Raw genomic sequence first — 43,549 nt, forward strand, 5'->3', positions numbered from 1 at the left:
ATGAAGGAGATGTCCTCTGCTCGGAGACGCTCATCTGCCTTCTTTGCCTCCGCGATGGCATACCTCCTCACGAACGCGGTGTCCGCCACGGCTGAGACAATCATCCTCGCAATCGGGTAGCTCAGGAGCTCCACGGTCGCATCGACCTTGGAGGCCATGGGGTGGTCGTCGATCTTGCCCTCGTCTAGGGCCTCCATCACCCTGTCCCTTCCCAGGTAGCGCGCGCGCTCGTACGCCACTCCAGATACGAGCTGATCAAGCGATACCTCTGAGTCCTTGAGGTACTTTGCTGACTCCTTCAAGAAAGGATACTTCGCCGATGTGACGACATCCAAACCGGGCCTCTCCCCCTTCTGCTTCACTCAAATCAGGAGTTACATACTAGATACTGTCTACTGCACCTTGTGTACATTTCCGATGGTCAGGTGAAACTGCGCTGACGCCAAGGCCTTCGGCTCGTCGAACAGTTGCCAGAGTTCATCAGCGTTAGAGAACGGCCTCCTCCTGACGATCGCCATGGCTCTCTTCTTGCCCACTCCGGGGACTGCCTGTAGCATTGATAGCGTTGCGGTGTTCACGTCCGTGGGATGGACTATCCCCGACAAGCTTCTGATGGCCTGGCTGGTCACGGCGACGTCCACCTTCCTGCCTATATCGACCGGATACGGGACGGATACGAGCAGCGGATAAGTCCCGACCTGCCTCCCGAAGGTCCTGCCGCCCTCTCGCAGCTCCATGTACAAGGATTTCAGCACAGTCCCATCGGGAACTAGCTTCTTGAGAAGCGGGGCGTCTATCTCTGACCGGACGGCGCGCTTGAACTTCTCGAAATTCGCCTTGGAGACGACGCCGGGGAACTCGCTCCTCGAAGGGATCACCTGACGGATGTTGATCCTCCTTAGCAGGAGTCCTTCGGACACTACCTTTCTGAGGAATTCTAGATTGAGCCTGTAGGTCTCCTTCGATTCCCCCTCGAGCCCGCAGAGGAAGTTGATGCCGGGAAGCGCCAAGGGCAATCCGGACGGGCCTCTGGCGGCTCCAATCTCGTTCACCAATCTGACAGCCTCCAATGTCTGATCAGCCGTAGCATTGAGGTTGTTCTCGGCGGCCACCTTGGGGTCTGCAGACTCGAGCCCGAACGCCAATACATTGCCGCTCGTGCAGAACTCAGCGATGGCCTTCGTGATCTCTCTGGACTCCCTCGGATGCTCGGCTATGACCGCAGGGTTCGCATTGTCCAGATGAAACACTTCTGGCCTGACGTTGTCTCTGATCCCTCTCAGGAGCTGTGAGATGGCTTCGGGATTGGGCGTAGGCGTCTCGGTCTCACCGATCTCATCAGACATGTAGCAGTAGACACAAGACTGCGCCCCCAGCCTGAAGTTGCGGACGCCGACTCTCGAAAGCGCATCCACTTCATCCAGTATCTCGGACGGCTTCCGGAAGATCACATCTCCGAACAATGGCTCGATGCAGAACCTACAGCCTCCAGTGATGTACCTCACACAACCGCGATACATCTGGACCTCGGCGATCAACGGCCCGCCGTGGTCGGGGTGGAGAGCGGCAGCTTCCGCCCCTTTGACGAGCCAATCGTTCCATTCCTGCTGAGTTCTCCTCCTCTGGACGAATTCGCCATGAACGACGAGATCGTGAACGGACGCTTCGAAGTCGCTTGATGAGATGTGGTCGAACGCATCCCTGAGCATGGATGGTGCGTGATCAGGATCCGCTCCCAGGCTGGCAGCGATCGTCCCTTTGAATGAAGCTGCAATGGTTGCGAGTTCCCGATTGCTCGCAGGCATCCCTCTCAGATACTTGCCTGGGACGGCGATGTTCCTGATGACGGCCAGCAGATCGGTCTTGTCGAACCTGACAACACCAGCTCTCCACTGGTCTATCGTCGAGTAGCGGACCTCCGCTCCGGCGCTTCGAAGAGATCCGTAAGCTAGTCGCGCATTCGGTGATATGAACGGCGGAACCCCGAGACATGCAGGCTCATCCGTGTATCCGTCAAGGACTAGTGCCCTCATCGCCGTCGAGAAGCCTTTTGGTCTGGTTATATGTTCTGTTCTCGACATTTTCCAAGCTTCAATCAGCAGACCCTGCGAAGGCATCTCTTCTCGTTACGTTCGCAATGTATTAATCGGCGGAATTCTTTGCCGAACAAGCAGAAAACTTCCTGTCAAGTTGCTTGATTTGGGAAACCAAATCGACGACTTTCGAAATCGGACGAAATACATGGGGTAGATTCGAATGGCAAAGAAATCCAAGCCGGCCAAGAAGAAGGCCGTGAAGAGATACGTGAAGAAGGCTCCTGCCAAGAAGAAGGTCTTTGGGAAGCCACTGGAGAAGGTCTCCGTGGATGTGCTGCTGAAGAAGGCGTACGAGCCCGCTCGGCTCGCGATGATCTATCACCCGTTCTACGAAGGGAAGATCGAAATCGTCCCGAAGTGCTCCGTATGGGACTTCAGCGCCTTCGCCGTGTGGTACACACCTGGCGTTGCGGAGCCATGCAAAGCAATCAACAAGGACAAGGACCTGTCATATGTGCACACGAACAGGTGGAACACGGTAGCTGTCATATCCGACGGAACACGAGTCCTTGGCTTGGGCGACATCGGACCTGAGGCGGGACTGCCGGTCATGGAGGGCAAGTCCCTTCTGTTCAAGTACCTCGGCGGCGTGGACGCGTTCCCGCTCTGCCTGGGCACGAAGGACCCTGACAAGATCATTGAGACGGTCAAGATACTGCAGCCATCACTGGGCGGTGTGAACCTTGAGGACATCTCGCAGCCGAAGTGCTTCTACGTACTCGAGAGATTGAGGGCCGAGTGCGAGATTCCAGTATGGCACGACGACCAGCAGGGTACTGGCACAATCGTTGCCGCAGGCGCAGTGAACGCCGCGAAGGTCGTCGGCAAGAAGCCGTCCGAGATGAAGGCCGCATTCATCGGCGCGGGCGCTGCGAATATCGCCATCTCGAGGATCATGCACCTCTCCGGCTTCAAGTGGGAGAACATGGTCATGTGCGACTCCAAAGGCACGCTGAACATGAGCAGGTGCGACGAGACGAGGAAGGATTACAAGGAGAAGCTGTTCATGTGCGAGCACTCTAACAAGGAGCAGGTCATGGGCGGCCCCGCTGACGCGATGAAGGGTGCGGACATACTGGTCGCTGCATCGAAGCCAGGGCCCGGCACGGTAAAGCCCGAGTGGATCAAGGGCATGGCCGATGACTCGATAGTGTTCGCAACGGCGAACCCGATCCCCGAGATATGGCCATGGGAGGCGCTGGATGCAGGAGCGAATGTAGTCGCAACTGGCAGATCCGACTTCCCGAACCAGGTCAACAACTCCCTCGGGTTCCCTGGCATATTCAGGGGAACGCTAGACGTGAGGGCCAAGACGATCTCGGACTCGATGTGCGTCGCTGCGGTCATGGAGATCGCCAAGACGGCCGAGGACAACGGCCTCAACCAGAACTACATCGTGCCCACGATGGACGAGTGGGAGGTCTTCCCGAGAGAGGCCGCCGCTGTCGGCATGGCCGCCATCAACGAGGGCATCGCGAGGATCAAGGCCACAAGGCAGGAGCTGTACGAGAAGGCCGAGGCCATCATCGGGCGCGCGAGGAAACAGACCAAGATGCTCATGAAGACAGGGTTCATCAGGCCGCGGCCAAAGGCCTAAGCTGGAGAAAGACTCGTCAAACCCCTTCCGAAAACCTTTCTTCGTTTCTGGTTTCTTGATTCTCAGAGCAGCCCCATCTCGACAATCTCGACGCTCTGGACTCCAGGCACCTTCGAGATGGCATCCTCGACCTGATCCGCGCCACCCTTCTTGTCGTCAATGACGATCAGGACATGCAGCGCCTTCAGACCGAATGCCAGGGGCCTCTGCTCTGCAGCTCTCAACCTCGCACCGTCAGGCAAGGCATTCTTGATATCTCCTTCGAGCTTAGTGAGGTCAACTTCCAGCCCCTCGGGTAGGATTCTGTACTGCAAACCGACTTCTCCCACGGAAAACACCTCAGGGTCCTACGAATCCGCACTCAGGGCACTTGTAATGGACGCTCTGGTCCCTGCAATTCATGCACCTTCCGATCGTGGCCTTCCCGCAGCTCGGGCACAGGAACGTGGTCTCCATCTTCCTGACCAAGCGGACGCCACATGAACTGCAGATCTTCTCCTGGCTCATCAAGTCTCTTCGACCTCGGGTCTGAGGTAACGACTCCGTATATATAATGATACTAGTGTGACTTGTGTGACGGCGAGGGCTGATACGAATCGGGAAACTACATAGGAGTCCATCGCGATTCAGTTGAGACCATCGGGGGAAAGAAATTTGAAGGGGATCGTAGTATACGACAGCTACTTCGGGAACACGAAGAAAGTGGCAGAGGCAATCATCGAGCAGATCAAGTCTGAGGGTCACGAGGCGGAGCTCCGGAGCGTGAGGGAGGACTATCCATCTCCTCCGCAAGGGGACTTCATATTGGTCGGGTCTCCCAACAGAATGGGCGGAGTGACTGGTAGGATAAAGCGCTACGTGAAACACCTTGATCTCTCGGTATGGAAGGACAAGCCGTTGGCCATATTCACGACCGTGGCCTCCCATCCAGAAGGCGAAGTGACCGAGAAGGAGAAGAGCAGCTACGAGAGGTGGGCTCTGAGAGCTGGACCCAAGCTCAGGGATAAAGCCAAGGACCACGGGCTCAACGCAGTCGACAAGCTGCTGTACGTCGAGGTCAAGGGTCAGAAAGGTCCGTTGGCCGACAACGGGGTTGAGCAGACAAAGCAGTTTGTACACGAGTTCCTTCAGGCAATCAAGAGATGAGGGGCCAGTAGTCCCACTGCAGCGGATATCGAGGATGCTCGCCTTGGACCGTAGCAATGTGTCGCAATCGGAGGGTTCATAATGATTTCCCAGAAATCGAAATTTATACTGCGTTAATTAATTTAATTCGGCCGAAATAAATACGAAAAACCCCCCTGCCGACCAAGAAGCTCGGATTCCAAGAAATCATTATATATGCGAAGTGTCTACACGGCCTGCTAACGCAGCCTAGGGTATCCACGCCGCCCAGGGCCCGTAGCTCAGCTAGGTAGGAATCTCATGCATTTTCGGTGTATTAGACTCCCTAGAAAGAGCATCTGCCTTTTAAGCAGGTGGCCCGGGGTTCGAATGACTATGCCTAACAGACTAGTCTCGGAAATCCCCGCGGGCCCGCCGGGCGTCGTCCAGGGCGAGTCAGGGGAGATGGTTCGGATGAAACGCGCTTTCGCGGCGGATCCCGGGTTTGCGGGGTGAGAGTAAATGGCCGAAGAATTTAACGTCTTGGAGCATGAGCTCGTTCCTGAGCATCATCTCCTGCCGGAGAAGGAGGCCGAGAAGATCTTGAAGGAGCTGAAGCTCACGAAGGACCAGCTCCCGAAGATCAGACTCGCGGATCCATGCATACGCGTGCTCGACGCGATCGTGGGACCAGTGGAAGAGGGAATGGTTGTGAAGATTGTAAGGCGCAGCGTGACCAGTGGGGAGAGCGTCTGCTACAGATTGGTGATTAGGGGGTAGGCCCTTGAGAGAACTTGTTGAAACCTATTTCAGAGAAAGAAGCATTGTGAACCATCACATAGCTTCCTACAATGACTTCCTGCCGACGATAGACCACCCGAACAGCAGGATGCAGAAGATTGTCGACAACGTCCGGTCATCGCCAGACGAGACCGACAGAGGCATCATCAGATTGGATCCAGACCGCACTGAGGGCAAGATAATCGAGATCCACATTGGGCGCAAGAGGGACGAGAAGACAGGACAGATCGACACGAACGCCCGCCCGACGATCACAGTTGCGAGGCCGTTGATCAAGGAGGCCAACGGCGCCACGCACGACCTCTTCCCGATGGAGGCCAGGCTAAGAAACCTGAACTATTCTGCTCCTATGTATCTTGAGTTCAATCTCGTCGAGGACGGCATCGAGAGGGAGCCAGAGAAGGTCCACATAGGGGACCTTCCAGTCATGATAATGTCCAAGAAGTGCAACCTGCACAAGGACAACATAGAGATGGACAGGGAGCCCACTCCAGAGGAGCTGCGCAAGTTCCATGTGGCTCAGGGCGAGGATCTCTGCGACGCTGGCGGATACTTCATCATCGGAGGTACCGAGAGGGCGCTCATTTCGCTCGAGGATCTCGCTCCGAACAGGGTCATGGTCGAACTGAACGAGCGCTATGGCACCAGCCTGCACGTGGCCAAGGTGTTCTCACAGAGGGAAGGTTACAGGGCGCTCACTCTGATGGAGAAGAAGAAGGACGGCATGCTGGTCGTGTCCGTCCCTGCCGCCTCCGGACAGATACCATTGATAGTGCTAATGAAGGCCCTCGGGATGGAGAGCGACGAGGCCATCTTCAAGGCCATCGTCTCCGACCCGCAGATGGCGAACATCGTCTACGCCAACATGGAGGAGTGCCAGAACAAGAAGCTCTACCCTCCGAACGGCATCTACACCACCGAGGATGCGATTCTCTTCCTCGAGCGGAAGTTCGCGACGGGCCAGGCCAAGGAGTACAGGGCGAAGAAGGTCGAGAGCATCGTTGACCGCTCTTTGCTGCCGCACCTGGGCGACACTTCCGATGTGAGGTTGAAGAAGTCCATCTTCCTTGGAAGAGTCGCAAGAACGATACTTGAGCTTGAGCTTGGTCACAGAAAAGAGGACGACAAGGACCACTACGCAAACAAGAGGCTGAAGCTCGCAGGCGACCTCATGGAAGACCTTTTCAGGGTCGCATTCACGAACCTGATCAAGGATCTGAAATACCAGCTGGAGAGGGGCTATACTCGCAAGAAGGGCCTCAAGATATCATCTGCGATCAGGCCCGATCTGCTTACGCACAGGTTGCTGCACGCGTTCGCCACGGGCAACTGGGTTGGTGGAAGGGCCGGTGTCTCGCAATTGCTGGACCGCACCTCCAACATGAGCGCTTTGTCTCACTTGCGGAGGATCACGTCCCCGCTCACCAGGAGCCAGCCTCACTTCGAAGCGAGAGACCTGCACCCGACTCAATGGGGCAGGCTGTGCCCGAACGAGACTCCTGAAGGCCAGAACTGCGGCCTTGTCAAGAATGCTGCCCTGATCATCGATGTCTCTGAAGGGTTCGATGAGAAGGAGGTCATCTGGCTTCTCAAGGACCTTGGCGTCAAAGAGGTCGGGGAGCAGCAGACGACTGAGGTAAGGGTCTACGTCAACGGAGATCTCATCGGTCTGCACGACAAGCCAAAGGAGCTCGCTGAGGAGATACGCCAGAGGAGGCGCTCCGGGCTGTTGTCGTCCGAGGTCAATGTGCGCTTCGACGACAACATGAACGAGATCATTATCAACTGCGACGAGGGCAGGTTGAGGCGACCGCTGCTCGTCGTCCGCCACGGCAAGACAATGCTGACGCACAAGCACATCGAGGACATGCGCTCCGCGAAGACCAGGTGGTCGGACCTGGTCAGAGAGGGCGTCGTGGAGTGGATCGATGCCGAAGAGGAAGAGGACACATACATCGGCATGTTCGCCTACAAGACGCCACAGAAGTGCGAGCACTGCGGAAAGTTCCTGTCAGAGATCGATGTAGAATGGCGGAATCCCGGCGACGAGGGCAAGATCACGCTCGAGTGCAAGTCATGTGGCGGCACGATGCATGTCGATTCTCAGCTCTCCGATGAGCACACTCACCTCGAGATCGACCCGATGGTCATACTCGGCTGTTGCTCGGGCCTTGTCCCGTATCCAGAGCACAACTCGAGCCCGAGGGTCACCATGGGTTCGGGAATGGCAAAGCAGTCGCTGGGCCTGAGCTCCTCGAACTACAGGATCAGGCCGGACACGCGCAGCCACTTGCTCCACTATCCGGAGAAGCCGCTAGTGACGACCAAGGCAATGGATTTCGTCGATTTCAACAAGAGACCCGGCGGCCAGAATTTCGTGGTTGCCATCGTGTCCCACGGCGGATACAACATGGAAGATGCAGTCATCATGAGCAAGTCATCTGTCGATCGTGGCCTTGGCCGCTCGACATTCATGAGGACATACAGAGCTGAGGAGCGCAGGTACCCTGGAGGCCAGGAGGATCACTTCGAGATCCCGAGCCCCGATGTAAGGGGAGCTCGCGCTGACCTGTCCTACAGCAACCTCGGTGAGGACGGGCTCATCAGCCCCGAGACGAAGGTCGACGGCGGGGATGTGCTCATAGGGAAGACCTCACCGCCGAGGTTCCTTGAAGAGGAAGCGGACTTCCTCACACCTCAGAAGAGAAGGGAGACCTCCGTCACCGTCAGGCCTGGCGAGAGCGGCTGGGTCGACAATGTCATGATGACAGAGTCCGAGAACGGCTCCAGGCTCGTGAAGGTCAAAGTCCGGGACGAGAGGGTCCCGGAGCTGGGAGATAAGTTCGCTTCCAGGCACGGCCAGAAGGGAGTCATCGGCCTGCTGGTCCCGCAGGAGGATATGCCGTTCACCGAGGACGGCATGACGCCTGATCTGCTGATCAACCCGCACGCAGTCCCGTCGAGAATGACCGTCGCCCACGTCCTGGAGATGGTCGGCGGAAAGCTCGGCTCGATGGAAGGCAGGTTCGTCGACGGCACTCCTTTCAGCGGCGAGAGGGAGGAGGCCATCAGAGATGCGCTCGTCAAGAACGGCTTCAAACACAACGGCAAGGAAGTCATGTACGATGGCGTCACGGGAAGGAAGATCGAGGCCGAGCTGTTCATCGGCGTCATCTACTACCAGAAGCTGCACCACATGGTCTCTGGCAAACTGCATGTGAGGAGCAGAGGCCCGGTCCAGATACTCACGAGACAGCCGACCGAGGGACGGTCGAGACAGGGCGGTCTCAGGTTCGGTGAGATGGAGAGGGACTGTCTGATAGGTCACGGTGCCGCGATGGTCATCAAGGACAGGCTCCTCGACGAGTCCGATGGGACTCTGCAGTACGTCTGCGGCAATTCGAGCTGCGGTCACATAGCCATTCTCGACAGACGCGGGACGCTGAGGTGCCCGGTCTGTGGCAACAACTCGAAGATATACCAAGTCCAGACCTCGTACGCGTTCAAGCTCCTGCTCGACGAGCTTCTGTCGCTTGGTGTCGCAATGCGGCTGCAACTGGAGGATCTGAAATGAACGTCACCGGCGTAACCAAGCGCATCGCGGCGATCAAGTTCGCGCACCTGTCGCCAGATGAGATACGCAAGATGTCCGCGACGAAGATCATCACCGCCGACACTTACGACGATGACGGCTTCCCGATAGACATGGGATTGATGGACCCGCACCTGGGTGTAATCGAGCCCGGGCTGAGGTGCAAGACCTGTGGCAAGAAGGTGGACGAATGCCCGGGGCACTTCGGACACATCGACCTGGCGATGCCAGTCATCCACGTAGGCTACGTGAAGGAGATCAAGAAGCTGCTCCAGTCGACCTGCAGGTCCTGTGGCAGGCTGCTGCTGACTGGCGAGCAGGCCGACGAGTACAGGAAGCAGCGGGACAAGATGGAGGAGCTCGGAGCCGACACGCTCGACCAGGCCACCGTTGCGAAGGACACTGCCAGGGACGCCGCTGCGAGGACGACTTGCCCGCATTGCGGCACGGTCCAGCTGAAGATCACGCTTGACAAGCCCACCACCTTCAGAGAAGAGGGGCACAAGCTCACTCCGAAGGAGGTCAGGGAAAGGCTCGAGAGGATCCCCGACGGGGACCTGACCTCTCTGGGCATCGACCCATCGGTCTCAAGACCTGAGTGGATGATCCTGACGGCCTTGCCAGTACCACCTGTGACGGTGCGGCCATCGATAACGCTGGACTCCGGAGACAGGTCTGAGGACGATGTCACCCACAAGCTGGTCGATGTTCTGAGGATCAACCAGAGGCTTAGGGAGAACAGAGACGCGGGTGCTCCCCAGCTAATTGTCGAGGACCTTTGGGAGCTCCTGCAGTACCATATCACAACGTACTTCGACAACCAGACATATGGGATACCGCCAGCCAGGCACAGGTCCGGCAGGCCCCTGAAGACGCTGGTCCAGAGGCTCAAGGGCAAGGAGGGCAGGTTCAGGTCGAACCTGTCTGGAAAGAGGGTCAACTTCTCCGCGAGGACTGTGATCTCTCCCGACCCCATGCTGTCGATCAACGAGGTGGGAGTGCCTGTCGAGGCTGCGAGGGAGCTCACTATCCCGATACACGTCACAGAACGCAACCTTGCTAGAGCCAAGGAGATGTGCTCGCGCGGACCCGCCCCTGCGGGACCAGACTACAAGGCCGGTGTGAACTACGTCATCCGCTCGGACGGCAGAAGGGTCAAAGTCACTGACAAGAACGCGGAAACGGTCGCTGAAACGATCGAACCTGGCTATGTCGTGGAAAGGCACCTGGTCGATGGCGACATCGTGCTGTTCAACAGGCAGCCGTCGCTGCACAGGATGTCCATCATGGCCCACGAAGTGCGCGTGATGCCTCACAAGACATTTAGGTTCAATCTGTGCGTTTGCCCGCCGTACAACGCGGACTTCGACGGAGACGAGATGAACCTTCACGTGCTCCAGAGTGAGGAGGCACGGGCTGAGGCGACGGTGCTCATGAGGGTCCAGGAGCACATTCTGTCCCCGAGGATGGGCGCTCCAGTCATCGGCGGCATCCACGACCACATCACCGGTTCGTTCCTGCTGACGCACATGGACTCCAAGTTCACGAGAGAGGAGACGCTCAGGATCGTGGAGAAGATCGGCGATGTCAAGCTGCCGAAGCCCAAGGCGTCCGACGGGGTCGATTACTGGACCGGCAAGCAGCTGTTCAGCCTGGTCATACCAACGGACCTGCACATGACGTTCAAGGCATCCATCTGCCAGAAGTGCCAGACCTGCAAGAAGGAAAAGTGCGAGCACGATGGCTTTGTCGTGATCAGGCACGGGAAGCTGCTCACGGGCACCATCGATGAGAAGGCCATCGGAGCATTCAAGGGTCGCATTTTGGACAAACTGTCCAGGGATTACGGCCCTGATAAGTCGAGGGAGTTCATAGACAAGGCTACGAAGATGGCGATAGGGGCTATCATGGTCAGAGGCTTCACGACTGGCATAGACGACGAGGACATCCCGGACCAGGCCAAGCGCGAGATAGACGACGCGATGACTCAGGCGAAGATGAAGGTCGAGGAGCATGTACAGGCTTACAGACGCGGAGAGCTAGAGCAGATGCCCGGTCGGTCTCTTGAAGAGACCCTGGAAGTGGAGATCATGAAGGTCTTGGGTAAGGCGAGAGACACGGCGGGTCAGATTGCAAACCGCCACTTGGGCTTGGAGAACTCCGCGGTTATCATGGCCCGGTCAGGTGCGAGGGGTTCCATGCTGAACCTGTCGCAGATGGCGGGTGCCATCGGCCAGCAGGCGGTACGAGGCGAGCGTCTGTCCAGGGGATACTGGAACAGGACCCTGCCGCACTTCAAGAAGGGCGACCTGGGGTCCGAGGCGAGGGGTTTTGTAAGGAACTGCTACAAGAGCGGACTGAGCCCTTCGGAGTACTTCTTCCACTCGATGGGTGGCAGGGAGGGGCTGGTCGACACTGCGGTCAGAACGTCCAGGTCCGGCTACATGCAGAGGAGACTCATCAACGCGCTCGAGGACCTCAAGGTCATGCAGGACGGGTCCGTGAGGAACACGGCCGGAACGGTCATTCAGCTCAAGTACGGTGAAGACGGGATCGACCCGACCAGGAGCGTCGGCGGAGACCCCGTTGATATCGACGACATCATCCTGACAGTGCTGGGAAACCAGGGAGAGCTGATCGCCAAGGTCCAGGAGAAGGGCGCCCTCAGCTACGGCATCCAGGATAGGGACCTGCTAGAGACACCATCAGAGGAAGGAGAGGCCGAGACCGAGGAGCCCGATTTCGAGGCCGGCGGCGGCTCAGAGGAGGGATGATTGCCATGACCGCTAAGGATGCATTGGAGGTCTTCACCAGGAAGGGCGTAGATGACAAGACCGCTCAGAAACTCGTGGACGACGGCTACACCTTCACGAAGGTCGCGAGAGCGACTGACAAGGTCAAGAGGGAACTCGAGAAGATGCTCGGTGAGAAGAAACTGAAGCAGCTCCTCGACGCGGTCAAGACCAAGGAGCGCATGCCGAGGAAGAAGAAGGAGAAGCCGCTGAAGAAGCCTGTGTTCTCCAAGAAGACTGTGCTCCCGGTCAAGACGAGGCCGGCGACTCCTCTCGAGACCAAGCTTAACAAGATGCTGGGGAAGAAGGAGAGGCGCCTCTCTCCGCTGGTCGTCAGTGAGATAGCTAGCAGACTCGAGGGCGTGGATGTCCCGGACAAGATCCTTGACAAGATACTCGATCTCACGTTTGAGAGGTTCCAGACGCACATGGTGGACCCCAACGAGAGCGTGGGAATACTTGCGGCCCAGAGCATCGGGGAGCCCGGCACGCAGATGACCATGAGAACGTTCCACTACGCTGGTGTCGCCGAGATGAACGTCACGCTGGGTCTGCCCCGGCTGATCGAGATCGTCGACGCGAGGCGTGTCCCGAGCACTCCGATAATGGAAATCCATCTGGAGGATGCCGTCCAGAATGACCTGGAGAAGGTCAGGAACATCGCATCCAACATCGAGCGCACGACCCTGATAGACATTGCGGATGTCGATACGGACATCAACAGCATGGAGGTCGTTGTCAAGCTCGACAAGAAGAAGATGGAGCGCAAGTCCATCACGCCCGAGGAGGTCCTGAGGAAGATCAACAAATCCAAGGGCATCAAGGGCATGGCGGAGATGCGCGAGGCGGCCATCGTCATCAAGTGCGATGAGCCATCATACAAGAAGCTCCAGAGGATCTCCGAGGACACTAAGGCGTGCCCGATCAAGGGAGTGGAGGGCATCCAGAGGGCCGTCATCAGAAGGATTGGAGGCCATTTCGTCATCTACACTGAGGGCTCCAACCTCGAGAAGGTGCTCGAGATAGATCATGTCGACAAGAAAGGAACAACTACCAACAGCATACTCGAGATCTACGAGGCGCTGGGAGTCGAGGCTGCCAGGAACTCCATCATCAATGAGGCTTCCAAGACGCTCGAAGAACAGGGTCTCACCGTGGACATGCGTCACATCATGCTCGTTTCAGACCTCATGACGAACGACGGAGATGTGAAGGCCATCGGAAGGCACGGCATATCCGGTCGCAAGTCGAGCGTGCTCGCGAGAGCGGCGTTCGAAATCACATCGACCCATCTGCTCCGCGCTGGAATAACTGGCGAGGTCGACACCCTTGAAGGCGTTGTAGAAAACATTATAGTGGGTCAGCCAGTTACTGTCGGTACTGGCGCAGTGAACTTGGTGTGGGCACCGGCGAGCAAGAAGGAAGGTGACAAAGAATGATTGACGTCGTACGTGCTCTGAAGACGGCTGCGACCACAGGCGACGTTAGGTTCGGCCTCGCGGAGACCAAGAAATCAGTCAAGAAGGGAGAGGCCAAGCTCGTCGTTGTCTCGAGCAACTGCCCGGACAAATCCGTCGTTTCAGGCTCGTTGCCGAAGGTTCTGGTTTTCAACGGGACGAACGTGGAGCTGGGGAGCGCCTGCGGAAAACCGTTCCCGATATCTGCGCTGGCAATCGTAAGCCCTGGAGAGTCCAACATACTCTCCGCGTGATGAGTGGTCAGATGGGAGATATCACATTTACCGAGGACACGCTCCGATACATCTCTCTTTTCGAGAAGATCACGGGCACGCAGGTCAAGGACTGCCTCGAGACCGAGGAGAAGCTGGTGTTCGTCGTAGAGAAGGGCCAGGGCAGCAGGGCCGTTGGCAAGAAGGGGGAGAACGTCATCCGCCTCAAGAACCTTACGGGGAAGAACATCCACGTGATAGAGTACTCGGAGGACCCTGAGACATTCATCAAGAACGTATTCCACACTTATTCCGTTCAGAGCGTCACGATCGAGGACCGGGGAAACATCATACACGCGACCGTTACCGTGGACCCGAAGGTGAAGGGGAAGGCCATAGGCAAGAACGGCAAGAATCTCAGGATCGCCCGCGAGGTCGTGAACAGGCACCACAACGTCCAGAGCATCAGCGTCGCTTGAGCGGCGTCCGCTCCACCTCGAGCCTGTCCGCAGTCGGATATTCCTCAACTATGTACGCGGGCGGTTCAAGCTCGTCCGCAATCTCCTCCAGGATCCATGGAGCGATCTCTAGCCTGTTCTTCTCGTAGTCGCTCCAGATCAGTCTGCCGGGGACATCGAATGTCTTCATTATCCAGGCCGCGGTCATGGATATGTTGTCGGTCTCGATCACCCCTTTCAGCAGGGTGCCGTCTCTCGTAAGAATCTCGTGCGGTCTGGCCACGTTCCTCGCCCTTCTCATTATCCTGCGCCTGAGTTGGACGCCGTCCTTGAAGGCGGATGAGCAGTAGTGAAGCGGAATGTCTGTCTCGAGGTGGAGAAGGTTAAGGGCCAGTTCCTCGCTCCCACTAACACCGGAAGATATGTCGTTCTCCTTCTTTGTGTCGAACCCTAACGCCCTGAGCGACCGCCAGTTGGTCTCCGAGAACTCGAGCTCGTTCAGGTTCACAAAGTCGAGCTTCGCAACATCGGCGAACGATATCGCGCTCACCAGATCGTCAGTCTTCCCGGGGATGACAGGAATCTCAAGACCGACCTTCATGCCGAGCTTCTTCGAAAGCGCCGCCGCCTTGGCGAATTCGGTCTTTTCGAGTCTCTTCCAAAGGCTCATGGGCGGATGGAACCTTATCTCATCCAGGCCGGCCTTTGCAACGCGTCTGATCTTGTTGGCGTCCGTGCTCGAAGTGTATAGGTGGATTTGATGGCGTTTCCCGAATCGTTTCTTCAGCGACTTGATGCAATCGACGGTCCGGTCAATGGCCTCTAGCGGATCGCCTCCCGTAACGCCCGTCCCGAGAGCATCCATGAGCTCGGCCTCGTCGATCACTCCTGAGGCATCACTGACCTTGCGCTCGTTCGCGAAGAAGACGTCCTTCCCCCGTTTCTCGGCGGACAAGGGGCAGTAGCAGCATCTACGGGCGCATCTGCCAGTAACGAGCAGCACCAGCTTTGCTCCTTTCTCGCAGAGGACGCAGCCCTCAGGAAGCCTTCCCGTGTGCGCCGACCCCCTTGGCATCTTCTTGACCTTCTGCATGCAGTTCGTATGAATCTCGGGGTAGTTGAAAAGATGTGCCGCCGGCAAGGCCTGTGAAGCACGCAAAGATTAACCAACCGACCGACGATATACCGCGCGGGGAGGCACTCATGCAGAAGAAGACCAGGATAATCCTTGCACTGGATGTCACATCGCACGCAGACGCACTGCGTGTGGTCGACGCCGTCAAGGACTATGTGGACGCCATCAAGATAAACTGGCCGCTGATCCTCGCGGCCGGACCGGACATCATACAGGAGATGTCCAAGGTCAAGGACGTCATATGCGACTTCAAGATCTCCGACATCCCGAACACTAACAGGCTGATCGTCGAACAGGCGATGTCCAGAGGCGCGAGCGCGGTCATATGCCACGGTTTCGCCGGAGAAGACTCGGTAAAGGCGTGCGTGGACGCCGCCAAGGGGCAGGTTTTCGTCCTGACGGAGATGAGCCATCCGGGCGGGAAGCAGTTCACGGCCCCTGTCGCGGACATGCTCGCAGCCATTGCTAAGGCTGCAGGCGCCAGAGGAATAGTCGCCCCCGCAACTCGGCCGGAGAGGGTCGCCGTGCTCAGGAAGATCATAGGGAACTTGGAGATCATCACTCCAGGCGTAGGGGCACAGGGAGGCAAAGCATCAGATGCCATCAGGGCTGGAGCCGACTACATAATAGTTGGAAGGGCCATTTACGAGGCCGCGGACCCCAGGGACGCTGCCAAGAAACTGGCCGACGAAGTCAGGGGAAGTACTTGAGGACGGGCATGGTCAAATAACCATGTTCCAGACGATGACAAATATTGACATGCCAGATGACGCGTTTCTCGATGTCGATTTCCCCCTCCCTCGCAGATAACGTATATATAGCACTCTCGGTATCGGTGAGCTACTATCACCAGGTGGCATAATCTTTGGCCGAGGCAAGGGAGATCCCTGCTAGGTCCTTTCTGTCCATCAAGAGGGGGGACGGGAGGCCGAGCGAACTAGGGAAGTGGTTCAGGGCGAATTGGGCTGCCCTGGCTATGCTCTTCTTCATCTTCACTCTTGCGTTGTTCATGCGTTCGTACTTCGGCTACGAGATGGCCTCCGACAACGGATACATCGTGTCTGGTGGCTCCGACTCATACTACTGGCAGCGCATCATCGACTACTCTGCAGATACAGGCAAGCAACTGTATTGGGACCCGCTGATTAACTACCCGGACGGGATCAGGAACCCGCGTCCACCTCTGTTCAGCATGTCCGTCGTCGTACCCGCCGTGATCGCCCAGGACGCCTTCGCGTCGCTTCACGATTCTCTGGGCTGGACATTCATGTGGTCCACTGCATTCTGGGGCGCACTGACCGTCATCCCGACCTTCTTCGTCGGAAAAGAGGTCTTTGGCAGAAGGGCGGGGCTGGTCGCGGCCTTCTTCCTGGCGATCATGCCGAGCCATGTCCAGCGGAGCGTGTTGTCAAATGCGGACCATGACTCGTTCATTCTGTTCTTCATAGTCCTCACGTTCTATTTCCTGCTCAAGGCCGTCAGTGTCCAAGACCATAGGAAATGGGTCGAGAATTGGAGGAGCCTGAGAAGCATAAAGGGTGGTCTCAAAGACTACTTCAGGAACAGTAAGACCGCAGTGCTGTATGCCTTCATCGCGGGAACGTCCTTCGGCGCGGTCATCATGGCCTGGGTCGGATTCGGCTATGCTGCGGTCCTCATCCTGGCGTACTATATCATCCAGGTTTTCCTGAACAAGTTCAAGAACACCGATTCATTGAGCGTCACGCTCATCGTTATGATCGCAATGGGTTTCGGATACCTGATATCCTTCCCGGTGTACTATGAGCAGACCCTGATTCAAGTCAGATTCGATGTCCCTGTTTACCTGTTCCTCGCCTCGATGTTCTTCGGGATGATGTTCGTCATCTCGAGAGACTTCCCCTGGACCCTGACACTGCCTGCAATAGTGTCGATTCTGATTGTCGCAGTGCTCGCGATTAACGTTGTCGATCCATCACTTGGCCAGGCTATCTTGAGCGGCCAGGGATACTTCGTCAAGAACAAGCTGTACTCCACAATCGCAGAGGCGAAGGCCCCGATGTTCAGCGAGGTCGCCATGGGGTTCGGGATGGTCACATTCTTCATGTCTCTGATCGGCCTAATCTGGGCCATCACCAGGCTTCCGAAGCACGCGACTGCGCCGTACATCTTCATAGTCGTCTGGCTCGGTGCCGCCATATTCATGGCAATCTCCGCTGGCAGATTCATGTTCAACGCGGCACCTGCGTTCGCCATTGCGTCCGCCTGGGTGTTGGTCGTGATCGTCGATAAGCTCGATTTCAACAGCGTCCGCAAGTCGCTCGTGGGAGCCAGTGGCTCCTACCTGCATGTATTCAGGAAGAGCGTGAAGGTCAGACACGTCGTCGGCGCTCTTTTCCTCGCCTTCATGGTCGTCCTGCCCAACGTCTGGTATGGAACCGACGCAGGCATCCCGTCCGAGCGCAAGGCCGCGCTTGACAACGAGATATACTCGAGCTTGCCTGATTTCATGAGGCCCGGATCGTACGATCAGGCGAACGGCACTGTATGGTACTTCGGGGCATTCGGCTACTCTCTCCCGCTGCCGAAGTACTACTTCCCGACCGCATGGGCTTGGTTCGCGGATCGTGATTCCGATATACTGCCGGAGTCCCAGCGGCCTGCATACGTGTCATGGTGGGACTACGGATTCGAAGCCGTCCAGGCGGGCAAGCACCCGACTGTGGCAGACAACTTCCAGAACGGTTATCAGATCACAGGTAACATCATAATGTCGCAGAGCGAGGCCGAGGCAATCGCGTTGTTCGCCTACAGGCTGCTCTCAGCTGGGATCGCTCACGACCCGCTCGTGAAGGACCAGCTCTACGCCCTGATGGACAAGTACGATATCGACAAGGACCGGATGAACCAGATCATGTTGGGCTCGGGCAGGCAGCTTGCGGCTGAGATACTGGCGGATCCATTGGTTTATGGCCCGATGTCTGAGGATATCAGCGACGCCAACGCGAGGATAGTCACCGCCAGAGTTGAGCTCACGAAGCTCAGCCTCGACGACCTCGTCAGCTTCTACGGCGAGGTGTGCGATGTCACGGACTGGGAAATAAGATACTTCAGCGTCGACTCAAGAATGTTCCCGCGCTCGGGTCAGGACACGGGCATCTTCTACGCTCCTGCGAAGCTCTCGGACAGGCGCATCACTAGGGGCTCCACTCCGATTGACTTCTTCGAGATCAAGGCGATCGACATCTACGGTGCGTCATACGCAATCGAGGATGTCACCTCTGACATGCAGATAATCGATTACCAGCTGGAATACAAGGACATGTTCTACAAGAGCATGTTCTACAGGGCCATGGTAGGCTACTCTGGCACGGACATCGGCCAGACGAACGACGGCATACCTGGGCTATCGGGATCGGCGAGTGATTATACGCCTGCTCCTGGCTGGAACCTGACACACTTCAGGGTGGTCTACAGGACCGCTTACTACAACCCGCTCACACTCGACAACCCCGACTTTAGAGAGGGCTGGAGGGCCATCAGCTTCGAGGAGGCCGCTGTACTCAAGGAGAAGATCCAGGCGGGCGAGGCCCAGGGGTATATCGACGATTCCGCGTCGAACTACTACAGTGCTGGTGTGGTCTTCTTGGAATACTACAAGGGTGCCTACCTGAACGGCACTCTGAAGACAGAGCAGGGCTACCCAGTGGCTGACATCAGCGTGACCATCCAAGACGAGTACGGGATCCCTCACATGGTGACCAAGACGGATGAGAACGGCCATTACTCGCTCCTGGCTCCGTTCGGAAATCTCACGCTGACATTCTCGGGCGGCAGCACCAACAATATCGGATTGAAGGGCGCGAACACTATTGCGACCTTATACCTCAATGTCACCGACGACCAGGCCATGAGGAAGTCTCAGGATCTGGACGATGATGGTGTGATGGACTACATCATAACCAAGGATTTTGTCATGAAAGGCACATCGATTTCAGGAGACATCTTCTGGGACCTCAACAGCGACGGGAACTACACTGCCGACAAGGACGAGCTGATTCCTGCGGTGACGGTGTACATGACCGAGCTGAAAACGAACACAAGCCTCGTGGTCAACGCCTCTGACGGTTCCTTCGACGAGACGATGCCCCCGGGCCAGTACGAAATTTTCGCAGACTTCCTCCGTCTGAACCTGACGATGGGCCATTTGGTCAATGTCACACCAGGCCAGAAATCTGTCCAGAAGCTCGCCATGAAGGCGAGCGAGCTCGTGGGGACGCTATTGAGGACCGATGGCCTTCCAGCTGAAGGCGCCGCCCTTGTCATCGTGGACACATACACTGGCCTCAGGAAAGAGACCACGACGGACAATAATGGCAACTTCACATTCTCAAGGATCACGGGCGGGAACTACATCCTCAACTATCGGGACGGAGGTGAAGTGGTCTACAACAACCGCTTCGCAATCTCCCCAGGAGATACACTGCAGAGGACATTCACACTCGTGGCGGAATCCAAGATGACATACAGGATTGTAAGCGGTGGCATGCCTGCATCGCACGCCGTCTTTATGGTCTCGAACAACTACGATCAATCCACGATCGTGTCCGGTCTCTCAGACGCGTATGGACTGGTCGAAGTTACGATCCCGAGAGGCGTCTGGACTCTATATGCCACTTCCTTCGACGGAACCAACAAGTATGCAGGGGCAACCGTCATCGACACCACGATGACAGGTTCTGCATCGGGCACGCTCACATTGGACCTCGGGGCAAGTAGTGTGGCAGGGACTCTCAGGAGCCCCAAGGGCTTGCCGCTGAGCGACACCTACTTGGTGTTCGAATCCGCAGACGGCGCAAGAATCCCTGTCATGACCGGAAGTGGTGGGTCCTTCAACATCGTGCTCCCGAGCGGGACATACAAGGTTACGAGTGCGAGCATTAGCGAGCAGGGCATACTCTCCGACACGGTCGTCGTCAAGTGGCCATCCACCACCAGCCTCCAGTTCACGATGAGCAGCGGCGTGCTCGTCACCGCCACCGTCTGGTTGGACAAGGATACCTCAGGGGGATTGATGCCTTCTGAGCGCGCGATCCTGTCAGAGCTCCGGGTCACAGATTCAGGAGGAAGGACGCAGACGACGATGACCTCCTCCGACGCCACCTTCAGTATGGTTTTCCCCGAGGGCTCCCCGGCCACGGTATCGCTAGGAGTCTCGGGATATTCTCAGTGGTCCCAGAGCATGACGCTTTCAGGCGGCAATCCGTCGTTCGACCTGGTCGCTACGCCGGACCTTCTGTCCGTCTCGGGCCTGGTCACATATGCCGATGTCGGCGTGAGGGGAATCGAGGTTTCCTTCGTGCCAGACAATGTGCTCATGTCAATCGTCAAGACTACCACTGGTGCTAACGGGTATTACAGCGCCCTCGTACCACCATCGTCCTACAGAGTTGTGGTCGACCAGGCCTCGACGCCTATGGGCGGCGAGAAATACATGTTCGACCAGTCAGCGACGTTCCAGCCCTCCGGATCCGGAGCCGCGTACGATATCCAGCCTGTCAAGAAGGTCGAGATGTACGGCAACCTCTTGGGCGCATCCACCAGCATTCAGCTCAGACTCAGCGGGCCCGAGCAGAAGAACCTGACGCTCTCGTCCATAAACTACCATGTTTATCTCCTGCCAGGCACCTACTCTGTGTACGCTTCCGGCAAGACAGGAAGCGACACATTTGTCAACACCAGCCTCGTGGAGCTGTCGTTGACATCACGCAACTTTGACTTCAACCTCCAGAGGGCGCATGCGCTCTCGGGCGTCATCAGGTTGGACTCGTCGTCTGTTACCAGACCGGTGACGGTACTGGCTACAGCCTCTGGGGGCGAGGTGATCACCGCTCAGTCCGACACGGCTGGCAGATACTCTCTCCAGCTGCCTCCTGGATCCTATTCGGTTCTGTATCTGCTCGAGGACGTGATGACGGAGGGCTCGAGATCGGTCTACATCCAGTATTCCTCGTTGCAGACTGTCACAATGGGTTCTGTGGACATGGGCGTAAGCCCGAGCCTGACTCTGGAGCTCGACAACACGACCTTCCGCGGGACTGTGGTCGGCCCCGACGACACGCCGGCCCAGGCGTACGTCGAGCTGATTGCTAACAGCAGGTTCGGTGAGAGCGTCTCGTTCATGACGGACGCCTTGGGCGTGTTCGATGAGAAGGTCCAGCCAGGGGATTACACCATCCATGTCACTAGGCTCCAGGACAAGAGGTCTTACCTGTCGACGGTGACCCTCACCAGGAACATCCCGAGAGAGCAGACCATAGAGCTCGCTGACGGACGCTACCTGACTGGCACAGCCTTGATCGGCGACCAGGGAGCCCCTCTGGACTTGTCGCTATCTAGCGGCTCTGCAAAGCTGAATCTAGCGTCGGCCGACGACGGCTCCTTCATGGCGCTCGTGCCCGGCGGAGCGAACTATACTATCGCATCTTCAACAACGAGGGTCGAGCATAGCATGAACGTGTCCTATTCCGGTTCTTCCAGGTTCTATGTGGGCAACACCGACATTTTCGTGGAGTTCGAAATGAACAGGGACACGAAGCGCGGCGTGTCTGTCTCTTGGGATAGGGCTCTGACACAGTCCGCGGCCCCAGGGGTCAAGGTGACATATGCGGTTACAGTCGTGAACACAGGGAACATCGAGGATACGTTCCTGGCGACTTTCACAGGCACAGGGTTCGATGTGTCGTTCTCACCGTCCCAGTTCACGCTCGACTTCGGGACCAACAACAAGCAGACGATGATGGTCGATGCTACGGCAGGCAACACGCTCCCGGCGGCGGATATAATGGTGATATGCCTTGTGCGCTCAAAGACACTGAGTTCCACGAGGGCCGACCTGACGCTCTACGTTGACATTGCCCAAGTGCACGGCGTCCAGGTGACCAACCTTAACCAGTCCGCGCCAGTCTCCTCGGCCAATACCATCACGAAGTTCAGGGTCAACAATACGGGCAACGCGCCCGATGTCATAGCAGTTTCAATCGCAAACAAGGATGCATTGACGTCACTTGGCTGGACTGCTCAGATCCTTGATCCAGACACCGGCCTGGTAGTGACGACTTTCAATCTCTCTGCGTTCGGCTCGAAGGAGCTCAACGTCAGTTTCACATCCATCCGGGCCGACGCCGATCCGTCCGCCCAGGCTTACGTGCTTGCATCCTCGACACTGAACGCGGGCGTGAGCTTCTATGGCTCCGTGCCGGTCATGGTCCCAGATCTGTCAATGGGCCTAGGCGATATCCAGGTGTCAAGGAAGGATATCTTGTACCAGCTCGACCTCAGCAACCTGTATGTCAACACGGGCCTTGTTGTGGCGCTGGGGGTACTCATGGTATCGTTCTTCGTGCTCCGGAAGAAGAAGGGCCTCGGGGGAGGTGCGAAGAAGTGAGCCTGCGGATCTCTATGACCAGGATGGTAATCGCGGCTTCGCTCATGCTGCTACTGGCCATGCCCTCTGCGGCGATGTTGCAGCTCGCTCCAGATGCCAGAGCCTATAGCGGGATAACCATCGACCTGGACCGCCCGGCGTTTGCCGGGAAGGAACGGACGGTCCAATGCACACTCACTGTCGCGGGCGGTCCCGCCAGCGATTTGTCGGGCAACTACTCCTATAGAATCGAGATCACCGGGAAGAACACGACGGGCTCGTCGGCTACCCCTAGCTCAGGCACGTCGCTCTCGGGCGTCTGGGGGCTCAGCATCACGATGCCCGACCGCGCCTCTCAGACCATCAAGATCAAGGTGAACGCATCGTCCAGGAATGTGGCCACGAATGAGGTGAAGTACCTGGAGAACGAGTTCGCGGTCAAGGTCGTTGACCCCATCGTCATCAGGGCGGAGATTTTCAACAACGGCCCTGTGGACGCTCTGAACGTAACTGCCAAGTTCTTCGCGGACGGCGTGCTACTGCACACACAGACCTTCAATCTGTCAGCCAACTCCTTGACGGCCCTGATATACAACTGGACTTTCCTGAAGATCAAGGAGGGGAAGCATGTCATCACCGTCTCCATCGACGACTCCGGCAGTGTGGTGGAGTTCAGCAATGGGAACAACATGTTCTCCCAGACGTTCTATGTCGAGCAGACCAGCAACCCAATAGGCGGCGTACTGACGATTGCGGTGATCATATTGTCCGTGTTCGTCGGGCTGATGTACCTGCAGAAGCCCATAAGACGCAAGAAGTAGTGGCCTGAAGGCAAACCGCTCCGCATGTCACCTGCATTCTTTTGGCATAATATCATATACAGAGGCGACTTTACTTCGCCAACCAAAATGGAGCGATGACCTTGTCAGAAGGTATACTTGAGATAAACGACTCGAACTTCGAAGCCACCGTGAAGTCATCCGCAAAGTTGGTTGTAGATTGCTGGGCACCCTGGTGCGGCCCATGCAAGATGCTGGCGCCAACGTTCGCTGCGCTCGCGAAGGACTACAATGGAAAGGTGGCTTTTGCGAAGCTCGATACGGACGAGAGCCCGAAGACCGCGATGGCGCTCGGGATTCACAGCATCCCGACCCTGATATTCTTCAAGGACGGGAAACAGATCGATACACTGACCGGGGCTCACCCGAGGGCCAACATCGAGGCAGTGCTCAAGAAGCATTTCTAGCGCCACATCAGGCCTTCTTCAGGACCTCTTCGATCTTCTCATGCAGGTTCCTAGCGCTCGCGGCGACGGCCACCTCGCCTCTGGTCTTCTCCAAGAGGCTCCTGGCGACGTCCTGCTTGTGCCGCAGAGGGACTATCGCCTCGGGGTAGTCGAACCTCATGATGGCCGTGAACACGTCCTCCATGAGCTCGAGGAAGTGATTCGCCCGGGCTATCTTCCCAACCTTCAGCTCATCTAGGCAGAACCTCCTTAGCTCGCCGACGCTGTCGCCTAGCCCGAGAAGGTACGGAACGCTGCCGATGCCCAGATCCTTGGGGGACGGAACATCCGCCTTGTCAAGGATGGATATGATGATCCCCACCTCCGAGTATTCCTGGAATGCACTCTCGACATATCCGGCATGCGCAAGCCCCGGATGTTCAGCAAGAAGGCTGGACAACCTCGAAACCTCGTCTTTGAGTTCGTCCAACTGGACCTTTGTGTCTTCACTGCGGTGGATCCCTCTCAGTATGTTCCCGGATAGTCGGACGACAGCTCTGGACGATTTGAGAGCGACCTCCCTTATCTGGTCCTTCTCGTCGAGCTCCGTTTCGATCTCTGATGTAACTTTCTCGAGGTTCTTCAAACGCGTCCGCTCCTGATGTTCTGCATCCTTGCGACCTTGGCATCGAGCATGGCCTTCTTCGCGATGTCGTGTCTGACATGTATCCTTCCGCTGATGTGACCTAATGCCTTCTCAGCGATCTGATCCGCCTGTTCTATTGAATCGGCGATACCAACTACCCCGACGGATCTGGAGGTCGTTGTGAATATCTTTCCATCCTTCTCGTTCACGCTCGCGTAATAGAGCAATGCGCCCTCATTGGCGATCGCGTTCTCATCGACCTTGATCTCCTCGCCGGCCAATGACTTGGTGCCATAGCCCTCGGGGACCACGTATTTGCACACAGACGCCTTCTTCTGGAACTCAGCGTGGCTCCTTGAGATCCCACCCTCAGCCATCTTGAAGCATATCTGAGTGAAATCGCTGCTGAGAAGCGAGAGGACGTTCATTGCCTCCGGGTCTCCGAACCGCGCGTTGAATTCGATGACCTTTGGCCCGTCCTTCGTTAGCATGAACTGGCCGTAAAGTGCCCCGTGGTACTCCGCACCCTCCTTCCTGAGGGCGTTCACGACCTGTTCCATGATCTCGACGGCGCTGTCGTACTCCTTCCTTGTCAGGAATGGAAGGAGTCCGTCGTTCTGGGAGTACGAACCCATTCCCCCTGTGTTCGGACCTTTGTCGCCCTCGTACGCCCTCTTATGGTCTTGAACAGCTGGCATAGGAACGACCCTCCTTCCGTCGCAAAACGCCTGGATGGTCAACTCCTCCCCCACAAGCTTCTCCTCGAGCACTATCTGAGATGATCCGCCAATCCTCTTTGTGAATATCTCATCCGCATAGGCAATGACATCCTGCTTCGTCATGAGGTGTTCTCCGACTACCTTGACGCCTTTCCCGCCCGTGAGACCCGTCGGTTTGACGACGACGTTCATACCCATTCTGTCAAGCGCGAGTTTCAAGTCCCTAGTGTTGTCGACGATCGCGAACTGTATGGACCCTTTCACTTTGTGCTCGGAGAGAAGTTTCCTCATGAAGCTCTTCGAGGTCTCTATCTGAGCCGCCGCCTTTGAGGGGCTGGCAGTCGGCACTCCGGCAGACCTGAGAGCATCGACTAGCCCAACCTCAAGAGGCGCTTCAGGTCCTACTACTGCAAGTTCTACGTCCCTTGTCTTGGCGAACTCGACGATTTTGCGGGTGTCGCTCTCGTCCACCAGAATGTGTGCCTTCGCGGCTTTCGCTATCCCCGGGTTGTTGTTCTTCAAGCATGCGAAAACATCGGCCCCTGAGCGTGCGAGAGCCGCAACAATCGCGTGCTCCCTCGCCCCTCCCCCGACAGCCAGGACTCTCATCGTATGCGACCAGCCGGTGCATCAGGTTTGTGTCTTAATACATTGTCTGTCTTGTCATATTGCTATCAGGATCGCGTCAAGGGACCGTCCAGCGAATGATTTTAAACGAATAACCCTATCTACTGCCAATGAAGTACGCTGGCCTCGTTGGCAAGCTTTTGGATGGAGCAGGTGCCGAGCTGGGCGACGTCATCGAGGTCCGAAGAGGCAAGGATTTCAGCACGGGCATACTGATGCCTCACCACGATTTCAGCGCACCGTTCATTCTTACTATGAAGCTGGGCAATGGATACAACGTCGGCATACACGTCGACGAGGACACCAATATCAATTTGGTCTCGAAGCGGGAGTCGAAGGACCATAAGAAGGTGATACTTCCCCAGGACTCGTCTAAGAAGGACATCGCTGTCATAAGCACTGGAGGCACGATTGCGTCTTATGTCGATTACAGAACGGGCGCGGTTCACCCGGCGATATCCGCAGAGGAGCTCATCTTCTCGGTTCCCGAGCTATTGGACATGTGCAATGTGCGCGCGAAGGTCCTCTACTCGATACTGAGCGAGAACATGAAGGTCAGCCATTGGCAGGGCCTGGCGAGAGCGGTCGCTGACGAACTAAACTCAGGCGCTGTCGGGGTCATCATTCCCCACGGGACGGACACCCTTGGATTCACCTCGGCGGCACTGTCCTTCATGCTCCGGAACCTGCCAGGACCTGTCGTATGCGTCGGGTCCCAGAGGTCCTCGGACCGTCCCTCATCAGACGCCATAATGAATCTCCTGGCGGCCACGAGGATATGCGTCGAAAGCGATCTCGGAGAGGTCGTCGTTCTCATGCACGGTGAATCCTCCGACTCCTACACGTTGGCACACAGAGGCACGAAGGTCCGGAAGATGCACTCTTCCAGGCGGGACGCTTTCAAGAGCATAAATGCGGACCCCATCGTCAAGGTCGAAGGCCCTGAGATGACCTTCATGACGGAGTACCAGAGGCGCAGCCCAGGCCCTGTCGAGCTCAAGGACAAGATCGATGGCCGGGCCAGCATGCTTCACTTCTATCCAGGGTTCGAGGCTGGACACTTCGACACGATCGCCCAGAACGTCAGAGGCGTCGTGATCGCAGGCACTGGCCTAGGCCATGTCTCCGAGGAGATAGTGGGCTCGATCCAAAGGGCGGTGAAGAGCGGCGTTCATGTGTATGTGACGACTCAATGTCTGCACGGTGCAGTCAACCTCAATGTCTACTCCACAGGACGGGACATGCTTGTCGCAGGTGCGGTCCCCTTGGGCGACATGCTCCCGGAGACGGCCTATGTCAAGCTGATGTGGGCCATGGGTCAGACCGAGGATCCCGAACAGGTGAAGAAGATCATGCTGACGAACATCGCAGGCGAGTTCACATCGAGGAGGCAGGTCTGACTTGGATTTCAAGTCTCTGGGCCTGAAGGTGGGCATAGAGATCCACCAGCAGCTGAACACTGGAAAGCTCTTCTGCGAGTGCCAGACGGAGTTCTCCGACGAACACAACAAGGAGTTCGTTAGGCGTCTCAGGCCCACCCAGAGCGAGATGGGCGAGATAGACAGAGCTGCGCTCGAAGAGTCCGAGAGGAAGCTGCATTTCAGGTACCAGACCGTTCCGTACTCGTGCCTGGTCGAGGCAGATGAGGAGCCGCCGCACGACGCAAACAGACGCGCGATCGAGGCATCTTTGGAGATGTCGTGCCTTCTGGGCATGACCTGCGTCGACGAGGTCCATTTCATGCGGAAGATCGTGATAGACGGGTCGAATACTGGTGGGTTCCAGAGGACGGCACTCATCTCGACGAACGGGAGCTTCGAAGTTGCTGGGAAGAAGATAGGGGCGTCCACCATCTGCCTCGAGGAGGACGCTGCCAGAAGGATGTCCGAACATGGAAGCGAGGTGACGTTCCGGCTTGACAGGCTCGGGATACCATTGGTCGAGATCGCGACTGACCCAGACATGAGCACTCCTGAGGAAGTGCGCATGGTCGCCGAACGGCTGGGCTCTCTCCTCAGAGCAACGAAGAAGGTCCGGCGTGGCATAGGCACGATTCGAGAGGACGTCAACATCTCTATTTCGGGCGGTGCCCGGGTTGAGATCAAGGGTGCCCAAGATCTGAGACTGCTTCATGTCTACGTCGAGGAAGAGGCTAAGAGGCAGCTCGAACTCTTGGAGGTCAAGCGTGTGCTCAGGGAGAGAGGCGCGCGTTCTGTCACTCCGGACATCAGGGACCTGACGGCTCTGTTCAGGCAAACCAAGTGCAAGGTCCTCAGGAACGGACTTGAGGCCAAGGGGAAGATCCTTGCGGTCAAGTTGCCCAAGTTTGCAGGCGTCCTCGGGACGACCGAGAACGGCGTGAAGCGGCTTGGTCCTGAGATGGCGGCGCATGCGCGCGTCGCAGGGGTCAAGGGATTGTTCCACTCTGATGAACTCCCAGGATATGGTGTCACGATCGCAGAAGTCGAGGACATAAGAACCACATTGGGTGTCGAGCCTGACGATGCATTCATGTTGGTGGTAGATGAGGAGGATAAAGCCCGTGCAGCTGTGTTCAAGGCGGTCGAAAGGGCCAATGTCGGCATCGAGGGAGTCCCTGAGGAAACGCGGGATCCGCTCCCTGACGGCCAGACTGTCTACAGCAGGCCTCTGCCGGGGAAGGATAGGATGTACCCCGAGACCGATGTGAGGCCTATCCTGATCGATGGAGCGATTCTCGAGAGCATCAGATTGAACCTGCCCGAGCTTCCGGAGGAGAAGGCTGCTAGGTTCATCAAGGACTTCGGAATAAGCAAGGCGCAGGCGGAGTCGCTTGTGAAGGCAGGATATGAGGACGAGTTCGAGTTGCTCGCCGCCGGTTTCGGGAACCCGCAAGCGGTGGCGAGGATATACATCAATACATTCCCCGAGCTGGAGAAGCTAGGCCTCGATCCGTCTCGACTGAGCCTTGATTTGATGAAGGATGTCCTGGCCAGCCTCAAGACAGGCGCGTTCGCCAAGGAAGCCATCCCGAAGATACTGTCCTCCGTGCTGGAGAACGGTCACACCGTCAGCAGGGCGGTCGAAACGCTCGGCGTCGAGACCATAGACACTGAGTTGGTCCGCGAGGTCTGCGATAGGATCGTGAAGGAGCGAGAGAAGTACATTCGAGAACGCGGGGAGAGCAGCCTCGCCCCTCTGATGGGCATCGTGATGAAGGAGCTGCGCGGAAAAGTGGACGGGAAGGTCATCAGCGAGATTTTGCGCGAGAGGATCGAACGCCTCCTGAAGTAGTGGGTTTATCGCTGATCATCATCAGGAAGCTCTTACAGTACTCGATCGCTGCGCCGGGATCTTTGCCATTGTATCTCAAGAAGCTCCGGCAGAGTTCGTCCAGGTCGCTGGGGTCGTTGTACTTCCTTGGTCTGTCCTTCGGCACTGGGTCACTCTCAAAGTCGGGAATCCACAATTGGGAATTGCCCTAATAATACTTGTCGCCACGTTATTTGGTCGAGATTGTCTTGAGCCGGAACCTGTAGGCGTAAATCGATTCGAAGAACATGTGCTGTTCTTCGAGCATCTCGGAATCGTATCTCTCCCTCGCCGATTTCAGAACCGACATGAGCCCGCCCACGGACGATAGGATCATGAATATTCTGCCTCCGGGAGATAGATGCTTCCATGCATCGTTGAGGAACTGGACCGCGGTCTCACATCCTTCGTCCCCACCGGACCATGCTCTCTCGATCCAGCTGGTCGAGGTGGTGGCGCCGGGAAGATACGGTGGGTTGAAGACGATCACGTCATAGTTACCCTGGACCTTTTCGAACAGGTCACTCTTGAATGTATCTATCCTGACAGAGTTCTTGGCGGCATTTCTCTTGGTGCACTCAACAGCGTGAGGGTTGACATCAGCGGCGGTTACTATCGCGCCTAGCTTCGCAGCATGTATCGAGAGCAAGCCCGTGCCTGGACCCATCTCCAGAAATCTTTCCTCCTGGCTCACGTCGACCACCTTTAAGAGGAGGTACGAATCATCGCTCGGGTTGTAGACCTCAGGCCCGACCTCGATCTCGATGGATGTGTCCAGCATCACGGATGGGCATAGGCGCCGAAGCAGGCTTAAGGTTTTACTATACGTAGGTAATCACTGCAGAGCTAGCGCTGAGAAAGGAACCGGGTTAAGTCATGGATGTCTGGGTAGCCGTAGTCTTGATTGCGATAGCCGTCAGCACAGCCTACTCTGCGTGGAGACAGACCAGTTTCTCGATAATCGTGAGCGCGGCCTGCATGTTCGTGTTCATGGTCGAACTGATAGCTGACCAGATCACGACCGGTGGAATCTTGTCAGAGATTGGGTTCATGCCAACGGACCTCACGCATCCAGCTTATCTCTACACTTTGTTGACTTCGATGTACGCTCACGCTAGCTTCCAGCACATCCTTTGGAACGTCATCGGGCTCGTATTCATCGGAATGATATTCGAACAGAGGATAGGCGTTCGTCCTTTCATCTTGCTCTATTTCCTAAGCGGTCTTGTTGGCACCCTGGTGTTCGCTGCATTGCATTGGAATAGCGCCGCCCTGGTGGTTGGTGCCTCGGGAGCCATCAGTGGGGTCCTTGGCGGTTCTGCCAGGCTGTTCCCGAACGAGCGGATTTCATTATTCTTCCTGCCTCCTATGTCGGTCTGGGGCATTGTGGGAATATTCGTGCTAATCCAGATACTGATAGTCCTTACATCGTCGCACATCGCATTCGAAGCTCATCTTGGCGGCTTGGCCGCTGGTATTCTGCTCGCTCCCTTCATCAAGAAGATCCCTCTGCAAGACAGAGCGAAGAAGATGATAGCACCGCCTTCCCTCCGTAGACTCGCCACCACTCCCGAATTGGAATCGCTACTTCAAAGAATAGAGAAGGAAGAGGTGCCTGATGTCAAGAGCGCTTGGATAGAGCATTTCCTTTCAAAGGCGAAGTGTCCTCATTGCGGATCGCCCCTTAAGACCACGAAGGAGGCCATTGTATGCGAGAAGGGACATCTCATATGAGTGACACGCGTGCACGCGTGGTGGTCGTGCGCGAGGGGTTCATCGTCCGCGAAGGTCCGGAGATTAAGGATGCGTCCTCAAGCGTCTCGTTGGTTGAGAGCGGTGGGCAGCGCCTGATCGTCGATACAGGGTCGCCGCGTGACTGCACCGCTCTTCGATCGGCCCTTGGCGATTTAGGGGTGCCGATTGACAGCATAAAGCATCTTGTCAACACCCACCTGCACATTGACCATGTCGGATGCAACTACTTGTTCAGAAACGCAAGGACCTATGCGCATGCGCTGGAATCTCCGCCTGTCGGTACGGTCAAGATAACCGAATCACTCGCGGTCCTGCCAGGGGTCACAATCATTCCGACCCCCGGCCACTCGTACGGCAGCATAACGGTCCTCGTGGACGGCCCGAAGCGGTATGCTATGTGTGGTGACGCAATCCCCACGCGGGAGAACTATCAGAAACATGTCCCCCCGTTCATCAATGTGGATCCCAAGCTGGCGTTGAAGAGCATGGACGCGATCACCAGTTACGCAGATGTCATCGTTCCGGGCCATGGCGCCCCTTTCTATGTCGTTAGAAAGAAGTAAGACGCACTAGTGCAATCCCTTGGTGTCATGACCGTCCCAACGTCTATTCTCGTAGAATGCCCAATCTGCCGGAAGGAAACGATGCACGAAGTGCTCTCTGGGAAGCTAGGAGGTAAGACTCAGACAGTCCTGGATTCGACAGTTCGATGCAGAGAGTGCGGACAGGTCCACCACGCTATCATGAAGGCAGAAAAGCCAATCGCATTGCCGGTCATCATCAGCTGGCTCGAGAAGTCTGAGAGGTCCTCTATCATCCTTGGTCCCGATGAGGCCCTTTCAGTAGACGACGAGGTGATGTGCGGAGATAACCCTGTGCTCGTGACATCGATAGAGTCTAATGGCGCTCGCGTGAGCAAGGCCAAGGCAAGAGAAATACAGACTGTTTGGGGGAAGAAGTTCGACAAGGTAAGAGTCCCTGTTTCCGTCAGCCATCTCGGCAAGAGCTATCCCGAGCACATCCTTGCTGTCCCAGATGAGGAATTCTTCATAGGCGACATACTCGAAGTCGGAAAGCGCGAGGTCGTGATCCATGCTATCAAGATCAAGGACAAGTCTCTCAGGACTGGTGGAGCTGCCGCGAGGGACATAGTCAGGGTGTACGCGAGCATCGTCAGAAGGACTTCTACCTGAGCGTACAAGTCCGCCATCAAGCTTTAGGATGGTGGAGAACATGTCCTGGTCGATGTCTGATCTCGAGGAGGAGCGCAACTGGCTGGTCGACAACCTGGTCAGACGAGGATACGTTACCAGTGAGGCTGTCGAGAGGGCGATGAGACGCGTTCCCAGGGAGGAGTTCCTGCCCCAGGTCATCAGGAGTGAGGCGTACGTTGATAGTCCGCTGCCGATAGGCGAAGGCCAGACCATATCCGCTCCGCACATGGTTGCCATTATGGCCGAGCAGCTGGACCTGAGCCCTGGGCATAAGATCCTCGAAATAGGTGCGGGTTCGGGATATCACGCAGCTGTATGCGCAGAGCTCATCGCCCCTGACGGTCATGTCTACACTATCGAGAGGATAGCATCTTTGGCGACCTTTGCCGAGGATAACCTGAAGAGGACTGGATATGGCGACCTGGTGACAGTCATTTTCGGCGATGGCACGAAGGGGCTCGCCGACAAGGCACCCTTTGACAGGATATTCGTGGCTGCTGGAGCGCCAGACATCCCCGCCCCGCTGACCGACCAGCTCGCAGACGGCGGCAAGCTGCTCGTGCCAGTCGGTGGACGCTATTACCAGGATCTCATCAAGGTGGAACGGAAGGGTAAGAAGCTTATCAAAGAGAACATGGGCGGCTGCGTATTTGTGCCTTTGATAGGCGAGTACGGCTACAGATGATTCAGGGCCGAATGAACTGGAGAATCATCGACAGATCTTTCTGTTGGACTACCACCTGAGCACTGGTCCTCACGAAGTCGTCTGATGGCTGGAACGCGATCCCCAAGCCAGCCCTCCTGAACATGGAAACATCGTATCTCGAGTTCCCAACTGCCACAACGTCCTTCGTCTGGACCTTCATGGTATTCGCCACCTCGGTGACTGCATCTCCCTTGTCCATCAGCTTCACTCTGAGTATGCCTTCGCCTGAGAGCCTGCCAGCCCCGTCCTTGACGAGTCCGTTCGCGAGCTGGGCGTCGACTCCGAGCTCCTTTGAGATCCTCTCAGCGAGCAGGTCGATACCTGCAGAGACTATAGCCGTCCCGATGCCTATCCTCTTCAACTCTCGAATGGTTCTGTGCGCTCCAGGCATTATCGGCACATCGTTCAAGATCTCTCTGATGCAAGCCTCGGTGACATCTGGCTCCGTTTTCTTCCAGAGGTCGATGTCCCTTCGGATGAATTCCAGGTCGTCTATCTCTCCCCTCAGGTAGGCGTAGAGCGAATGGTCGTTGTTGACCCCGAAATGCTTGTGAACGTGGACCCATGAGCTCTCAGTGTCCGCGAGAACGCCGTCCATGTCAAACACTACCAGCCTAGCCACGACCTTCGGATGGCACAAGGCTTATTAAAAGCATGCCGTCATGGTGGTGGTCTAATGATAACACTCATAGGCGTCGGCCACGTGTTTGCCATCTCCGAGAACGTTAAGGAGATAATCCGCTCGAAGCGTCCGGAGGTCGTGTGCCTCGAGCTGGATCCCGCACGATACAATGCGCTGGTCCAGAAAGAGCATACGGGCGCCGCGCCTCTTCAATACAAGTTGCTCGCCTATTTCCAGAGGCGGATGGCGGACAAGTTCGGGACGGAGGTCGGAGACGAGATGATGGCCGCCGTCGGCGCGGCCCAAGAGGTCGGTGCGAGAGTCGCTCTTATCGATCTTGACGCTGGCCGAGTCTTCTCACAGCTTTGGAAGCGCATGTCCATGAAGGAGAGGATCAACCTTCTCTGGGGCGGGTTCGCGGGGCTGTTCGTCTCCAAGAAGGTGGTGGAGAAGGAGATGGACAAATACGAGGGGAACGAGGAGCAGTATCTCGAAACCCTCGGCGAGGGCTTCCCGACGATCAAGGAGGTCCTGATAGACGACAGGAACAAGCACATGGCGCAGCAGCTGTCGTCTCTTGCCGCGCAGCACAAGAACATCATCGCCGTGGTAGGGGATGGACACATCTCAGGCATACTGGCTTCACTTGGGGCGACTGAAGTGGAGACCGTTAGGTTGAAGGACATACGGGCCGGGAAGATTGTGAATCGTGATGCCTCAGAGCACACGACGACATTCTGGTACAACAGCCCCTGAAAAGCATATAGAGTGAGAACGCCCTTTCGAGAAAGCTCAGTTGGTGCACATTTGAAGGTCGTGCTTCTGAACTACACGAAGGTTCCAGACAGGATATGCGCCGCGGCGGCCCAATCATGCTACTCGGAGAAGGGCGCTTCGCAGCTGTTCGACGAGACGACGGACGAGCGTGCGAAGAAGATGATCAAGAAAGTGGTCGGTATGGGCCATCTATCGGTAGTCGAACACGCGTACTTTACATTCAGCGTTGAAGGCGTCTCTCGCTCCATGACCCACCAGCTCGTGAGGCACAGGGTTGCCTCATACTCCCAGCAGAGCCAGAGGTATGTGAGCATGGACAAGGCCGAGTACGTTCTGCCGCCATCGATCCGCGAAGATCCTGAAGCTAGGATGGTGTTCAAGAAATCCATGGACGACTCGTGGAAGGCCTACAGACAGCTAGCGAAGAAGGTCCCGAAGGAGGACGCGAGGTATGTACTCCCGAACGCGTGCAACACGAACATCACTGTGACGATGAATGCTCGCGAGCTCTGGCACTTCTTCAGTCTGAGGTGTTGTCGGAGGGCCCAGTGGGAGATACGCTTGGTCGCATGGAGGATGTTGGCGGAAGCCAAGAAGGCAGCTCCCATTCTGTTCGAGAACGCGGGTCCGGGATGCTTCCGCGGGCCATGTCCTGAGGGCGAATACGCATGTGGTAAACCTTACAAGAAGGGTGAAACGCCATCAGATGATGAGGTACTGGTAGAGAGTCTGAAACCGGTTGCATAAGCCATTCGACCGTCAACAGAGCTTAATCCAGATGGTTCCAGACAGTTCAACTTCCTACCCAACCATCTCCAAAAACCATATATAGGCCCTTCCCCTACCGAGGCTAAACCGGTGAGCCTATGGGCAACATAAGACCGACATACATCAAGAGGGTAGCCATCGAACTGGTCCAGAGATATCCGGAGCAGTTCACCAGTGACTACCAGCACAACAAGATGATGGTGTCTAAGCTCACCGATGTGCGCTACATCTCGATGAGGAACAAGATCGCAGGTTACGTCACGAGATACAGGACGCACTACGAGGCCTAGACAACCTCTGCATTACCTGTTCACTTTTCCGCTTTCAGCCGCAAGAAGATATGTCTATAGATGCGATTCGACCGGTGAGTAACCTATGGAGCCTGCCGTTGAGACCAGATCGCTGACGAGGGTGTTCAACCCGAAAAAGAAGAAAGAGGGCAAATCAGTGCGTGCCCTGGACTCCGTCAACCTCAAGATCGAGAGGGGAGAGCGGTTCGGCCTCCTCGGGCCGAACGGCGCCGGCAAGACCACGCTTCTGAAGATACTCAGCACACTCCTCCTACCGACTTCAGGCAAGGCATTCGTCTCGGGTTTCGATGTAGAGAACGAGTTCGTGGAGGTCCGCAAGAGGATAAACATGGTTTCCGGGGGCGAGATCTCGGGCTACGGCCTTCTGACGGTTCGGGAGAACCTGTGGATGTTCTCGCAGTTCTACGGCATCAAGAGCGCCGTCGCATACGAGCGCATCGACGACATGCTCAGTAAGTTCGGCATGCTCGACAAGAGAACGGAGAAGGTGAGGACGCTATCGACCGGCCAGAGGCAGAAGATGAACGTGATCCGGGGGTTCGTGACCGACCCCGAGATACTCTTCCTCGACGAACCCACGCTCGGTCTGGATGTCAATGCGAGCAGGGTCATAAGGGACTTCATCGTAGACTGGGTCCGCAAGAAGGACAGGGACAAGACGGTCCTCCTCACGACCCACTACATGGCGGAGGCCGACCAGCTATGCGACAGGATCGCGATAATCGACGACGGGAGGATCCTCGCATGCGACACTCCCGAGAATCTCAAGAAGCTGGTGAAGGCGAGCACGACTCTGAAACTCGACGTCACCACGCTGAAGGACAAGCGTGTCCTTGACACCATCCCCGGTATCGAGAAGTTCACTTCGACGGACGATTTGGAGAACAACATCACAAGCCTCAGGTTCGTGCTCAACGACGACTCCGCGGTCTCGGACATCGTATCGGGAGTCATAAGGGGCGGGTCGAAGATACTCGCGCTCAGAAAGACTGAGCCAACGCTTGAGGACGTGTTCATCAAGCTCGTGGGGAAGGGGTTCGAGTGAGTGAGAGCTGGATCATTCAGAACCTCAGAGCGGTGCGCGGTCGGGCATATCCGAGGATCCTGGGCGCGCAGCGAGAGCCGAGCTGGATATTCTTTGATGTGGTTCTGCCGCTTCTAGGGGTCGCCGCCTATGTCTATGTCTACAAGTTCATGAACGCCCCATCCGAATTTGTCGGTTTCGTCATCCTTGGCGGGGCCATGGCGGCCTTCTGGCTCAACATTCTCTGGAGCATGGCGTCGCAGCTTTATTGGGAGAAGGAGACGGGGAACCTGTCTCTGTACCTCATAGCTCCTGTCTCGAGGTTGTCGATCCTAGCGGGCATGGCCGTCGGTGGACTATTTTTCACGACTCTACGCGCGTCCTCCACTCTCATCATCGGCATAGTGGTGTTCAATGTGACGCTCTCGTTGTCAAGCCCGATCATGTTGATCGCAGTCTTCACGGTGACGATGATCGCCCTCTACGGCATGGGCATGATGTTCGCCTCGCTCTACCTGTTGTTCGGCCGCGAAGCCTATCACCTGTCGAGTCTGATGACAGAACCGATATACCTCGCGTCCGGGTTATATTTCCCCGTCAAGGCCCTGGGATATTGGGCCGCTGCCGGTGCGTCGATAATACCGATCACCCTTGGGCTGGACGGTCTGAGGCAGCTGTTTTATCCATCAACCAGCGCGGAGTACGGTTTCCTACCAGTCGAGCTTGAACTGGTCATACTTGCCGGGCTCTCCGTGCTCTTCCTATTTCTGTCCAAGCTGTCGCTCGATTACATGGAGAAGCTGGGAAAGACCACCGGGAGGCTGACCTTGAGATGGCAGTGAGAGGCGACATCAGGACCTTCAAGAACGCTGCCTGGCTCGGCTGGCAGATGGAGGCCAACTGGACCGATCCTTTTCTCTTCGCCACCTATTCGATCGTCAAGCCCATCGCCGGAACTCTCATCCTGGTGTTCATGTACCTCGTGATAACAGACGGGAAGACCGATACCCTGTTCTTCTCCTACATGTACGTCGGCAACGCGTTCTACATGTATGTGGCGGATGTGCTGTTCGGGGTCACGTGGGTGATTCACGACGACCGGGAACATTACATGACCCTGAAGCAGGTCTACATCGCTCCGATAAGCTTCTACATGTACATCTTCGGCAGGGCGGCCATCAAGATAGCCATCACATCGATCGGAGTGCTCCTCACTCTTATCTTCGGCGTGCTAGTCCTAGGGGTGGACATCAACTTCGGGGCTATCGATTGGCCGATTTTCGTCCTCGCGCTCATCCTGGGTCTAGCATGCATATGCATTATGGGCCTGGCGCTCGGCGGAATATCGTTCCTTACAGCGAAGCACGGTCAGGGAATCAACGAGGGGGTTGCGGGCATCTTCTTTGTCCTGGCCGGAGTTATCTTTCCCATCACCATTCTGCCTGGCTGGGCACAGTCGATCTCGAGACTGTTGCCGATCACCTACTGGATGGAGGCGGTCAGACGAGGGCTGGAGCCGGCCGTCATCGCGGGTCTTCCTGGTTCCACAGGCCTCCAGGATTTCAGCAATCTGCAGCTGATGCTCGCATTGTTGTTCTCGACGGTCGCGTTCCTATTCATCTCACATAGCATCTTCAAGTACGCCGACAAGGTGGCGCGCCGAAAGGGCAAGATAGACTGGACGAGCGCGTATTGACCTCAGCTGGTCCATGGTAGTCTTTTTCTACCGATGTCTTCATGGAGGTGTCTGCGCACAAGCCATACAAGCCCGAGTGGGGTAGCTTGGACATCCTAGAAGCCTGCGGAGCTTCGGACCTGGGTTCGAATCCCAGCTCGGGCGCCTGCGCACTCTCCATGGCGGGCCAGATGCCTGTCGGTTCGTTAGCTGCTCCTCGTCGCACCAGATAAGAGAAGGGATTCTGCAGCCCGGAACGCTCAGTGCTTCCTGGAGATGCCTTTGAACAATTCATCCATCCTTCTAGACTCATCCTTGGAGACGACGGGCGCTCTTGCACCCTTCAGGATGCGCTGAGCCTCATCATTCGCTTTCCTCAACAGATCCCCCCTCTTTCCATTGTCAGTCTTTCCGGAGAAGACCGCCCCGGGTTTGGTGGTTGAAATGAATTCCGTCTTGAACCGGGCTAGGGAGTGTCTTTTGCCGAGGAAATTGCCGTCGAGCCCTGCGTCTCTGATGGTCTCGAATGATATGGCCTGGTCATCAGCGCTGAACTCGCGAGAGAAATCGCGGGCTACATCCCAGACCCATGCATCGACTACCAACTGCTCATAGGAGGCTCCTGCTGCCTGATCCACGCCTCCGAATCCGGATCCAAGATCTGAGGGCACAAGCCCCATCATCGACATCGAGGGCACCCCCTCCTGAACTGATGCAAGCGACAGTGAGCTCGACTCCAAGCCTATCCCTGCGACCATCGTCGGCAGACCGTAGTACCTTCCCATCTGACCTGCCCCAGTGCGAAGTAGTTGCGCCTCCAGAGCTCCATAATCAATCGAGCCGGTCACCAAATCTCCTGGCACGGAATCGCTGCTGTAGATCCACGGAGCTCCCTTCTCGGCAGCCTGCGATATGACAAGGCTAGCCAGATTCTCAGCGTTCACTTGAGCAATTGTTCCTGATAGCGTCACGGGCGAAGTGAGGCCCGCGACTGATGCGACCATCGCCACAACGGGCACACCGGCTTTTGCGAATTCCACCTGCGCCTCAGCCAACCCGCCCTCGAATGTCAATGGAGATATCGGACACTCGGTGCCTGAGAATATTGGGTTCTTCTTCAGGTTCTCAGGGCCGTCCGTCAAGATAGATGCAAGGGCTATCATTTCCCGTGCCTCCTCTGCATCCGACGCACCCCCCTGGAAATGTTTCCGTGTGTTCTCTAAGCCAGTCTTGAACTCAGAAATGTTCTTGAGTTCCAGCGGTTGGTCCAGCGCACCCACCATGCCCCATGCGAAGTCCACCTGAGGAAGCGATTCAACAATGACCGTGAAGTTCTGGACATCCTCCAAAGTGGATGGCCTCGTCGCTCCAGTGAGCATTTCCTTGATGTATACACCTTCACCGCCGTTGGATACATGGAGCCTGTTGTGATCCGGGATTCTCATGTCGCCTTTGCCATCTCTGGTAGCGAGCAGGATCGATTTCGGGGCGTGTGCGAGGGCAGATTTCACAAGCTCCTGGGGCACGCGCACCCGTTTCCCATCCTTGGAAAGCATCGAGCCAGAGTCAACAAGCATCTTAGTGACGACGTCGCTGTGCACGACCACCCCGACTTCCTCCAGAACTCTTATGGAAGTGTCGTGGATTCTTCTGATCTCAGTGCTTGTCAGAAACTCCAATCTGCCCTTGGCCATGGTCAATCCCTCGTTTGCTGTATCGTAGAAGCGGTTCGTGTGAAAGTACTTTTTGTTGTAAGAGGGGTCAGAGGCCGCAGTAGACGTGCGCCTAGGTCGGTGAGATGATTGAGGGACATTCGGCTGGAGCGTCGGAGCTTGAACCACTCCTATCCGTACAGCTGAAGGCTCGGAGGCCTACTTCTCGCGCCCATTCTTGGCATCCTGGAGAATCTTATCGATGTCCCTTTTCTGCTCCCTCTCGAGTGGGGGCACATCGTGTTCTTTGAGTATTACTGCTACTCGTTCCTTCGCCCTCGCGCGCATGTCCTTCGCCCCGAGCTTGAGCCAGTTGTCATAGATGTTCCTGTCAGAGAGCACTGGCCTCCAGATATCCTTCTTCGTGTGCTCCAATGTGTGTCTCGTGCCGATGAACCCGCCTCCCGGACCGATCTTGTCAACCAAGTTCAGGGCGAGGCTCTCGTCATCGACGTCAATCCCCCTCTTGATTCTGAGAAGGGCGCCCGCGACTTCGTCATCAATGACGAGTTGTTCGACGCTGTATGTGGTAGCAGAGCTGAGGACGGCGGGGCCAAATACAATGTCACTTCCTGCCAGGACGGGTGGAAGGCCCGTCATCGTCTTTTCGTACATTGCCTGGTCGCCAGGGAGCTTTGCGTCTGTGCTGATGCCGCCGACCAGACAAGGTATCTGATAATGGTGGGCTAGCTGGACGGCTGCCACGTTGATCAGAGCTCTCTCGGGCGCTCCCAACGCAAGGATTCCAGTCCTCATGTCCATCACGGAGGCGACTGAGCCGTAGATGACTGGGCATCCTGGTGCGAACAGCTGGCAAATGGCTATCCCCGCCAAAACCTCCGCATTAATCAGGGCAAGTTCGCCAGCGAGAGTCACTGGTGCAGTGCCACCGCCCATCGCCATGCTGAGGACGTCGTATGGCATCCCAGCTCTGGCGGATTCGACCATCGCCTCTGTGTTTGCCTTGTCGAATTGGAGCGGGCTTACCGGACATCCTCCCATCGAAACCACAGGGGATTTCCTGAAAGCATCCTCTCCCCCTGCGATCGTGTGAGCGATTCTGATGAAGTGTTTTGTCATTTCGGTTCCCTGGCACTCGTGAGCAACGTGCTTTGTCGTGTTCTCGATGGCCGCGACCGTTTCCTTCAAGAAGTGCAGCTTCCCTTCTGCGTCGTGGGCTACAACTGTTGGGCCGTAGAACGCGATGTTTTCGAGCGCGTCAGCCACTCTTGCGAATTGGCAGATATCAGCGAGCACAGATTGTCTGACTTTGCCCGTCTCGTGATCGAGCACCTTTATGCCAGTTGCGGAGTTAGTGAAGTGAGTGGAACCAGACCCTAGCTCGACAGACCGACGATGGTCTCGCGCGGCCAACATGAACCTGGAAGGTGCGTTCTCAATCGAATTCGTGATGAGTCTCTCCGGAAGCCTAGCGCGTGACTTTCCAAAATCCACGTCTGCTCCACCGTCTTCTAGCTGCTTCAAGGACTGTCTTTCGTAGACAGCGACGCCAGTTCTGCCGAGGATTGCCATCGAAGCGTCATGGATTCTCTGGAGATTCTCCTCGTTCAGCACTTCGAAATGCAAATACAGCCCCTCTCTTCTGTCTTGACATATGCGGTCGAGTAAATCTCTCTTGCTGAGTCCGACATATCCAAACGGTAAAATACGGCTCTCCCAATCACGGTTAGTTTCCTGGAATAGTCGCCAGCAACGGAGTTTGTGCAACATGGATCAGGCGCTATCTGAGATGCTCGAGATATCTGAGAAATGCGCGAGGTGCCGATGCGGATGCTGCAAGGACGAGTGTCCAATGTACTCGGAGATGCTGGAGGAGAGCATATCCCCAAAGGGGAGGAACGTCCTGATCAGAGCGATCTCCGAAGGGGTCCTCCAGCCAGATGAGCGCGCTGTAAGGATCGCCTACTCATGCCTTCTCTGCAGAAGGGACGAGCTGTCCTGCACTGCTAAACTGAAGAACGCCGAGGCGACCGAGACTTTCCGCAAGTACCTTATCGACAAAGGTGTACCGCTACTGCCCGAGCACGACATACTTGCCAAGAGCCTCGAAAACTATGGAAACCCTTGGCAGGAGCCAAAGACCGCCAGAAGACGCTGGGCGAAGGAATTCGCGAGGAGGAGGCTCGTCCCAGGAAAGACAGACACTCTGTTCTATGTCGGATGTACGTTCGCGCTCGACAGGACTCTCCAAGAAAGCCCTAAGGCTCTCGCCCGTTTGATGGACCGAGCAGGAGAGAGCTACGGCCTCCTTCTTGAGGATGAGGTATGCTGCGGTTCGACAGTGAAACGCATAGGCCACTCGAAGCTGTTCGAAAAGCTCCGGAAGGAAAACGAGAATCGCATCAGGAACACGGGGGTGAAGCGAATAGTGACCGCCTGCTCAGGATGCTTCAAGACTCTCAAACAGGACTACCCAGGCTTGGCAAAGGACGTGGAGATACTCCATTCCACTGAATACCTGGCCAGACTTGTCAAGGATGGAAGGCTGAATTTCAAACGGTCGGATGCAAAGGTCACCTACCATGACCCGTGCCATCTCGGCAGACACGCTGAGGTGTACGATGCTCCTAGAGAGCTCCTCAACGCGATTCCCGGTCTGAGGCTGACTGAGATGAAGAACTCGAGGGACCTTTCCCGATGCTGCGGGGGAGGGGCCGGCGTCAAGACGGCGTATCCAGAGATATCCGGCAAGGCCGCGATCAGAAGGCTCAAGGAAGCCGAGAAGTCGGGTGCAGAAATCCTTGCGACTACTTGCCCCTTCTGCGTGCAGACCCTGAAGGAGGCGGCGAAGGCCACTGGTTCGGATATCGAAGTCGTCGAGCTCTCGGTGTTGCTCGATCGTCTTTCCGAACACAAGGAAGTGCACATTGGATGATCGATGCTCTCAAACGTGAGGAGTTGAGAAGCCGGCTCGTGAAGGCCCTTGGGGAACAGAGAGTGCTTTGGAAGGAAGCTGATCTTCTCCCGTACACAAAGGACACCTACAGAATCAGGTTTGATGAAGAGTTCAAGTATCTCCCTGATGCGGTGGTCTTCCCAGATACTACGACCGATGTCCAGAAGGTAGTCCAAATAGCTGCCGAAATCAAGGTGCCGATCATCCCTAAGGGCGGAGGATCAAACCGGACAGGGATGCTGGTCCCCATCCATGGCGGAATCGTTGTAGACACGATAAGGATGAATCGCATAGTCGAAATCAGCGCACCCAACCTCTATGTGACAGTCCAGCCAGGCATCACCCTCAAGGAGCTAGAGGAACGCCTTTTCGAGCATGGTCTCGCACTAAACCAGGAGCAGGGCTCGCTCAGAATCGCCACAGTCGGCGGGTCTATCGCCACCTCCGGATTCAGCAGGAAGCATCAGAAGTACGGAACCATCGCGGACCGGATCATGTCCCTCGAGGTGGTCCTGGCGGATGGAAGCATCCTCCGGACCGGCCCCAAGGTCCTCTACACATCCACTGGTTATCGGCTCCATCAGCTGTTCATAGCCTCTGAGGGGACTCTCGGGATCATAACGGAGGCCACGCTCAGGGTCGAACCGCTGCCCGAGGCCAGGGATGCCATCATGGCTTTCTATGACGATTTCTGGAAATCGATCGAGGTCGCCGAGAGGCTCATGGGCTCTGGCGTCACGTTCGCTGCAAGCGAGGCATTCGAGGTCGAAGACGCTGAGCCATACGGAGGACCGAAGGGTGAGACCTCGATATTCTACGTGCTCCTCGAGGGAACGAAGGGCGAGGTGGAGGCCGAGACCGCCTTCGTCAGCAGGATAATGAAGGAAACGGGCGGCGTGATGTCAAGTCCC

General features: G+C 56.6%; 37 protein-coding genes and 2 tRNA genes. 28 read left to right on the forward strand and 11 right to left on the reverse strand.

Annotated elements, in window-relative coordinates:
• Positions 1-362, reverse strand: a 362-nt coding sequence (locus KJ653_08115) for a hypothetical protein (protein MBU0685794.1), incomplete at its 3' end; no start/stop codon positions are given.
• 30 nt (positions 363-392) lie between these two features.
• Positions 393-2,033 (reverse strand): radical SAM protein, encoded by a 1,641-nt coding sequence (locus KJ653_08120; protein ID MBU0685795.1) that lies wholly within the window; start codon positions 2,031-2,033, stop codon positions 393-395.
• A 223-nt stretch (positions 2,034-2,256) separates the two neighbouring features.
• Here KJ653_08120 and KJ653_08125 point away from each other — a divergent pair, with 223 nt between their 5' ends.
• Positions 2,257-3,693, forward strand: coding sequence for an NADP-dependent malic enzyme (locus tag KJ653_08125; protein MBU0685796.1), 1,437 nt, complete (start codon positions 2,257-2,259; stop codon positions 3,691-3,693).
• Between the two features lie 62 nt (positions 3,694-3,755).
• On the opposite strand, the gene KJ653_08130 is transcribed toward KJ653_08125, so the two are convergent.
• Both KJ653_08130 and KJ653_08135 read right to left on the reverse strand, forming a co-directional pair.
• A complete protein-coding gene (locus KJ653_08130; protein MBU0685797.1) occupies positions 3,756-4,022 on the reverse strand; it encodes an elongation factor 1-beta in 267 nt (88 codons plus the stop codon).
• Positions 4,023-4,032: 10 nt separating this feature from the next.
• The gene (locus tag KJ653_08135) at positions 4,033-4,200 is read right to left on the reverse strand and encodes a DUF1610 domain-containing protein (GenBank protein MBU0685798.1); all 168 of its coding nucleotides are present in this window, start codon (positions 4,198-4,200) and stop codon (positions 4,033-4,035) included.
• Between the two features lie 147 nt (positions 4,201-4,347).
• Here KJ653_08135 and KJ653_08140 point away from each other — a divergent pair, with 147 nt between their 5' ends.
• From KJ653_08140 to KJ653_08175, 8 genes are all read left to right on the forward strand, one after another.
• Entirely contained in the window at positions 4,348-4,839 is a 492-nt protein-coding gene (locus KJ653_08140) for a flavodoxin domain-containing protein (GenBank protein ID MBU0685799.1), read from the forward strand.
• Between the two features lie 249 nt (positions 4,840-5,088).
• Positions 5,089-5,232, forward strand: a tRNA-Lys gene (locus tag KJ653_08145).
• Positions 5,233-5,319: 87 nt separating this feature from the next.
• Positions 5,320-5,577, forward strand: coding sequence for a DNA-directed RNA polymerase subunit H (locus KJ653_08150; protein MBU0685800.1), 258 nt, complete (start codon positions 5,320-5,322; stop codon positions 5,575-5,577).
• 4 nt (positions 5,578-5,581) lie between these two features.
• Positions 5,582-9,172 carry a DNA-directed RNA polymerase subunit B gene (locus KJ653_08155; GenBank protein MBU0685801.1) on the forward strand — a complete coding sequence of 1,197 codons (3,591 nt, stop codon included), beginning with the start codon at positions 5,582-5,584 and terminating at the stop codon, positions 9,170-9,172.
• Positions 9,169-11,964, forward strand: a complete 2,796-nt coding sequence (locus tag KJ653_08160; GenBank protein MBU0685802.1) for a DNA-directed RNA polymerase subunit A' — start codon at positions 9,169-9,171, stop codon at positions 11,962-11,964. Before KJ653_08155 ends, KJ653_08160 begins: the two co-directional genes overlap by 4 nt.
• A 5-nt stretch (positions 11,965-11,969) precedes the next feature.
• On the forward strand, positions 11,970-13,421 hold the full coding sequence (gene rpoA2, locus KJ653_08165) for a DNA-directed RNA polymerase subunit A'' (protein MBU0685803.1): 1,452 nt from the start codon (positions 11,970-11,972) through the stop codon (positions 13,419-13,421).
• Positions 13,418-13,693 carry a 50S ribosomal protein L30e gene (locus KJ653_08170; protein ID MBU0685804.1) on the forward strand — a complete coding sequence of 92 codons (276 nt, stop codon included), beginning with the start codon at positions 13,418-13,420 and terminating at the stop codon, positions 13,691-13,693. The genes rpoA2 and KJ653_08170 overlap by 4 nt, the downstream gene beginning before the upstream one ends.
• An 11-nt stretch (positions 13,694-13,704) precedes the next feature.
• Positions 13,705-14,130, forward strand: coding sequence for a NusA-like transcription termination signal-binding factor (locus tag KJ653_08175; protein MBU0685805.1), 426 nt, complete (start codon positions 13,705-13,707; stop codon positions 14,128-14,130).
• On the opposite strand, the gene KJ653_08180 is transcribed toward KJ653_08175, so the two are convergent.
• Positions 14,117-15,202 (reverse strand): radical SAM protein, encoded by a 1,086-nt coding sequence (locus tag KJ653_08180; protein MBU0685806.1) that lies wholly within the window; start codon positions 15,200-15,202, stop codon positions 14,117-14,119. The genes KJ653_08175 and KJ653_08180 overlap by 14 nt on opposite strands.
• 110 nt (positions 15,203-15,312) lie before the next feature.
• Here KJ653_08180 and pyrF point away from each other — a divergent pair, with 110 nt between their 5' ends.
• The 4 genes from pyrF to trxA all read left to right on the forward strand — a co-directional run bounded on the left by pyrF (position 15,313) and on the right by trxA (position 23,895).
• Positions 15,313-15,954, forward strand: a complete 642-nt coding sequence (gene pyrF / locus KJ653_08185) for an orotidine-5'-phosphate decarboxylase (protein MBU0685807.1) — start codon at positions 15,313-15,315, stop codon at positions 15,952-15,954.
• A 155-nt stretch (positions 15,955-16,109) separates the two neighbouring features.
• Positions 16,110-22,670, forward strand: coding sequence for a carboxypeptidase regulatory-like domain-containing protein (locus tag KJ653_08190; protein ID MBU0685808.1), 6,561 nt, complete (start codon positions 16,110-16,112; stop codon positions 22,668-22,670).
• Entirely contained in the window at positions 22,667-23,470 is an 804-nt protein-coding gene (locus KJ653_08195; GenBank protein MBU0685809.1) for a hypothetical protein, read from the forward strand. Before KJ653_08190 ends, KJ653_08195 begins: the two co-directional genes overlap by 4 nt.
• A 95-nt stretch (positions 23,471-23,565) precedes the next feature.
• Positions 23,566-23,895 (forward strand): thioredoxin, encoded by a 330-nt coding sequence (trxA, locus tag KJ653_08200; protein MBU0685810.1) that lies wholly within the window; start codon positions 23,566-23,568, stop codon positions 23,893-23,895.
• Between the two features lie 7 nt (positions 23,896-23,902).
• Here trxA and KJ653_08205 read toward each other — a convergent pair whose 3' ends face one another.
• Positions 23,903-24,520 (reverse strand): translin family protein, encoded by a 618-nt coding sequence (locus tag KJ653_08205; GenBank protein MBU0685811.1) that lies wholly within the window; start codon positions 24,518-24,520, stop codon positions 23,903-23,905.
• Complete coding sequence (gene purD, locus KJ653_08210; protein MBU0685812.1) at positions 24,517-25,848, reverse strand: phosphoribosylamine--glycine ligase; 1,332 nt, start codon at positions 25,846-25,848, stop codon at positions 24,517-24,519. The genes KJ653_08205 and purD overlap by 4 nt, the downstream gene beginning before the upstream one ends.
• A gap of 128 nt (positions 25,849-25,976) precedes the next feature.
• On the opposite strand from purD, the gene gatD reads away from it, so the two are divergent.
• Positions 25,977-27,266 (forward strand): Glu-tRNA(Gln) amidotransferase subunit GatD, encoded by a 1,290-nt coding sequence (gene gatD, locus KJ653_08215; protein ID MBU0685813.1) that lies wholly within the window; start codon positions 25,977-25,979, stop codon positions 27,264-27,266.
• A 1-nt stretch (position 27,267) separates the two neighbouring features.
• Positions 27,268-29,139: a Glu-tRNA(Gln) amidotransferase subunit GatE gene (gene gatE / locus KJ653_08220; GenBank protein MBU0685814.1), complete on the forward strand. Its 1,872-nt coding sequence runs from the start codon at positions 27,268-27,270 to the stop codon at positions 29,137-29,139.
• Positions 29,140-29,347: 208 nt separating this feature from the next.
• Here gatE and KJ653_08225 read toward each other — a convergent pair whose 3' ends face one another.
• Positions 29,348-29,938 (reverse strand): methyltransferase, encoded by a 591-nt coding sequence (locus KJ653_08225; protein MBU0685815.1) that lies wholly within the window; start codon positions 29,936-29,938, stop codon positions 29,348-29,350.
• 95 nt (positions 29,939-30,033) lie between these two features.
• Between KJ653_08225 and KJ653_08230 the strand changes: the two genes are divergently transcribed.
• The 4 genes from KJ653_08230 to KJ653_08245 are packed head-to-tail and all read left to right on the forward strand — an operon-like array spanning position 30,034 to position 32,811.
• Positions 30,034-30,891, forward strand: a complete 858-nt coding sequence (locus KJ653_08230) for a rhomboid family intramembrane serine protease (protein MBU0685816.1) — start codon at positions 30,034-30,036, stop codon at positions 30,889-30,891.
• Positions 30,888-31,475: an MBL fold metallo-hydrolase gene (locus KJ653_08235; protein MBU0685817.1), complete on the forward strand. Its 588-nt coding sequence runs from the start codon at positions 30,888-30,890 to the stop codon at positions 31,473-31,475. The genes KJ653_08230 and KJ653_08235 overlap by 4 nt, the downstream gene beginning before the upstream one ends.
• 27 nt (positions 31,476-31,502) lie before the next feature.
• A complete protein-coding gene (locus tag KJ653_08240; protein MBU0685818.1) occupies positions 31,503-32,105 on the forward strand; it encodes a hypothetical protein in 603 nt (200 codons plus the stop codon).
• A 52-nt stretch (positions 32,106-32,157) separates the two neighbouring features.
• Positions 32,158-32,811, forward strand: a complete 654-nt coding sequence (locus KJ653_08245) for a protein-L-isoaspartate O-methyltransferase (GenBank protein MBU0685819.1) — start codon at positions 32,158-32,160, stop codon at positions 32,809-32,811.
• A 1-nt stretch (position 32,812) separates the two neighbouring features.
• Here KJ653_08245 and KJ653_08250 read toward each other — a convergent pair whose 3' ends face one another.
• Positions 32,813-33,454 carry an HAD-IB family phosphatase gene (locus KJ653_08250; GenBank protein ID MBU0685820.1) on the reverse strand — a complete coding sequence of 214 codons (642 nt, stop codon included), beginning with the start codon at positions 33,452-33,454 and terminating at the stop codon, positions 32,813-32,815.
• Positions 33,455-33,508: 54 nt separating this feature from the next.
• Here KJ653_08250 and KJ653_08255 point away from each other — a divergent pair, with 54 nt between their 5' ends.
• From KJ653_08255 to KJ653_08285, 7 genes are all read left to right on the forward strand, one after another.
• The gene (locus KJ653_08255; protein ID MBU0685821.1) at positions 33,509-34,210 is read left to right on the forward strand and encodes a TraB/GumN family protein; all 702 of its coding nucleotides are present in this window, start codon (positions 33,509-33,511) and stop codon (positions 34,208-34,210) included.
• A gap of 51 nt (positions 34,211-34,261) precedes the next feature.
• Positions 34,262-34,978: an FAD-dependent thymidylate synthase gene (gene thyX / locus KJ653_08260; protein MBU0685822.1), complete on the forward strand. Its 717-nt coding sequence runs from the start codon at positions 34,262-34,264 to the stop codon at positions 34,976-34,978.
• Between the two features lie 119 nt (positions 34,979-35,097).
• Complete coding sequence (locus tag KJ653_08265) at positions 35,098-35,289, forward strand: 30S ribosomal protein S17e (GenBank protein MBU0685823.1); 192 nt, start codon at positions 35,098-35,100, stop codon at positions 35,287-35,289.
• Positions 35,290-35,374: 85 nt separating this feature from the next.
• The gene (locus KJ653_08270; protein ID MBU0685824.1) at positions 35,375-36,355 is read left to right on the forward strand and encodes an ATP-binding cassette domain-containing protein; all 981 of its coding nucleotides are present in this window, start codon (positions 35,375-35,377) and stop codon (positions 36,353-36,355) included.
• Complete coding sequence (locus KJ653_08275) at positions 36,352-37,176, forward strand: ABC transporter permease (GenBank protein ID MBU0685825.1); 825 nt, start codon at positions 36,352-36,354, stop codon at positions 37,174-37,176. Before KJ653_08270 ends, KJ653_08275 begins: the two co-directional genes overlap by 4 nt.
• Positions 37,167-38,030: an ABC transporter permease gene (locus KJ653_08280; protein MBU0685826.1), complete on the forward strand. Its 864-nt coding sequence runs from the start codon at positions 37,167-37,169 to the stop codon at positions 38,028-38,030. The genes KJ653_08275 and KJ653_08280 overlap by 10 nt, the downstream gene beginning before the upstream one ends.
• Positions 38,031-38,100: 70 nt before the next feature.
• Positions 38,101-38,174: transfer RNA gene (locus KJ653_08285), tRNA-Arg, on the forward strand.
• Positions 38,175-38,269: 95 nt separating this feature from the next.
• Here the strand turns inward: KJ653_08285 and KJ653_08290 are convergent.
• Together KJ653_08290 and KJ653_08295 are read right to left on the reverse strand one after the other, a co-directional pair.
• On the reverse strand, positions 38,270-39,703 hold the full coding sequence (locus KJ653_08290) for a trimethylamine methyltransferase family protein (protein ID MBU0685827.1): 1,434 nt from the start codon (positions 39,701-39,703) through the stop codon (positions 38,270-38,272).
• Between the two features lie 177 nt (positions 39,704-39,880).
• Positions 39,881-41,308: a trimethylamine methyltransferase family protein gene (locus KJ653_08295; GenBank protein ID MBU0685828.1), complete on the reverse strand. Its 1,428-nt coding sequence runs from the start codon at positions 41,306-41,308 to the stop codon at positions 39,881-39,883.
• A 142-nt stretch (positions 41,309-41,450) separates the two neighbouring features.
• Here KJ653_08295 and KJ653_08300 point away from each other — a divergent pair, with 142 nt between their 5' ends.
• Both KJ653_08300 and KJ653_08305 read left to right on the forward strand, forming a co-directional pair.
• On the forward strand, positions 41,451-42,617 hold the full coding sequence (locus KJ653_08300; GenBank protein ID MBU0685829.1) for a (Fe-S)-binding protein: 1,167 nt from the start codon (positions 41,451-41,453) through the stop codon (positions 42,615-42,617).
• On the forward strand, positions 42,614-43,549 hold a 936-nt coding region (locus KJ653_08305; GenBank protein ID MBU0685830.1), incomplete at its 3' end, for an FAD-binding oxidoreductase. The genes KJ653_08300 and KJ653_08305, both read left to right, overlap by 4 nt.

It is taken from the genome of Candidatus Thermoplasmatota archaeon, from assembly GCA_018814355.1.
Lineage (GTDB): Archaea > Thermoplasmatota > Thermoplasmata > UBA10834 > UBA10834 > COMBO-56-21.

Bases quoted from the DNA above. Each gene is read 5' to 3' on its own strand.
- KJ653_08120 (MBU0685795.1), bottom strand. From the start codon at position 2,033: ATGAGGGCACTAGTCCTTGACGGATACACGGATGAGCCTGCATGTCTC.
- KJ653_08125 (MBU0685796.1), top strand. From the start codon at position 2,257: ATGGCAAAGAAATCCAAGCCGGCCAAGAAGAAGGCCGTGAAGAGATAC.
- KJ653_08135 (MBU0685798.1), bottom strand. From the start codon at position 4,200: ATGAGCCAGGAGAAGATCTGCAGTTCATGTGGCGTCCGCTTGGTCAGG.
- KJ653_08150 (MBU0685800.1), top strand. From the start codon at position 5,320: ATGGCCGAAGAATTTAACGTCTTGGAGCATGAGCTCGTTCCTGAGCAT.
- KJ653_08160 (MBU0685802.1), top strand. From the start codon at position 9,169: ATGAACGTCACCGGCGTAACCAAGCGCATCGCGGCGATCAAGTTCGCG.
- rpoA2 (MBU0685803.1), top strand. From the start codon at position 11,970: ATGACCGCTAAGGATGCATTGGAGGTCTTCACCAGGAAGGGCGTAGAT.
- KJ653_08170 (MBU0685804.1), top strand. From the start codon at position 13,418: ATGATTGACGTCGTACGTGCTCTGAAGACGGCTGCGACCACAGGCGAC.
- KJ653_08175 (MBU0685805.1), top strand. From the start codon at position 13,705: ATGGGAGATATCACATTTACCGAGGACACGCTCCGATACATCTCTCTT.
- KJ653_08180 (MBU0685806.1), bottom strand. From the start codon at position 15,202: ATGCAGAAGGTCAAGAAGATGCCAAGGGGGTCGGCGCACACGGGAAGG.
- pyrF (MBU0685807.1), top strand. From the start codon at position 15,313: ATGCAGAAGAAGACCAGGATAATCCTTGCACTGGATGTCACATCGCAC.
- trxA (MBU0685810.1), top strand. From the start codon at position 23,566: ATGACCTTGTCAGAAGGTATACTTGAGATAAACGACTCGAACTTCGAA.
- purD (MBU0685812.1), bottom strand. From the start codon at position 25,848: ATGAGAGTCCTGGCTGTCGGGGGAGGGGCGAGGGAGCACGCGATTGTT.
- gatD (MBU0685813.1), top strand. From the start codon at position 25,977: ATGAAGTACGCTGGCCTCGTTGGCAAGCTTTTGGATGGAGCAGGTGCC.
- KJ653_08225 (MBU0685815.1), bottom strand. From the start codon at position 29,938: ATGCTGGACACATCCATCGAGATCGAGGTCGGGCCTGAGGTCTACAAC.
- KJ653_08230 (MBU0685816.1), top strand. From the start codon at position 30,034: ATGGATGTCTGGGTAGCCGTAGTCTTGATTGCGATAGCCGTCAGCACA.
- KJ653_08235 (MBU0685817.1), top strand. From the start codon at position 30,888: ATGAGTGACACGCGTGCACGCGTGGTGGTCGTGCGCGAGGGGTTCATC.
- KJ653_08240 (MBU0685818.1), top strand. From the start codon at position 31,503: ATGACCGTCCCAACGTCTATTCTCGTAGAATGCCCAATCTGCCGGAAG.
- KJ653_08245 (MBU0685819.1), top strand. From the start codon at position 32,158: ATGTCTGATCTCGAGGAGGAGCGCAACTGGCTGGTCGACAACCTGGTC.
- KJ653_08255 (MBU0685821.1), top strand. From the start codon at position 33,509: ATGATAACACTCATAGGCGTCGGCCACGTGTTTGCCATCTCCGAGAAC.
- KJ653_08265 (MBU0685823.1), top strand. From the start codon at position 35,098: ATGGGCAACATAAGACCGACATACATCAAGAGGGTAGCCATCGAACTG.
- KJ653_08270 (MBU0685824.1), top strand. From the start codon at position 35,375: ATGGAGCCTGCCGTTGAGACCAGATCGCTGACGAGGGTGTTCAACCCG.
- KJ653_08280 (MBU0685826.1), top strand. From the start codon at position 37,167: ATGGCAGTGAGAGGCGACATCAGGACCTTCAAGAACGCTGCCTGGCTC.
- KJ653_08290 (MBU0685827.1), bottom strand. From the start codon at position 39,703: ATGGCCAAGGGCAGATTGGAGTTTCTGACAAGCACTGAGATCAGAAGA.
- KJ653_08300 (MBU0685829.1), top strand. From the start codon at position 41,451: ATGGATCAGGCGCTATCTGAGATGCTCGAGATATCTGAGAAATGCGCG.